Origin of the sequence: Pseudomonas sp. KnCO4, from assembly GCF_045344305.1 — a bacterium.
GTDB classification, from domain to species: domain Bacteria; phylum Pseudomonadota; class Gammaproteobacteria; order Pseudomonadales; family Pseudomonadaceae; genus Aquipseudomonas; species Aquipseudomonas anuradhapurensis.
In genome coordinates this window covers 4,239,125-4,296,795 of record NZ_CP174199.1, presented here as the reverse complement: position 1 = coordinate 4,296,795, position 57,671 = coordinate 4,239,125, and the positions used below count along the sequence as shown (strand labels likewise).

The 57,671-nt window shown below is 62.2% G+C and carries 44 protein-coding genes, 2 tRNA genes, 3 rRNA genes and 1 pseudogene (2 of these 50 running past the window's edge); 26 read left to right on the top strand and 24 right to left on the bottom strand.

Annotation, left to right across the window (positions count from 1 at the left end; translation table 11 throughout):
• On the bottom strand, positions 1-1,403 hold the 5' portion of the coding sequence (locus tag ACJA3S_RS19920; protein WP_406819727.1) for an NAD(P)/FAD-dependent oxidoreductase. It extends 205 nt beyond the left edge of the window; 1,403 of the gene's 1,608 nt are visible here — the first part of the coding sequence; its start codon is at positions 1,401-1,403; the stop codon falls past the left edge of the window.
• Positions 1,404-2,110: 707 nt separating this feature from the next.
• Here ACJA3S_RS19920 and ACJA3S_RS19915 point away from each other — a divergent pair.
• Complete coding sequence (locus tag ACJA3S_RS19915; RefSeq protein ID WP_406819726.1) at positions 2,111-2,671, top strand: hypothetical protein; 561 nt, start codon at positions 2,111-2,113, stop codon at positions 2,669-2,671.
• Between the two features lie 61 nt (positions 2,672-2,732).
• Here the strand turns inward: ACJA3S_RS19915 and ACJA3S_RS19910 are convergent, their stop codons facing one another.
• The 6 genes from ACJA3S_RS19910 to ACJA3S_RS19885 all read right to left on the bottom strand — a co-directional run bounded on the left by ACJA3S_RS19910 (position 2,733) and on the right by ACJA3S_RS19885 (position 8,592).
• Positions 2,733-3,407 carry a COG3650 family protein gene (locus ACJA3S_RS19910; protein ID WP_406819725.1) on the bottom strand — a complete coding sequence of 225 codons (675 nt, stop codon included), beginning with the start codon at positions 3,405-3,407 and terminating at the stop codon, positions 2,733-2,735.
• A gap of 241 nt (positions 3,408-3,648) precedes the next feature.
• Positions 3,649-4,350, bottom strand: coding sequence for an ABC transporter ATP-binding protein (locus ACJA3S_RS19905; RefSeq protein ID WP_013973921.1), 702 nt, complete (start codon positions 4,348-4,350; stop codon positions 3,649-3,651).
• On the bottom strand, positions 4,351-5,118 hold the full coding sequence (gene livG / locus ACJA3S_RS19900) for a high-affinity branched-chain amino acid ABC transporter ATP-binding protein LivG (RefSeq protein ID WP_170031819.1): 768 nt from the start codon (positions 5,116-5,118) through the stop codon (positions 4,351-4,353). It lies immediately after the preceding gene.
• Positions 5,115-6,371 (bottom strand): high-affinity branched-chain amino acid ABC transporter permease LivM, encoded by a 1,257-nt coding sequence (locus tag ACJA3S_RS19895; protein ID WP_406819724.1) that lies wholly within the window; start codon positions 6,369-6,371, stop codon positions 5,115-5,117. Before ACJA3S_RS19895 ends, livG begins: the two co-directional genes overlap by 4 nt.
• Positions 6,368-7,291: a high-affinity branched-chain amino acid ABC transporter permease LivH gene (livH, locus tag ACJA3S_RS19890; protein WP_023379080.1), complete on the bottom strand. Its 924-nt coding sequence runs from the start codon at positions 7,289-7,291 to the stop codon at positions 6,368-6,370. The genes ACJA3S_RS19895 and livH overlap by 4 nt, the downstream gene beginning before the upstream one ends.
• A gap of 185 nt (positions 7,292-7,476) precedes the next feature.
• Positions 7,477-8,592, bottom strand: coding sequence for a branched-chain amino acid ABC transporter substrate-binding protein (locus ACJA3S_RS19885; protein WP_186690476.1), 1,116 nt, complete (start codon positions 8,590-8,592; stop codon positions 7,477-7,479).
• A 359-nt stretch (positions 8,593-8,951) separates the two neighbouring features.
• Here ACJA3S_RS19885 and ACJA3S_RS19880 point away from each other — a divergent pair, with 359 nt between their 5' ends.
• A complete protein-coding gene (locus ACJA3S_RS19880; RefSeq protein ID WP_406819723.1) occupies positions 8,952-9,263 on the top strand; it encodes a DUF2288 domain-containing protein in 312 nt (103 codons plus the stop codon).
• A 179-nt stretch (positions 9,264-9,442) separates the two neighbouring features.
• Positions 9,443-10,330: an NAD(P)-dependent oxidoreductase gene (locus tag ACJA3S_RS19875; RefSeq protein WP_406819722.1), complete on the top strand. Its 888-nt coding sequence runs from the start codon at positions 9,443-9,445 to the stop codon at positions 10,328-10,330.
• Positions 10,331-10,400: 70 nt separating this feature from the next.
• Here the strand turns inward: ACJA3S_RS19875 and rapA are convergent, their stop codons facing one another.
• Positions 10,401-13,247 carry an RNA polymerase-associated protein RapA gene (gene rapA / locus ACJA3S_RS19870; RefSeq protein WP_406819721.1) on the bottom strand — a complete coding sequence of 949 codons (2,847 nt, stop codon included), beginning with the start codon at positions 13,245-13,247 and terminating at the stop codon, positions 10,401-10,403.
• Between the two features lie 176 nt (positions 13,248-13,423).
• Between rapA and ACJA3S_RS19865 the strand changes: the two genes are divergently transcribed.
• The 7 genes from ACJA3S_RS19865 to ACJA3S_RS19835 all read left to right on the top strand — a co-directional run bounded on the left by ACJA3S_RS19865 (position 13,424) and on the right by ACJA3S_RS19835 (position 18,280).
• Entirely contained in the window at positions 13,424-14,119 is a 696-nt protein-coding gene (locus ACJA3S_RS19865) for a M949_RS01915 family surface polysaccharide biosynthesis protein (RefSeq protein ID WP_406819720.1), read from the top strand.
• A gap of 62 nt (positions 14,120-14,181) precedes the next feature.
• A complete protein-coding gene (locus ACJA3S_RS19860; protein ID WP_406819719.1) occupies positions 14,182-14,505 on the top strand; it encodes an aspartate-semialdehyde dehydrogenase in 324 nt (107 codons plus the stop codon).
• 67 nt (positions 14,506-14,572) lie between these two features.
• Positions 14,573-14,734: a hypothetical protein gene (locus ACJA3S_RS19855; protein WP_170031798.1), complete on the top strand. Its 162-nt coding sequence runs from the start codon at positions 14,573-14,575 to the stop codon at positions 14,732-14,734.
• Between the two features lie 135 nt (positions 14,735-14,869).
• Entirely contained in the window at positions 14,870-14,986 is a 117-nt protein-coding gene (gene ccoM, locus ACJA3S_RS19850) for a cytochrome c oxidase subunit CcoM (protein WP_027918924.1), read from the top strand.
• A 236-nt stretch (positions 14,987-15,222) separates the two neighbouring features.
• Entirely contained in the window at positions 15,223-17,211 is a 1,989-nt protein-coding gene (locus ACJA3S_RS19845; protein WP_406819718.1) for an FUSC family protein, read from the top strand.
• The gene (locus tag ACJA3S_RS19840) at positions 17,198-17,404 is read left to right on the top strand and encodes a DUF1656 domain-containing protein (protein WP_406819717.1); all 207 of its coding nucleotides are present in this window, start codon (positions 17,198-17,200) and stop codon (positions 17,402-17,404) included. The genes ACJA3S_RS19845 and ACJA3S_RS19840 overlap by 14 nt, the downstream gene beginning before the upstream one ends.
• 12 nt (positions 17,405-17,416) lie before the next feature.
• Entirely contained in the window at positions 17,417-18,280 is an 864-nt protein-coding gene (locus ACJA3S_RS19835) for an efflux RND transporter periplasmic adaptor subunit (RefSeq protein WP_406819716.1), read from the top strand.
• An 86-nt stretch (positions 18,281-18,366) separates the two neighbouring features.
• Here the strand turns inward: ACJA3S_RS19835 and ACJA3S_RS19830 are convergent, their stop codons facing one another.
• Positions 18,367-19,125 (bottom strand): SDR family NAD(P)-dependent oxidoreductase, encoded by a 759-nt coding sequence (locus tag ACJA3S_RS19830; protein ID WP_406819715.1) that lies wholly within the window; start codon positions 19,123-19,125, stop codon positions 18,367-18,369.
• Between the two features lie 112 nt (positions 19,126-19,237).
• Here ACJA3S_RS19830 and ACJA3S_RS19825 point away from each other — a divergent pair, with 112 nt between their 5' ends.
• Entirely contained in the window at positions 19,238-20,146 is a 909-nt protein-coding gene (locus ACJA3S_RS19825) for a LysR family transcriptional regulator (RefSeq protein WP_406819714.1), read from the top strand.
• A 261-nt stretch (positions 20,147-20,407) separates the two neighbouring features.
• The gene (locus ACJA3S_RS19820; protein ID WP_406819713.1) at positions 20,408-20,737 is read left to right on the top strand and encodes a DUF2025 family protein; all 330 of its coding nucleotides are present in this window, start codon (positions 20,408-20,410) and stop codon (positions 20,735-20,737) included.
• Between the two features lie 2 nt (positions 20,738-20,739).
• Here the strand turns inward: ACJA3S_RS19820 and ACJA3S_RS19815 are convergent, their stop codons facing one another.
• Both ACJA3S_RS19815 and ACJA3S_RS19810 read right to left on the bottom strand, forming a co-directional pair.
• Complete coding sequence (locus tag ACJA3S_RS19815; RefSeq protein ID WP_406819712.1) at positions 20,740-23,325, bottom strand: EAL domain-containing protein; 2,586 nt, start codon at positions 23,323-23,325, stop codon at positions 20,740-20,742.
• 135 nt (positions 23,326-23,460) lie between these two features.
• Positions 23,461-24,357, bottom strand: a complete 897-nt coding sequence (locus ACJA3S_RS19810; protein WP_406819711.1) for a formate/nitrite transporter family protein — start codon at positions 24,355-24,357, stop codon at positions 23,461-23,463.
• Positions 24,358-24,816: 459 nt separating this feature from the next.
• Here ACJA3S_RS19810 and ACJA3S_RS19805 point away from each other — a divergent pair.
• The 14 genes from ACJA3S_RS19805 (at position 24,817) to ACJA3S_RS19740 (ending at position 41,669) form a co-directional block, all read left to right on the top strand.
• Positions 24,817-26,353 (top strand): 16S ribosomal RNA (locus tag ACJA3S_RS19805).
• Positions 26,354-26,438: 85 nt separating this feature from the next.
• A tRNA-Ile gene (locus ACJA3S_RS19800) sits at positions 26,439-26,515 on the top strand.
• Positions 26,516-26,539: 24 nt separating this feature from the next.
• A tRNA-Ala gene (locus tag ACJA3S_RS19795) sits at positions 26,540-26,615 on the top strand.
• A gap of 249 nt (positions 26,616-26,864) precedes the next feature.
• Positions 26,865-29,756: ribosomal RNA gene (locus ACJA3S_RS19790) — 23S ribosomal RNA — on the top strand.
• 134 nt (positions 29,757-29,890) lie between these two features.
• Positions 29,891-30,006: ribosomal RNA gene (rrf, locus tag ACJA3S_RS19785) — 5S ribosomal RNA — on the top strand.
• The 16S, 23S and 5S rRNA genes sit together here with 2 tRNA genes alongside, the layout of an rRNA operon.
• A 225-nt stretch (positions 30,007-30,231) precedes the next feature.
• Entirely contained in the window at positions 30,232-31,875 is a 1,644-nt protein-coding gene (locus ACJA3S_RS19780; RefSeq protein ID WP_406819710.1) for an acetolactate synthase large subunit, read from the top strand.
• 144 nt (positions 31,876-32,019) lie between these two features.
• Positions 32,020-33,966: a flavin monoamine oxidase family protein gene (locus ACJA3S_RS19775; RefSeq protein ID WP_406819709.1), complete on the top strand. Its 1,947-nt coding sequence runs from the start codon at positions 32,020-32,022 to the stop codon at positions 33,964-33,966.
• A gap of 138 nt (positions 33,967-34,104) precedes the next feature.
• Positions 34,105-35,001 (top strand): nitrilase family protein, encoded by an 897-nt coding sequence (locus ACJA3S_RS19770; RefSeq protein WP_406819708.1) that lies wholly within the window; start codon positions 34,105-34,107, stop codon positions 34,999-35,001.
• 11 nt (positions 35,002-35,012) lie between these two features.
• Positions 35,013-36,167 (top strand): hypothetical protein, encoded by a 1,155-nt coding sequence (locus tag ACJA3S_RS19765; protein WP_406819707.1) that lies wholly within the window; start codon positions 35,013-35,015, stop codon positions 36,165-36,167.
• On the top strand, positions 36,164-37,153 hold the full coding sequence (locus ACJA3S_RS19760) for an asparaginase (protein WP_406819706.1): 990 nt from the start codon (positions 36,164-36,166) through the stop codon (positions 37,151-37,153). The genes ACJA3S_RS19765 and ACJA3S_RS19760 overlap by 4 nt, the downstream gene beginning before the upstream one ends.
• Before the next feature lie 91 nt (positions 37,154-37,244).
• The gene (locus ACJA3S_RS19755) at positions 37,245-37,793 is read left to right on the top strand and encodes a UPF0149 family protein (RefSeq protein ID WP_406819705.1); all 549 of its coding nucleotides are present in this window, start codon (positions 37,245-37,247) and stop codon (positions 37,791-37,793) included.
• Positions 37,794-37,967: 174 nt separating this feature from the next.
• Complete coding sequence (locus ACJA3S_RS19750; protein WP_406819704.1) at positions 37,968-38,597, top strand: glutathione S-transferase family protein; 630 nt, start codon at positions 37,968-37,970, stop codon at positions 38,595-38,597.
• Positions 38,598-38,624: 27 nt separating this feature from the next.
• On the top strand, positions 38,625-40,661 hold the full coding sequence (locus tag ACJA3S_RS19745) for a pyridoxamine 5'-phosphate oxidase family protein (protein ID WP_406819703.1): 2,037 nt from the start codon (positions 38,625-38,627) through the stop codon (positions 40,659-40,661).
• A 111-nt stretch (positions 40,662-40,772) separates the two neighbouring features.
• Positions 40,773-41,669, top strand: coding sequence for a LysR family transcriptional regulator (locus ACJA3S_RS19740; RefSeq protein ID WP_406819702.1), 897 nt, complete (start codon positions 40,773-40,775; stop codon positions 41,667-41,669).
• 13 nt (positions 41,670-41,682) lie between these two features.
• Here ACJA3S_RS19740 and ACJA3S_RS19735 read toward each other — a convergent pair whose 3' ends face one another.
• From ACJA3S_RS19735 to tssH, 13 genes and pseudogenes are all read right to left on the bottom strand, one after another.
• Entirely contained in the window at positions 41,683-42,552 is an 870-nt protein-coding gene (locus ACJA3S_RS19735; protein ID WP_406819701.1) for an aldose 1-epimerase, read from the bottom strand.
• A gap of 25 nt (positions 42,553-42,577) precedes the next feature.
• Positions 42,578-43,858 (bottom strand): TRAP transporter large permease, encoded by a 1,281-nt coding sequence (locus tag ACJA3S_RS19730; protein WP_406819700.1) that lies wholly within the window; start codon positions 43,856-43,858, stop codon positions 42,578-42,580.
• The gene (locus ACJA3S_RS19725; RefSeq protein ID WP_406819699.1) at positions 43,859-44,386 is read right to left on the bottom strand and encodes a TRAP transporter small permease; all 528 of its coding nucleotides are present in this window, start codon (positions 44,384-44,386) and stop codon (positions 43,859-43,861) included.
• Between the two features lie 64 nt (positions 44,387-44,450).
• Positions 44,451-45,422, bottom strand: a complete 972-nt coding sequence (locus ACJA3S_RS19720; RefSeq protein ID WP_406819698.1) for a TRAP transporter substrate-binding protein — start codon at positions 45,420-45,422, stop codon at positions 44,451-44,453.
• Between the two features lie 63 nt (positions 45,423-45,485).
• Positions 45,486-46,367, bottom strand: a complete 882-nt coding sequence (locus ACJA3S_RS19715) for an SMP-30/gluconolactonase/LRE family protein (RefSeq protein ID WP_406819697.1) — start codon at positions 46,365-46,367, stop codon at positions 45,486-45,488.
• A gap of 26 nt (positions 46,368-46,393) precedes the next feature.
• Positions 46,394-47,200 (bottom strand): NAD-dependent epimerase/dehydratase family protein, encoded by an 807-nt coding sequence (locus tag ACJA3S_RS19710; RefSeq protein WP_406819696.1) that lies wholly within the window; start codon positions 47,198-47,200, stop codon positions 46,394-46,396.
• Positions 47,201-47,282: 82 nt separating this feature from the next.
• Positions 47,283-48,520: pseudogene (locus ACJA3S_RS19705) on the bottom strand (OprD family porin).
• 283 nt (positions 48,521-48,803) lie between these two features.
• Positions 48,804-49,406, bottom strand: coding sequence for a hypothetical protein (locus ACJA3S_RS19700; protein WP_406819695.1), 603 nt, complete (start codon positions 49,404-49,406; stop codon positions 48,804-48,806).
• A gap of 56 nt (positions 49,407-49,462) precedes the next feature.
• Complete coding sequence (locus ACJA3S_RS19695) at positions 49,463-50,125, bottom strand: hypothetical protein (protein ID WP_406819694.1); 663 nt, start codon at positions 50,123-50,125, stop codon at positions 49,463-49,465.
• A gap of 2 nt (positions 50,126-50,127) precedes the next feature.
• A complete protein-coding gene (locus ACJA3S_RS19690) occupies positions 50,128-54,486 on the bottom strand; it encodes an RHS repeat-associated core domain-containing protein (RefSeq protein WP_406819693.1) in 4,359 nt (1,452 codons plus the stop codon).
• 9 nt (positions 54,487-54,495) lie between these two features.
• Positions 54,496-54,930: a DcrB-related protein gene (locus tag ACJA3S_RS19685; protein ID WP_170031714.1), complete on the bottom strand. Its 435-nt coding sequence runs from the start codon at positions 54,928-54,930 to the stop codon at positions 54,496-54,498.
• Between the two features lie 11 nt (positions 54,931-54,941).
• Positions 54,942-56,879, bottom strand: coding sequence for a type VI secretion system tip protein VgrG (locus tag ACJA3S_RS19680; protein ID WP_170031711.1), 1,938 nt, complete (start codon positions 56,877-56,879; stop codon positions 54,942-54,944).
• A gap of 11 nt (positions 56,880-56,890) precedes the next feature.
• Positions 56,891-57,671 carry the end of a type VI secretion system ATPase TssH gene (gene tssH / locus ACJA3S_RS19675; RefSeq protein WP_406819692.1) on the bottom strand. The gene runs 1,895 nt beyond the window's last position, so the window shows 781 of its 2,676 coding nt (coding positions 1,896-2,676); its start codon lies beyond the right edge, outside the window; the stop codon is at positions 56,891-56,893.

Below are 57,671 nucleotides of genomic sequence, written 5' to 3'. Positions count from 1 at the left end.
TTGTAGCCCTTGATCTGCCGGTCGAACGCCGGCAATGCCTCGCGGATCGCCTCGATGGCGAAGTTTGGCAGGCTTGGCGCCAGGTCACCCAGGGTCACGCCTGGCTTGTAGGACGGCTCGACACTGCCCAGCGCAGTCGATGGCCGGCCAGCGACGAAGTCACCCACCAGCTGTGCCGGGGCCTGGTAGTTGCTGCCGCCCATCACATAGGCATGGGCTTCCAGGCGTTCCTGCAGTTCGATGCCGGCCAGCGGGCCGCCGGGGTAGTCGCGTTCGGGGTCGATGCCGACGACGATACCGGAGTTGGCATTGCGCTCGTTGCGCGAGTACTGGCTCATGCCGTTGGTGACCACCCGGCCTGGTTCGCTGGTGGCGGCGACCACGGTGCCGCCTGGGCACATGCAGAAGCTATACACCGAACGGCCATTGCTGGCGTGGTACACCAGCTTGTAATCGGCAGCACCGAGTTTCGGGTGGCCGGCGTATTTGCCCAGGCGCGCCTTGTCGATCAGGGTTTGCGGGTGCTCGATACGGAAGCCCACCGAGAACGGCTTGGCTTCCATGTATACGCCTTTGGCGTGCAGCATGCGGAAGGTGTCGCGGGCACTGTGGCCGAGGGCCAACACCACGTGGCGCGAGTGCAGTTGCTCACCGCTCTCCAGCACCACGCCGGTCAGTTGGCCGTCGTCGATCAGCAGGTCGGTGACCTTCTGCTGGAAGCGTACTTCAGCGCCCAGGGCGATCATGTCCTGGCGCATCTGCTCGACCATGCCGGTCAGGCGGAAGGTACCGATGTGCGGCTTGTTGATGTACAGGATTTCGTCCGGCGCACCGGCCTTGACGAACTCTTCCAGCACTTTGCGGCCGTGGTGTTGCGGGTCCTTGATCTGGCTGTACAGCTTGCCATCGGAGAAGGTCCCGGCGCCGCCTTCGCCGAACTGCACGTTGGACTCGGGGTTGAGCACGCTCTTGCGCCACAGGCCCCAGGTGTCCTTGGTGCGCTGGCGCACTTCCTTGCCACGTTCGAGGATGATCGGCTTGAAACCCATCTGCGCCAGCAGCAGGCCGGCGAAGATGCCGCACGGGCCGAAGCCGACCACGATCGGGCGTTCCTGCAGGTCGGCCGGGGCTTGGCCGACGAACTTGTAGGTCACGTCGGGCGCCGGGCCAATGTTGCGATCGTCGGCGAACTTGCTGAGCAGCTCGGCTTCGTTGCTGGCTTCCAGGTCGATGGTGTAGATGAACAGCAGCTCGCTGTTCTTCTTGCGCGCATCGTAGCTGCGCTTGAACAGGTTGAAGCTGAGCAGTTGCTCGTCGCGAATGCCCAGGCGCTGGACGATGGCTTCACGCAGGGCTTCGTCGGGATGGTCCAGGGGCAGCTTCAGTTCGGTGATTCGTAGCATGGCAGGGTCCAGTATCCCGGCCATGGGCGGCCGGCGGCGTTACACAAACCGTCGAGTATAAGCTGTTTGGCGCCCGGACAGGCAGAAGAAAACACACCTGCTGTCGTGCGCCGGAGTTACCGGCTGACACGATAGCCAGTTACCCAATTGAAAAATAAATGAGCGGAGCCCGCCCAGACGCCAAACCCAAGGGGGGTAAAACCTGTCAAGTCCAACGCCTGAATTTATAAGTTTGGCGACTGTACCGCTACTGATAGAACTGTCAGTTGTTACGCTGCGCTTTGGCCTGTAGTTTAGGCGCCGTTGTATGCCTGTGCGCGTTCTGGTGTCCGAAATTCTAGTGTTGTTTCATTATTGAGGCGATAACCATGAGGTTATATCTACTGCTTGTAATGGCTCTGTTTCTATCGGCTTGCCAGACCAGACAAGCACCCGAGTCGACCCATTCACCAACTGCCACGCAATCTATAATCACGGTTAAAGGGGAACAAACCGCCGCCGCGTTGACAGCACGGTATAACGATACTAGAGCGGATTGCGGTTCGCCATCAACGCCGGCTTTCTTGTGCACTGGCGTCATTCTGCGTATTACCAGGTATAGTCCAAACTACGACTCGTGGGATCCAAGCGACACTTCAGTCAGACTCGGAGGTCAATCATTCAGTTTTATCCGTAAGGACAGCAAAACATCCAGGTTGGCGTGGTCTTTGAATAATGGCTACATATTGTACCCAATCTTCGGCGCGCCGCCGGACAAAATAGACCCTGATGTACTGTGTATTTTTCCAATTGACGGTTATAGCGACTTTCGTTCGGGGCAGCGGTGTGGTCCCTATTCGGACAATAATCCAACCAGTAAATCTTGTGATCTCCAAAATATAACAACTGCCCAGCGGTGGATAGATTTATACACGGCGCAAGGCCAGCAGAATCAAAAACTATGTTCGTTCAATGTCCGTGATGAGAGGAATCACCTGGCCGGTCCGGCCTTTTATGCGGGGGTATTGGCGAAGTCCCAGGGTTCACCCACAGACAAGCGATTCACCCAGCACAATGAGCTGGTGCTCAAAACATGGGCAGCTGGCCAGGGGGCGGTCTTGCCTATTCAGGCATTCTTTTACCTGAATGCCACCGGACTTGTTGACGCAAAGAAGGATAAGGCCAACTTCCTGGCGAAAACGAAAATAAGCCTGCCACTGATCAAGATCACGATGCCGAACTCGCAATCCGAGGAGGTGAGATTCGAATACGTAGCTGGCGACAATTAGCAGTTTGGACGCACGGGGCACGAGCCGGGTCGTTTGACCCGGCCGTTGTTTGTCTGACGTTTCAGTTGTCGCGTGCACCGCCATAGTAACCGCAGCCCTGCAGGGTCTTGCCGTCGATGCGCAGTTCGGTGCGCAGGTGGTAGATGGCGCCGGTGGCGCTGTCCACGCAGCGTTGCGGCGCAGCCCAGAGTTCCACGTGCTGGCCGTTGGCTTCGCTGGTCAGGGTCAGGCCACTGCCGGGCACCTGTTCTTCCAGGAACGGCAGGGGCAGGGGGTCCTGACCGATGCGGTTGAGCACCATGCCCTTGCCGCTGGCCTTGACGTCCCAGCCCGGCTCATGGCCGTTGGCGCGCAGGGTCAGCTGTTTGAAGTTGGGGTCTTCACAGGCGCGGATGGACGGTTCCAGGCGATACAGCTGGCGTACTTCCAGCTGGCCGTCGGTGCTGGCCTGCTTGCTGCCGGTGAGGCGACCGCGGACATCGGCGAACAGCTTGTCGTTGGCGTCCTTGGCCAGGTTGGCGGCTTCCTGCAGGATGCCGGTGGCGGCGACGTCGTTGATCACGAAGGTGCGGCTTTCGCTGCACGGCTTGAACAGCAGCTGGCCACCAGCGGCGCGCAGTTCGCCCTGCATGCGCGTGGTGCCGATGTTCGGGTCGCTGGGGGCGTCGGCCAGGAGCTGGCAACCACCAAACAGGGGCAGCAGGGCACTGAGCAGCAGGGTAGGGGTGAGGCGCATGAGGCGGGCTCCGGGGGATCTTTGCCGTGAAAGCTGGCCACGTTACGCAGGCTGGGCGGGGATCTCAAGTTTTTGCTAAGCCTGTACCGGCCTCTTCGCGGGCTTGCCCGCTCCCACAGTTGAGGCACGGGCTTTGAATACTGTGCGGTGCCTGTGGGAGCGGGCAAGCCCGCGAAGAGGCCAGTCCAGGCGATACAAAATCAGGCAGGCAGAAAAAAGGGCCCGAAGGCCCTTTTTCCGATCAACCCCCCAGGTACGCGTCGCGCACTTTCGGGTCGGTCAGCAGCGCTTCGCCAGTCCCCTGCATCACCACCCGGCCGTTTTCCAGTACGTACGCCCGGTCGGCGATCTTCAGCGCCTGGTTGGCGTTCTGCTCCACCAGGAACACGGTCACGCCGTCACGGCGCAGCTGTTCGATGATGTCGAAGATCTGCTGGATGATGATCGGTGCCAGGCCCAGCGAGGGTTCGTCGAGCAGCAGAAGCTTGGGCTTGCTCATCAGCGCCCGGCCAATGGCGAGCATCTGCTGCTCGCCACCGGACATGGTGCCGCCACGCTGGATATAACGTTCCTTCAGGCGCGGGAACAGCTGCAGCACCTTGTCCAGCTGTTCCTGGTAATCGCCCTTGTCGGTGAAGAAGCCGCCCATCGCCAGGTTTTCCTCGACGGTCAGGCGGGAGAACACGCGGCGGCCTTCCGGCACTACCGCGATGCTCTTGCGCATGATGTGCGAGGATGGCTGGCCGACCAGTTCTTCGCCCAGGTACTTGATGCTGCCGCTGTGCGCCTGCGGCGAGCCGCACAGGGTCATCAGCAGGGTCGACTTGCCGGCACCGTTGGCACCGATCAGGGTGACGATCTCGCCCTGGTTGATTTCCACGTTGACGCTGTGCAGCGCCTGGATCTTGCCGTAGAAGGTGGAAACGTTCTCGAACTTCAGCATTTACGCTTCCCCCAGGTAGGCTTTGATCACATCAGGGTTGTCGCGGATCTCCTCCGGCGTGCCGTGGGCCAGGGGCGTGCCCTGGTTGATCACCACGATATGGTCGGAAATGCTCATCACCAGCTTCATGTCGTGCTCGATCAGCAGCACGGTGACGTTGTGCGACTCACGCAGGTAGGCGATCAGCGCCTTGAGGTCTTCGGTTTCCTTCGGGTTCAGGCCCGCTGCCGGTTCGTCGAGCATGATGATGCGCGGCTGGGTCATCATGCAGCGGGCGATTTCCAGGCGACGTTGCTGGCCGTAGGCGAGGGTGCCGGCGGTGCGGTTGGCGAACTCGGTCAGGGCGACCTTTTCCAGCCAGTACTGCGCGCGTTCCATGGCCTCCTTCTCGCTGCGGCGGAAGCTCGGGGTCTTGAACAGGCCGGCGAAGAAGTTGGTGTTCAGGTGACGGTGCTGGGCAATCAGCAGGTTTTCCAGTGCGGTCATTTCCTTGAACAGGCGCACGTTCTGGAAAGTCCGCACCACGCCCTTGCGGGCGATCTGGTGGCCGGCCAGGCCCTGGATCGGCTGGCCATCGAGCAGGATGGTGCCGCCGCTGGGCTTGTAGAAGCCGGTCAGGCAGTTGAACACCGTGGTCTTGCCGGCGCCGTTCGGGCCGATCAGTGCCACCACCTGTTTTTCCTTGACGGTCAGGCCCACGCCATTGACCGCCAACAAGCCGCCGAAGCGCATGCTCAGGCCGCTGACTTGCAGAATTTCACGGCTCATCGATGCAGCTCCATATGTGGTCGTTGCATAGGCAGCAAGCCTTGCGGACGCCAGATCATCATCAACACCATCAGCGCACCGAACATCAGCATCCGGTATTCGCTGAACTCACGCATCAGCTCGGGCAGCAGGATCATCACGATGGCCGCGAGAATCACGCCCAGCTGTGAGCCCATGCCGCCGAGCACGACGATGGCGAGGATGATCGCCGACTCGATGAAGGTGAACGACTCCGGCGTCACCAGGCCTTGGCGCGCGGCGAAGAAGCTGCCGGCGAAACCGGCGAAGCAGGCACCCAGGGTGAAGGCCGAAAGCTTGATCACGGTCGGGTTCAGGCCCAGGGCACGGCAGGCGATCTCGTCTTCGCGCAGGGCTTCCCAGGCGCGGCCGATCGGCATGCGCAGCAGGCGGTTGATCACGAACAGCGCCAGCAGGGCCAGCAGCAGGGCCACCAGGTAGAGGAAGATGACCTTGTTGATCGAGTTGTATTCCAGGCCGAAGAACTCATGGAAGGTCTGCATGCCCTCGGCGGCACGGCGTTCGAAGGTCAGGCCGAAGAACTCCGGCTTGGGGATGTTGCTGATGCCGTTGGGGCCGCCGGTCCAGTCGGTGAGGTTACGCAGGAACAGGCGGATGATCTCGCCGAAGCCGAGGGTCACGATCGCCAGGTAGTCACCGCGCAGGCGCAGCACCGGGAAGCCGAGCAGGAAGCCGAAGGTGGCGGCCATCAGGCCGGCGATCGGCAGGCATACCCAGAAGCTCCAGCCCAGGTAGTGCGAGAGCATCGCGTAGCTGTAGGCACCGACGGCGTAGAAACCGACGTAGCCAAGGTCGAGCAGGCCGGCCAGGCCGACCACGATGTTCAGGCCCAGGCCCAGCAGCACGTAGATCAGGATCAGCGTGGCGATGTCGACCGCACCGCGCGAGCCGAAGAATGGCCAGACCAGGGCCGCGACGATCAGGCCCATGATCACGTAGCGCTGGGTTTTCGGCAGGGTCAGGTAGTTGCTGACGGCTGGCGGGATCAGCTTGCGCTCCGAGCGGCGGCCCATCACCGCGCTCCACTGCTTGTCGAACAGCACGCGCAGGAACATCAGCAGCGAACACACGGCGATGATACTGATGGTGAACGACCCTTGGCTGTGCACCGCCAGGCTGATGCCGTCGATGCTCAGTTTCAGGCCCAGCACCGGGAAGGCCACGGCCCATACCAGCAAGGCGCTGAAGAACGCCTGTTTGAGATTTCTGTTCATACTTTTTCAACCTCCGGGCGGCCCAGGATGCCGGTCGGCCGGAATAGCAGGACAAGAACCAACAAGCCGAATGCCACCACGTCCTTGTACTGGTCGCCGAAGATGTCGGCACCGAACGCCTCGGCCACGCCCAGCACCAGCCCGCCGAGCATGGCGCCCGGGATGCTGCCGATGCCACCCAGCACCGCCGCGGTGAAGGCCTTCAGGCCCACCAGGAAACCGGCGTTGGGGTTGATCACCCCGTACTGCATGCTCAGCAGCACGGCCGCCACCGCCGCCAGGGCGGCACCGATGACGAAGGTAAGGGCGATGATGTTGTTGGTGTTGATGCCCAGCAGGTTGGCCATCTTGATGTCCTCGGCACAGGCGCGGCAGGCACGGCCCAGGCGGGAACGGGAGATGAACAGGGTGAGGCAGGTCATGGCCACCAGGGTGACCACGAACACCAGGATCTGCATGTAGGAAACCAGAACTTCTTCCGCACCGCCCGGCCCGAACGAGAAGCTTCCGGGAATCAGGTTGGGGATGGACTTGTCCTTGGAGTCTTGCGACAGCAAGACGGTGTTCTGCAGGAAGATCGACATGCCGATGGCGGAAATCAGCGGGATCAGGCGGTTGCTGTTGCGCAGGGGGCGGTAGGCAACCCGTTCGATGCTGTAGCCATAGGCACTGGTAACGAAGATCGTCGCGACGAAGGCAACGGTCATCAGGATCGGCAGCGAATGGATACCCATCATGGCCAGGCCCGCCAGGGCGATGAAGGCCACATAGGAACCGATCATGTACACCTCGCCGTGGGCGAAGTTGATCATGCCAATGATGCCGTACACCATCGTGTAGCCGATGGCGATCAAGGCATAGGTGCTGCCAATGGTCAATCCATTAACCAGTTGTTGGAAGAAATGGTAGATCTCAGGCATTACAGCGCTCCTAAAAACCTGATTTGCATTTCGCTGGCGGGGGTACGGCCAGGAAACCGCGGGTGACGGTTTTAAGATTTTCAGGTGAACCTGCCCCCGGATCGCGGGGATCAGGCCCATGAACCTCGTAAAACAAAGCCCACTGCTCGCACAGTGGGCTCCTAGGTCAGCTATTAGTCACGCAGTTACTGAGGGGAGACTTCGGTCTTCGGCTTGCCGAAGTGCCATTCGTAGACCACGAACTTGAAGTCTTTCAGGTCGCCTTTCTCGTCGTAGGACAAGGTGCCGGTCGGGGTCTTGAAGGAGCCGGCGTGGATGGCTTCGGCCACCTTGTCGGTGTCTTCGGACTTGGCTGCCTTGATACCTTGGGCGATCAGCTCGACAGCCGAGTAGGCCGGGAACACGAACGGGCCGCTTGGGTCCTTGCCGTCAGCCTTGATGGCATCGACGATGGCCTTGTTCTCAGGGTCGGCGTCGAACGACTTCGGCAGGGTCACCAGCAGGCCTTCGGAGGCGTTCTGGGCGATCTGCGAGATGGAGTCGTTACCCACGCCTTCCGGGCCCATGAACTTGGCTTTCAGGCCTTTTTCCTGAGCCTGGCGCAGGATCAGGCCCAGCTCCGGGTGGTAGCCGCCGTAGTAGACGAAATCGACGTTGTTCTGCTTGAGCTTCTGGATGATCGAGGAGAAGTCCTTGTCACCGGCGTTCAGGCCTTCGAACACGGCAACCTTGGTGCCTTTCTTCTCGAGGGTCTGCTTGACCGCGGTGGCGATGCCTTCACCGTACTGCTGCTTGTCGTGCAGTACTGCAACCACCTTCGGCTTGACGTGGTCGGCGATGTAGTTGCCGGCGGCCGGGCCTTGGGCGCTGTCCAGGCCGATGGTACGGAAGATCAGCTTGTAGCCACGGGCGGTGATTTCCGGCGAGGTGGCGGCTGGGGTGATCATGATCACGCCTTCGTCTTCGTAGATGTCGGACGCAGGCTGGGTGGAGCTGGAGCACAGGTGGCCGATGACGAACTTGACGCCGTCGTTGACCACTTTGTTGGCGACTGCCACGGCCTGTTTAGGGTCGCAGGCGTCGTCGTATTCCTTGGCTTCGAGCATCTTGCCATCGACGCCGCCCTTGGCGTTGATATCCTTGATGGCTTGCTTGGCGCCGATGAACTGCATGTCGCCGTACTGGGTCACAGGGCCGGTCTTGGGGCCTGCGATCCCGATCTTGATGGTATCGGCGGCAAACGAATGGCTGGCTACCCCGGCCAGAACCATTGCGGCGAACAGCTTGGAAATCTTGATCATAGTGCTCCACTCATTCTGTTGTAATTCTTATAGTCCTGGCGGCCAGGGCTACAGACCGGGCGGGATTCGCGGCGTGGCCATGCCAACGCGCAAGCCCACCTTCCCCCGGAACATGTCCCGGAACTGTACCGGTACAGTGTAGAGCGCTGTCCAAGCGCTTGAAAAGCGTTCGAAAAGTGCCTGTTTCCTGGGTTGTCGCTTGGTCGACACAAAGATACAAAAAAGCGCCATCAAACTGCCTGCATCTGCGATCCCGCCCCACAAGTTCGGGATCAATCGACCAAATTACATATTTGAAACCGGGTTTTTCTGCAAAAATGCCGGCCTTTTTAATTGACCGATTTTTGCGGATACCACCCATGACTGATCACACAAGCACCCTCTATGCCAAATTGCTTGGCGAGACGGCAATCATCGAGTGGAAAGCGTTGGAGCGTTTCTGGGCCAAGGGTGACCTGATTTGGGTCGACCCGAGCCTGGACCTGATCACCGTTGCCGAGGCAATGGCCGAGAATCGCAGCGAGATCTTCGCCAAGTGGCGCAGTGATGGCACTGTCTGCCCGGTAACCGCCGAGCAGGCCCAAGAGCTGCAAAGCCGCGATCCAGAGATCTGGGCCGTGGTGGTTTCACCGTTCATCGTGATTCAGGTGAAGCGCCCAGCCGAGGCGTGATCGTTTTTGGTGCGCGAAAATGCGCAACAGCCCCGTTCTGGTGCTTGGTGGCGCTCAGGGCGAGTAGAGGGAAGTAACAATTCGGCGTGGCGGTAACAGTTTACGGGATGCGTAATACCCCATCGTTGCTGCAGGTTCCTGGGCAGCCTGGGTAATGTTCGATCAGTCAGGAGTCATTGATGAGTACTGCACTACCTTCGCTTGGATTCGCCGGCATCGGCCTGATGGGCCTGCCCATGTGCCGACGCCTGCTGGCCGCCGGCTACCCGCTGACCGTGTGGAACCGCAGCCCGGACAAGTGTGCCGCGCTCCTCGCCGCCGGCGCGCGCCTGGCCAGCAGCCCTGCCGAACTGTGCCGCGACAGCGACATGCTGCTGCTGTGCCTGGCCGACACCGCCGTGGTGCGCGAAGTGGTGTTCGGTGAGCAAGGCATTGCCCAGGGTGGGCGCCGTGGCCAGTTGCTGGTCGATTTCTCCAGCCTGGAACCTACCGCGACGCGAGAAATGGCTGCGGAGCTGGCGGCCCTGTGCGGCATGGCCTGGCTGGATGCCCCGGTGTCAGGCGGCACACCGGGTGCCGAAGCCGGCACCCTGGCGATCATGGTCGGTGGCGCGACGGCGGACCTGGAGCGCGCGCGCCCGGTGTTGCAGGTACTTGGCCAGCGCGTGACGCACATGGGCGCGGTGGGGGCAGGGCAGGTAACCAAGGCCTGCAACCAGATGATCGTGGCCTGCAATGCCTTGGTAATCGCCGAAGTGGTGGCGCTGGCGGAACAGTCGGGGGTGGATGCGACACTGATCGCCGAAGCACTGGCGGGCGGTTTTGCCGATTCCAGGCCGCTGCAGATCCTCGCGCCGCAAATGGCCGAAAGCCGCTTCGAGCCGATCAAATGGCATGTGCGTACGCTGCTCAAGGACCTTGATGGCGCGGTGAAGCTATCCCTCGAGCAAGGCGCGGCGACGCCACTCAGTGGCCTCGCCGCACAACTGATGCGCTTGCATGCCAGCCAGGGCTACCTGGAAAAAGACCCGGCGACCCTGGTCGAACTGTACCGCAGCAAGGGTTGATCACACCGCTGTGGTGTTGCAGCCGCTGCGGCAATTGCAACACCACAGCGGCGCCGGGTGGCCTGGCCGGCTAGCCTGCCACCAGCACGCGGATGGCTTCCAGGCGCAGGGCTGCTTTTTCCAGCATCGCCAGGCCCTCTTCACGCTGCTTGCGCAGCGCCTCGATCTCGCTGTCGCGCACGCTCGGGTTGACCGCTTGCAGTGCAACCAGGCGGGCCAGCTCTTCGTCGGCTTCCGCCGCCAGGCGGCGCTGGGCTTCGGCCACGCGCTCGACGTGGGCCGGCAGGACTTTGGCCTCGCCACTGCTGATGCGCTTGGCCAGCACGTCGCGCTGGGCCTGGACGAACTTGTTGGCGCTGGCGCGCGGTACGCTCTCGAGCTGGTCGTTGAGGGTTTCGAAGGCCACCCGTGATGCCAGGTCGTTGCCGTTGGCATCGAGCAGGCAGCGCAGCGCCGCCGGTGGCAGGTAACGGCCCAGTTGCAGGCTGCGCGGCGCCACCACTTCACTGACGAACAACAACTCAAGCAGCACGGTGCCGGGCTTGAGCGCCTTGTTCTTGATCAGCGCCACGGCGGTGTTGCCCATCGAACCGGACAGCACCAGGTCCATGCCGCCTTGCACCATCGGGTGTTCCCAGGTGAGGAACTGCATGTCCTCGCGCGACAGGGCCTGGCCGCGGTCGTAGGTGATGGTCACGCCTTCGTCGTCACCCAGCGGGAAGCTGGCGTCGAGCATCTTCTCGCTCGGCTTGAGGATCAGGGCGTTTTCCGAATGGTCTTCGCTGTCGATGCCGAATGCGTCGAACAGGGTTTCCATGTAGATCGGCAGGGCGAACTGGTCGTCCTGTTCGAGAATCGCCTCGACCAGCGCCTGGCCTTCACCGCCGCCGCCGGAGTTCAGTTCCAGCAGGCGGTCACGGCCGGTATGCAGCTCGGCTTCCAGGCGTTCGCGCTCGCTGCGGGCGTCGGCCACCAGTGCCTCCCAGGCCTTGCTTTCGCCGCCTTCGAGCAGCGGCAGCAGGCGCGGGCCGAACTGGTGCTGCAGGGCGTTGCCGGTCGGGCAGGTGTTGAGGAAAGCGTTGAGGCCTTCGTGGTACCACTGGAACAGGCGTTCTTGCGGGCTGTCCTGCAGGTACGGGATGTGCAACTGAATGGTGTGCTTCTGGCCGATCCGGTCGAGGCGGCCGATGCGCTGTTCAAGCAGGTCCGGGTGCGCCGGCAGGTCGAACATCACCAGGTGGTGGGCGAACTGGAAGTTGCGGCCTTCGCTACCGATCTCGGAGCAGATCAGCACCTGCGCGCCGAATTCTTCATCGGCGAAGTAGGCGGCGGCACGGTCGCGTTCGAGGATGCTCATGCCCTCATGGAATACCGAGGCCGGGATGCCGGAGCGCACGCGCAGGGCGTCCTCCAGGTCCATCGCGGTTTCGGCATGGGCGCAGATCACCAGCACCTTGGTGCGCTTGAGCATCTTCAGGGTGTCGATCAGCCAGTCGACGCGCGGGTCGAAACGCCACCAGCGCTCCTCGTCGGCCACTTCGCCCTGGGCCTGGAAGGCGACTTCCGGGTACAGCTCGGCATGCTCGCCGGCTGGCAGCTCGCGGTATTGCTCGGGCATGGCCAGCGGGTAAGGGTGCAGCTGGCGCTCCGGGAAGCCCTGAATGGCCGCACGGGTGTTGCGGAACAGCACACGGCCGGTGCCGTGGCGGTCGAGCAGCTCGCGGATCAGCCGTGCGCTGGCCTGGGTATCGCCGTCGCTGACGGCGGCCAGCAGGGCTTCGCCTTCGGCACCGAGGAAGCCCTGGATGGTGGCGTGGGCCTTGGGAGACAGGCGGCCTTCGTCGAGCAGCTCCTGCACGGCTTCGGCCACCGGGCGATAGTGTTCGCTCTCGGCGCGGAAGGCCGCCAGGTCATGGAACCGGTTGGGGTCGAGCAGGCGCAGGCGGGCGAAGTGGCTGTCCTGGCCGAGCTGTTCGGGGGTGGCGGTGAGCAGCAGTACGCCCGGGATCACCTGGGCCAGTTGTTCGACCAGGCCATACTCGGCACTGACCTGGTCTTCGTGCCAGACCAGGTGGTGGGCTTCGTCGACTACCATCAGGTCCCAGCCGGCGGCGAACAGCGCGTCCTGGGCCTTTTCGTCGTCGACCAGCCACTCCAGGGCCACCAGCGCCAGCTGGGCATCCTCGAACGGGTTGCTGGCATCGCTTTCGATGAAGCGTTCTGCGTCGAACAGTGCCACCTGCAGGTTGAAGCGCCGGCGCATTTCCACCAGCCACTGGTGCTGGAGGTTTTCCGGAACCAGGATCAGCACGCGGCTGGCGCGGCCCGACAACAGCTGGCGGTGGATCACCAGGCCGGCCTCGATGGTCTTGCCCAGGCCCACTTCGTCGGCCAGCAGGACACGCGGCGCGCTGCGGTCCGCCACTTCGCGGGCAATGTGCAACTGGTGGGCGATGGGTTGGGCGCGGCAGCCGCCCAGGCCCCACAACGCCGATTGCATCTGTTTGCTGGTGTGCTGCAGGGTGTTGTAGCGCAGGCTGAACCATGACAGCGGGTCGATCTGCCCGGCGAACAGGCGGTCGCTGGCCAGGCGGAACTGGATGAAGTTCGACAGCTGGGTTTCTGGCAGGGTGCGTGGCTGGTTCTGCCCGTCCAGGCCGTGGTAGACCATCAGCCCGTCGATGTCCTCGACCTCGCGCACGGTCAGCTTCCAGCCTTCGAAGTGGGTGATCTGGTCGCCCGGCGAGAAGCGCACGCGGGTCAGCGGCGCATTGCGCAGGGAATACTGGCGGGTGTCGCCAGTGGCCGGGTAGAGCACGGTCAACAGGCGGCCATCCTGCGCCAGGATGGTACCCAGGCCGAGCTCGGCTTCGCTGTCGCTGATCCAGCGTTGCCCCGGTTGATACTGCTGCGCCATACTGCCTGAACTCCCGCGATGAAAAAGCCGATTATGTTAACGGATCGGTCGGTCGGACCAAAGTGCCGTGCGCACCGAAAGCTGTGCAAAATGCAGCAACAGGCCGACTCACGCCATGCCACAGTCTAGCCGTTTCATCGCTCATACCGTGCTGTTGAAGAGGGCCCCGGATCACCATGTCTGCCAAGCACCGCTGGATCAGCACCTCGATCGCCGTGGGCAGCCTGTTGCTGCTGGCCGCCTGCGAACAGAAGGACTTCGCAACCTTGCCCGCCATCCCGATGGAGCAGCTTGAAGTACTGGGCGTGCAGACGCCGATCAAGAGCGTGCATTTTCGTGACCGCGACGGTGAAGGCCTGCTGGTGCTGAGCCGCAGCGATGGCCAGGCCAGCGACCCGGAAAGTGAACAGGAAGTGGACAAGGTGGTGCTCAAGGCCACGCTGTACGGGCGCAGCGCCGAAAGCGACGCGTTCAAGGCGCGCTGGCAGATCGAGCAGGAAACCACTTGCCCGGGGCTGGACCTGGATGTGGATTTCTACAACGACGTCAGTGACGTCAGTGACCTGAACAAGGACGGTGTCGCCGAGGTGACGGTTGCCAGCCACGCCTTCTGTGGCGGCGGCATCGACCCGCAGGACATTGCCATCGAGATGCGCGAAGGGCAGGCCAGCTACACCATCACCGGCCAGTCCCTGATCACCCCGGCGGGTGAAGAGCCGATCGGCGGTGAGCGCGAGGACAGTGCCTCGCTCAAATCTGCACCGCAGGTGCTGCGCGAGCATATGGACGCGGTCTGGCAGCAGGTTTACAAGCGCCCCTGGAGCGAGGCCAGCCCGCCAGCCGACGACGATACTGACGACGAAGCCGAATAAGGCTTGACCATGCCTTCAGGTAAATCTGCACCTGCCGATACAGAGGGCATAGGAGAACCTTCATGTTGCCACCGCTCATTCCGCTCAGTGCCGCACCGGTGACTTCACAACAGGATCCGGTCAAGCCGACCCCCGACATCAAGCCGGTGGTACCGACGCAGCCGGCATCGAGTGAAACGGCCATCGACCTCAAGCGCCAGCGTGACCCGCAGGAGCAGGCGCTGCTGCTGCGCGACGAGCAACGCCGCCAGCAACGCCGGCGCAAGGACGACGAGCGCTACAGCGCGATGCCGGGTGATGAGGTCAACGCCGACAACACCGTCCCGGTGGCGCCGCTGATGGGCGAGCCCGCACGCCAAGGGTTGCTGGTGGACATCGAAGTCTGAGGTGGGGCTGGTCAGCGCCAGCGCCTGGCTTCATCATGCAAGTCTCAGTTGATCGTCGAGCCCACCCATGAGCCAAGACAACCTCATCGATTTCGATGCCGAACGCGCCAAGCGCGCCCACGACCTCAAGGAAAAGCGCCTGAACGAAATGCGCAACGCATTCGAGCAGGCGCTGCCGCTGAATACCGGCAAGAAAAAGAAGCCCAAGGGCAAGCCGAAGAAGCGCTGAAACTTGACGCAGGTCAACCCTGCACCCGCCTCGCGTGCCCGGCCCCGGGCACCATTGACCCCGATCAATTTTCCCGCCCCTGACATTGGTTAACGTGCACCCATCGGACAACGGCAAACGAATGGGGAGGCCAGCATGTTCTTCGACAATGTGGTTATCGCCGGGGTGGTAACGGTCGGGTTGATGTTTGCATTCTTTGCCGGTCTGGGCATTTTCATCTGGAAGGACTCGCACAAGCGCAAGCCGCGCTGACCTTCCGGGTACACGAGCACGCAAGGCATTTGGGGCGACTTCGGTCGCCCATTTTTTTGCCTGCGATTTTGTGCCGCGCCGGGTGCGGTTCGAGTGGCGGCGGGGCTGCCCGCGAAAACACCCGAGCAGGAATGCTCGCCGCTATCAAGATGATTAGCTAGCTAATTAATAGGTTTCGCTTTATTCTTCCTGCCATTGTCTATCTTTGAACAAGTCAACCCCGCAAGGTCCGCCTCGTGCCTATCACCCTCCAGGCCCTGTTCGCCCCCAGCAGTCTCGCCCTCAAGTTCGCCATCAAGACCCTGCTCGGTGGCGGCCTGGCACTGTGGCTGGCGATGCGCTGGGGCCTGGAGCAACCGGCCTGGGCGTTGATGACGGCCTTCATCGTCGCCCAGCCGCTGTCTGGCATGGTGGTTCAGAAAGGCCTGGCGCGGCTGGCCGGGACGCTGGTCGGCACGCTCATGTCGGTGCTGTTCATTGGCCTGTTCGCCCAGGCCCCCGGCCTGTTCCTGCTTACCCTGGCCCTGTGGCTGGCCCTGTGCACTGCCGCTTCCACCCAATTGCGCAGCGCCTGGGCCTATGCCTTCGTGCTGGCCGGCTACACCGCCGCGATCATCGCCTTGCCGGCCATCGACCATCCGCTGCAGGTGTTCGACCAGGCCGTCGCACGCTGCACCGAGATCTGCCTGGGGATCTTCTGTGCCACCGCCAGCAGTGCACTGCTGTGGCCCATGCGCGTCGAACAGCAACTGGGCGGGCAGGCCCGCCAAGCCTGGCAGAATGGCCTGCAGGCTGCGAATGCCATGCTCGGCGGTGAGGACGAGGCGCGCAAAGGCTTGCTCGAGAGCCTGGGGCGTATCGTTGCCATCGACAGCCAGCGCGAACACGCCTGGTTCGAAGGCAGCCGTGGCCGCCAGCGTGCCCGCGCCATTCGTGGCCTGAGCCAGAAGCTGATGGTCCTGCTGCGGATTTCCCGCTCGGTGCGCCGCCAATGGCGACAACTTGACGAACACGAGGCCGGACGCCTTGCGCCTTGGCTGGAGCAGGTTCGGGCATTGCTGGGCAAGCCCGAGCCGCCCAGCCTGCTGGTGCTGCGTCAGCGCATCTGGGACGCAGCCCACGATGAACAGATCAGTTCGGCAGAGCACTACTGCCTGGCGCGCATGGCCTTGCTGCTGGATTACGCCATGGCCGCCAGCCAGGCGCTGGAGGATGTGGAGGCGGGCAGGGCGCCCAGGGATGTGGCCCAGGGCCTGGCAGTGCATCGCGACTGGTCGCTGGCCTTGCTGTTCGGCTCACGCAGTGCGCTGGCCTTTCTGGTAATGAGTGGCTTCTGGCTGGCCACGGCGTGGCCGTCGGCACCGGGTGGGCTGGTGCTGACCTGTGTGGTGTGCAGCCTGTTCGCCAGCCGCGAGAACGGCGCCCAGATCGGCCTGAGCTTCTTGCGCGGAATCTTCCTGGCGATACCTGCGGCGTTTCTGGTCGGGCAGATACTGTTACCGCAATGGAGCAGCTTCGCCATGCTCTGCCTGGGCATGGGCGTGCCGCTGTTTCTGGGGGCCCTGGGGATGGCGCATCCACGCACCGGGGCCACTGCCACCTCCTATTGCCTGCACTTCATCGTGCTGGTTTCGCCGCTTAATGCCATGCAGTTCGGTGTGGCCACGTTGCTCAACAGTGCCTTGGCCATGCTGGTCGGTGTATCGGCAGCGGTAATGGCCTTCCGCTTGCTGGTGTTTCGCCACCCGGCCTGGTTGGGCCGGCGCTTGCGCGCCGCGACTCAGAGTGACCTGGCACGCCTGACCCGGCGCGACCTGCGCGGCGCCGACACCTGGTTTGGCGGGCGTATGGCCGACCGCCTGATGCAACTGGCGCGGCATGCCAGCGAACTGCCCGATAGCGAGCGCAAGCGCTGGGATGACGGCCTGCACGGGCTGGATATCGGTGATGAGCTGGTGCACCTGCGCATGTGCCTGGCCGTCGCTCAGGCCCCACTGGGCCAGGCCGAGCGCGACTACCTGCAGCAGCTGGAAACGGTGCTGGCCAGGGGGCCGGCGCCCGGGCGTGGTCATAGCCTGGATGCCATTAGCGAGGTATTCATAGGTGCCCTGCGCCGGCAGCCCTCGAGCGACCCGCTGCGCTTGGCCGAAGGGGCGGTGTTGCAATTGCAGAAAAGCTGGCGCAAGTGGTGCCACTGGCAGGAGGAAGCCCATGGGGTTGCGTGAATGGGAAGTCGGCGGCGTGCTGTTCAGCCCGTTCCTGGTCTATGTGTTGCTGGCGCTGGTGCTTACTGGCGTGTTGCGCCTGGTGGTGCAGGCTACGCCGTTGGGGCGCTGGATCTGGCATGAAGCGCTGTTCGATGCGGCACTGTTCGTTTGTGTGTTGTTCCTGGTGGTGCGACTGCTGGGGCCTTTATAAAGGAGTGTTTCGATGCGTGCGGCCGTACGTATTCTGGTGACCTTGTGTGTGGTGGCCCTGGCGGTGTTCGCCGGCTACCTGCTGTGGCAGTACTACATGCTCACCCCCTGGACGCGCGATGCCCGCGTGCGCGCCGATGTGGTGGTGATCGCCCCGGACGTATCGGGCTGGGTGCGTGAGCTGAAGGTCCGTGACAACCAACAGGTCAAGGCGGGCGACCTGTTGATGACCATCGACCGCGAGCGCTTCCAGGCGGCGTTCGACCAAGCCAGCGCCGTGACCGAAACCCGTGCCCAGCAGCTGCGCCTGCGCGAGCGTGAAGCGGCGCGGCGTACCGCCCTTGGGCCAGAAGCGATCAGTGCCGAGCTGCGTGAAAACGCCCAGATCAATGCGGCCATAGCGCGTGGCCAATTGCACGAGGCCGAGGCGCAGTTGCAGATTGCCAGGATCAACCTGGCACGTAGTGAGGTACGAGCACCTCGCAGCGGGCATATCACCAACCTGCGGCTGGCCGAAGGCAACTATGTGAACGCCGGGGAATCGGTGATGGCGCTGGTGGACGATGCGACCTTCTATATCCAGGCCTATTTCGAGGAAACCAAGCTGCCGCGCATCCGCGTGGGCGACACGGTGAAAGTCTGGCTGATGGGCGCAGGCGAGCCGATGCAAGGGCACGTCGAGAGCATCAGCCGCGGCATCACCGACCGCAACAGCAACCCGGACAGCCAGTTGCTGCCGGAGGTGGAGCCGACCTTCAACTGGGTGCGCCTGGCGCAGCGCATCCCGGTACGCATTCGCCTGGACCAGGTGCCGGAGGGGGTGGCCCTGAGTGCGGGGATGACGGCGAGTGTGCAGGTGCATGAGGACTTGAAGTAGCTGCCAAGGCCGTTGCGCAGCGGTTTGTATTGCTGTGAGCGGCCTGGTGTCGCGATGGGCCGCAATGCGGCCCGGAAATTCGCGGTTCAGAGAAACATCCCGCCCGACACCTCCAGCCGCTGCCCGGTGATCCAGCCATTGCCGTCTTCGAGCAACAGCGCAATCGCCGCGCCGATATCATCTGGCAATCCCACCCGCCCCAGCGCCGTGTTGCCGGCGATGTATTCATTCACCTGGCGGTTATCCCTTACCACACCGCCGCCGAAATCGGTCTCGATCGCCCCCGGCGCCAGAATGTTCACGCGAATGCCGCGCGCGCCGAGTTCCTTGGCCTGGTAGCGGGTCAACACTTCCATCGCGCCCTTCATCGCGGCGTAGGCGGCATATCCTGGCAGGGCGAAGCGCGCCAGGCCGGTGGAGATGTTGACGATGCGGCCATTGTCCACCAACAGCGGCAACAGCCGTTGGGTAAGGAAGAACGGCCCTTTCAGCTGGATGTTCAGCAATTGGTCGAACTGCGCCTCGCTGGTCTCGGTATACGGCACGTTCAGCCCGATCCCGGCATTGTTCACCAGAAAGTCGAAACGCTCGCGGCCAAACTGCTGTTGCAGGGTGGTTGCCAGGCGCTCGGCGAAGCCGGCGAAACTGCTGCTGTCGCCAACGTCCAGCGGCAACATGGCGGCCTTGACCCCGGCTTGTTGCAGGCGGGTGGCCACGTCCTGGGCTTCGTCCGCCTTGCTGTGGTAGGTGCCGATCACATCGATACCGCGTGCGGCCAGGTGTTCGGCGGCGTTGCGGCCGAGGCCGCGGCTGGCGCCAGTGATGAGGGCAATCTTGCGGGTCATGGTGAATACCTCATGGTGGGTGGATGAGGACAGGTTATTGGTCAGCCAAGTACTGTTAAATCCAGCGAATATGGAAATACTGTTCGGTGAAACCGGATAAAAGGAGGCTGGAGTGAACAAGCTGGAGTTGTTGCGCACCTTTGTGCGCGTCAGTGAAGTCAGCAGTTTCACCTTGGCGGCAGAAAGCCTGGGGCTGCCACGTTCGACCGTGTCGGAGCAGGTGAGGGCGCTGGAACGCATGCTCGGTACGCAGCTGTTCAACCGCACCACCCGCCGGGTACGGGCCACCCAGGACGGCGTGTTGCTGTATGAGCGCAGCAAGGACCTGCTGTCGGGCATGGACGAGATCGAAAGCCTGTTTCGGGCCGACGATGCCGAACTGGCCGGGCGCCTGCGTATCGACCTGCCGACGATGATGGCCCGTCGGCTGATCATCCCGCTGCTGCCGCAGTTCCTGCAGCGCTTTCCACGCCTGGAAGTGGAGCTGAGTTGCACCGATCGCCAGGTCGACCTGTTGCGCGAAGGCTTCGATTGCGTGATGCGCATCGGTGCCCTGCATGACCTGGATGTAGCGGCGCGGCCGGTCGGGCAGCTGAGCATGTGCAATTGTGCCAGCCCAGCCTACCTGGCTCGCTACGGTGTGCCTCGCACGTTGCAGGACCTGGCCGGCCACCAGTTGGTGCACTATGTACGCACCCTGGGCGGGCGCAGCGCCGGGTTCGAGTACTTGCACGGCAATGAAGTGCGCTACCAGGCCATGGCCGGTGTGGTCACGGTCAACAATGCCGAGGCGTATTCGGCTGCTTGCCTGGCCGGGCTGGGGCTGATCCAGGTGCCGGCGGTGGCCGTGACCGAGCACCTGCAGCGCGGCGAGTTGGTTGCCGTGCTGCCGGGCTGGCAGGCGCCGGCCATGCCGGTGTCACTGCTGTATGTCCGGCAACGGCACGTGCCGCGCCGGGTACAGGCATTCATGCAATGGCTGGGCGAGGTCCTGCGCTCACAGGTCGACGGCGGCAACTGAGCGGTGAAAAGCGTGGCATCCGTGCCGCGGCTTGCGTTAGGCTCTGTATGAAAAGTCTTGAGACGTAGGTCAGGCAAGGCGAAAACAGCCGAGGAAGCGGAGTGTGCTGGAGTACATGAGCATTCCGAGGCTGTTTTCAACGCAGCATGAACAAGTATCAAGGCTTTTCGTACAGAGCTTAGGCTTCGCCCATGAGTTGCCCGCAGAGGCGACCCTCCCGCCTGGCGTGCGTATCTTCCAATTTCTTTGCGAGGTTACGTCATGGCCATCACTTCTCAGGACATCTGCAACGCTGCCGACCAGCTCAAGGGTTTTGTCGGGTTCAATGGCAAGCGCGGCGTGCACATCGTGCGCTTTTCCGAAGACGCGTTCGGCATGGACGTGGCCGATGCCAGCATCACACCTTGCAGCGAGTTTGTCTGGCGGCCCGAGCAGGGGCAGCGCATGGCGCTGTGCCGCGAACGGTTGGCGCTGTTGCTGGAACAGCACGTCGATGAGCGCTTGAACATCGGTGAGCCGCTGCGTGCCTACATGCGTCGTCACGATCTGCCGGAAATCGTCGCCGAACGCAGCCTGCAGCAGCCTTGCTGAAGCTACAGGTACGGGGCCGAGCGCTCGGCGGCTTGCTGCCACAACGCCTCGAGCCCTGCACTGTCCAGTGGCCGGCTGAGATAATAACCCTGCACCTCATGGCAGAGGTCCTTCTCCAGCATCTCGAGCTGCTGCTCGCTCTCCACCCCTTCAGCTGTCACCGTCAGCCCCAGCGCCTTGCCCAGGCTGATGATGGCCTGGACCACGGCGCGGTCGCTGCCACCACCGCTGCCGAGGCCGCCGATGAAGCGTTTGTCGATCTTGATGCTGTCGAACGGGTAGGTGCGCAGGTAGCCCAGTGACGAATAACCGGTACCGAAGTCGTCCATGTTCAGGCGCACACCCAGTTCCTTGAGTGCCAGCATGGTGCCCAGCGCGCCTTCGATATCGTTGAGCATCACATTTTCGGTGATTTCCAGCTCCAGGCGCTGGGCAGGGAATGCGGTGTCCAGCAGGATCTCGCGGACATCCGCCACCACATCGCTGCGCAGGAATTGGGCCGGTGACAGGTTTACCGAAACCAGCACGTCGGCAGGCCAGTCCAGGGCGGTGCGGCAGGCTTCGCGCAGCACCCAGCGGCCCAGCGCGACGATGATGTCGCTGTGTTCGGCCAGCGGGATGAAGGTATCCGGCCCGAGTAGCCCTTCCTGCGGATGCTGCCAGCGCAGCAAGGCCTCGACGGCGACGATGCGCAGGTCGTTGAGGCGGTAGCGCGGCTGGTAATGCAAAACGAACTCCTGATTGCGCAGGGCCCGGCGCATGTCGTTCTCCAGCTGGCGGCGGTACTGGATCTGCTGGTTCATCTCGGCCGCGAAATAGCGCCAGGTATTCTTGCCGTCGGCCTTGGCCTGGTACAGGGCGATGTCGGCGCAGCGGATCAGCTCGCCGGCATCGAAGCCCTGGGTTCGGGTCTGGGCTACGCCGATGCTGGCGCCGACGTGCAGGGGCTGGCTGTCGAACACGATGGGCTGCTGCAGCAGGGCGATCAGGCGCGCACAGAAACTGTCGATTTCGCTGCGGTTGTCCATGCCGCTGAGCACCAGGATGAATTCGTCGCCGCCCAGGCGGGCGACCAGGTCGCCATCGCGCGTGCTGTCGCGCAGGCGCGTGGCAACTTCCAGCAGCACGGCGTCGCCAGCGGTATGGCCGAGGGTGTCGTTGATCGGTTTGAAGTCGTCGAGGTCCAGCAGCAGCAAGGTCATCGGCGGCGAGTCACTGCCGCGCAGCAGCGCCTGCTCCAGGTGCCGGGCGAGCTTGTTGCGGTTGGCCAGCCCGGTCAGCGGGTCATGCAGCGACAGGTGCTGGATGCGGGCGTGCGCGTCGACTTCATCGGTGATGTCGCTGGCGGTGCCGCGGTAACCGACGGGTTTGCCGTCGTACCAGATGGCACGGGCCGAAATCCGGCAATAGCGGTTCTGGCCATTCTGGTCGCGGTAGGTACAGCGCAGGTTGGCCAGCTGTTGCGGGTCGGCCATGGCCAGGCTGTCCAGCCACGGCGACAGAGGGGTGGTATCGCAGGCCAGCAATTGGTTGAGCGGCTGGCCGAGCCAGTCGCTCACCGGGTAGCCAGTGACCTTGCTGAAGCGTTGCGACAGATAGCTCAGGCGTTGGTGTCGGTCAGTTTCCCAGATCCAGTCGGATGCCGACTCGGCTACTGCGCGAAAGCGCTGTTCGCTGGCCTCCAGGGCCTGGTTGCTCTGCTGCAGGCGGGCGAGCGTGAGGTCGATTGCCCGCGAACTGCGCAAGGCGTGGCGAAACAGGTACAGCATGACCAGGCCGAGAATCAGCAAGGCACCTGCCAGTGGCGGCAACACCGCCTGCAACAGCTGGCGCCCCGGCATTGGGTTGTTCCAGGACAGGTGGAAGCCGGTGTTGCCGAGGTCGATGTGCAAATGCTCGTGTTCCCCGACGTCGTCCTTTTCCACGTGCAGGCTGTTCAGGCCGACCCCGGTGCCTAGCCGTGCCAGCTTGTCCTCGGTGAGCTGATCGACAAACAGCATCACCGGCGCCTGGCTCACCTCGTTCTCGCTGACCTCCCGGTCCGGGCGCACTGCCGCGGCACTGAGTACCGCCGGCCAACCATTGAACAGGACGAAACGGCTGATCTGTTCACGGGGTATGGCCGCCGCACGGGCCTGGTCGATGATCGGCTGCAGCGCTTCTTCTATATAGGTACTGGCGGCCGCCTGGGTAGGCTGGCCTTTGAACAAACCGTAGGTGGTACGCGTGTCGTCCACCACGAATACCCCTTCGTAGCCGCTGGCGCTGTACAACGACTCGCCCACGTTCTTTTCTTCATAGGCCCATTTCCAGTCGGTCTGCCCTGCCAGGTGCTCGTACGCGGCATCCCATACCGCGTAGGCAGACAGGAACTGGCGCGAGGCGAGAAGGCGTTGTTCCAACGCCAGGTTCGCCTGCATGGCACTGCGCTGGCGCTCCTGCTGGTCAAGCTTGCCGGCGATGTTGAACAGCGCGCCGACGATAACCAGGCAGGCCAAGCCGAAAACAGCGCTGAAGCCGGCGATGAGGCGACGCACCTGGAAGCGCGGTGTGGGGCTGGCGGGTGCAAGGTTGGCGGTCCTGGCCATGCGCGAGCGGCTCCTTCAGGAAGCCTCCCGCCAAGCATTCAGGAAGGAGGTTCAATCAGGATAGGCCAGCTTGAGCGTGGCAGCCTGGCCGCCGGCAAAAATGCAGGGCAGCCAGGCGAACCGGCGTTTTGCGGCTTACGTTTGGCCGTCGTTGCGGCGACGCCCGCCTGCCGGGTTGCCTTTCAGCAAGCGCGAGGGTGGCTTGCCGCTGTCACTGCGCACCTGCGCATGGCTGATCAAGGCGAAGATGAAGCTGCCACCGATGATGTTGCCGGCCAGTGTCGGCAGGGCGAACTCCAGCCAGAAACTGCGCCAGGTTTCATCACCGGCCCACACCAGGTAGGACACTTCGACCGAACCGACCACGATATGGGTGAAGTCGCCCAGGGCCATCAGGTAGGTAATCATCAGGATGATCCAGATCTTGGCGTGCTCCATCGACGGAATCATCCATACCATGGTGGCGATCATCCAGCCCGACACGATGCCTTTGGCGAACATCTGGCTGATATCGTTGTGCATGACCTTGCGGCCCACCTCGAGGAAGGCTACGTCGGTCTTGGCGTCGAAGATCGGCAGTTCCAGCATGACCCAGGCCACCAGCAGGGTGCCGGCCAGGTTGCCAAGCAGTACCACGCACCACAGCCGCAGCAGGCGCCCGAAATTGGCCAGGGTGGGAGAGGTCATGACCGGCAACACGGCGGTCAGGGTGTTTTCCGTGAACAGCTGCTGACGCGCCAGGATCACGGCAAGAAAGCCGGCACTGTAGCCGATGCTGGCGACCACCTGGGCACTTTCGCCCTGTGGCAGGCGAGCATAGAACAGGCCCATGGCCATGAGTGAGAGGCCCATGGACAAACCGGCAGCCAGGGCCGACCACCACAGTGCAGCGAGGGTCCGCTCCAGCTCCTGGTCGCCCTGGTAGCGAATGATCTCGTGCAGTACCGCCGCGCGGGGCGGTTGGTTCAAGCTGACTTCCTGTTCCTCATCCGCCGACAGGCCCGGGGTTTTCTCGCTTTGCGCATCGCTCATGGCCGCTCCGCTCCGTTGGGGGGTGTTCCTTTACAGATCCACGGCGTTTTGATTAGTTGCCCGGGTCACCGCCAACGCTGCAGAAAGTTTTTTCAGATCAAGGTGTTGACTCTGATTTCAAAGCGCGTATTATTCGCCTCCTCGCAGCGATGAACGCTTCGGGGCAAGCGGTAAGTGATTGAAGTTCAAAGGTTTCGAAAGAAGCTGGCGGTAAAAAACTTCAAAATAAACGCTTGACAGCAAATGAGGAAAGCGTAGAATGCGCGCCTCGGTTGAGACGAAACGCTCTTAACCAAACGCTCTTTAACAAATCGAATCAAGCAATTCGTGTGGGTGCTTGTGAGTACGGACTGATAGTCAAAAAGATTATCAGCATCACAGGTGGCCATGCGAGAAATCACATAGTCATTTGAGATTGCTGAGCCAAGTTTAGGGTTTCTTAAAAACCCAAGCAGTATTGAACTGAAGAGTTTGATCATGGCTCAGATTGAACGCTGGCGGCAGGCCTAACACATGCAAGTCGAGCGGATGACGGGAGCTTGCTCCTTGATTCAGCGGCGGACGGGTGAGTAATGCCTAGGAATCTGCCTGGTAGTGGGGGACAACGTTTCGAAAGGAACGCTAATACCGCATACGTCCTACGGGAGAAAGTGGGGGATCTTCGGACCTCACGCTATCAGATGAGCCTAGGTCGGATTAGCTAGTTGGTGAGGTAATGGCTCACCAAGGCGACGATCCGTAACTGGTCTGAGAGGATGATCAGTCACACTGGAACTGAGACACGGTCCAGACTCCTACGGGAGGCAGCAGTGGGGAATATTGGACAATGGGCGAAAGCCTGATCCAGCCATGCCGCGTGTGTGAAGAAGGTCTTCGGATTGTAAAGCACTTTAAGTTGGGAGGAAGGGCAGTAAGTTAATACCTTGCTGTTTTGACGTTACCGACAGAATAAGCACCGGCTAACTCTGTGCCAGCAGCCGCGGTAATACAGAGGGTGCAAGCGTTAATCGGAATTACTGGGCGTAAAGCGCGCGTAGGTGGTTCGTTAAGTTGGATGTGAAAGCCCCGGGCTCAACCTGGGAACTGCATCCAAAACTGGCGAGCTAGAGTACGGTAGAGGGTGGTGGAATTTCCTGTGTAGCGGTGAAATGCGTAGATATAGGAAGGAACACCAGTGGCGAAGGCGACCACCTGGACTGATACTGACACTGAGGTGCGAAAGCGTGGGGAGCAAACAGGATTAGATACCCTGGTAGTCCACGCCGTAAACGATGTCAACTAGCCGTTGGAATCCTTGAGATTTTAGTGGCGCAGCTAACGCATTAAGTTGACCGCCTGGGGAGTACGGCCGCAAGGTTAAAACTCAAATGAATTGACGGGGGCCCGCACAAGCGGTGGAGCATGTGGTTTAATTCGAAGCAACGCGAAGAACCTTACCAGGCCTTGACATGCAGAGAACTTTCCAGAGATGGATTGGTGCCTTCGGGAACTCTGACACAGGTGCTGCATGGCTGTCGTCAGCTCGTGTCGTGAGATGTTGGGTTAAGTCCCGTAACGAGCGCAACCCTTGTCCTTAGTTACCAGCACGTTATGGTGGGCACTCTAAGGAGACTGCCGGTGACAAACCGGAGGAAGGTGGGGATGACGTCAAGTCATCATGGCCCTTACGGCCTGGGCTACACACGTGCTACAATGGTCGGTACAGAGGGTTGCCAAGCCGCGAGGTGGAGCTAATCTCACAAAACCGATCGTAGTCCGGATCGCAGTCTGCAACTCGACTGCGTGAAGTCGGAATCGCTAGTAATCGCGAATCAGAATGTCGCGGTGAATACGTTCCCGGGCCTTGTACACACCGCCCGTCACACCATGGGAGTGGGTTGCACCAGAAGTAGCTAGTCTAACCTTCGGGAGGACGGTTACCACGGTGTGATTCATGACTGGGGTGAAGTCGTAACAAGGTAGCCGTAGGGGAACCTGCGGCTGGATCACCTCCTTAATCGACGACATCAGCCTGCTGATGAGCTCCCACACGAATTGCTTGATTCATTGTAAAAGACGATGTTGTAACGCGACCCTGTTATAGGTCTGTAGCTCAGTTGGTTAGAGCGCACCCCTGATAAGGGTGAGGTCGGCAGTTCAAATCTGCCCAGACCTACCATTACATGGTTCAGCCGTAGAATACGGGGCCATAGCTCAGCTGGGAGAGCGCCTGCCTTGCACGCAGGAGGTCAGCGGTTCGATCCCGCTTGGCTCCACCACTTTCTGCTGTTGTGAAATGTTGCACTTGATCAAACTCAGAAATGAGCATTCGCTTCGAATGTTGATTTCTGACTTTTGTCAGATCGTTCTTTAAAAATTCGGATATGTGATAGATATAGACTGATGGCCAGTTTCACTGCTGGTTAATCAGGCTAAGGTAAAATTTGTGAGTTCTGCTCGAAAGAGCAACATGCGAATTTTCGGCGAATGTCGTCTTCACAGTATAACCAGATTGCTTGGGGTTATATGGTCAAGTGAAGAAGCGCATACGGTGGATGCCTTGGCAGTCAGAGGCGATGAAAGACGTGGTAGCCTGCGATAAGCTTTGGGGAGTCGGCAAACAGACTGTGATCCAGAGATCTCTGAATGGGGGAACCCACTCAGCACAAGCTGAGTATCTTGTACTGAATACATAGGTGCAAGAGGCGAACCAGGGGAACTGAAACATCTAAGTACCCTGAGGAAAAGAAATCAACCGAGATTCCCTTAGTAGTGGCGAGCGAACGGGGACCAGCCCTTAAGTTGATTTGAGATTAGTGGAACGCTCTGGAAAGTGCGGCCATAGTGGGTGATAGCCCCGTACACGAAAATCTCTTGTCAATGAAATCGAGTAGGACGGAGCACGAGAAACTTTGTCTGAACATGGGGGGACCATCCTCCAAGGCTAAATACTACTGACTGACCGATAGTGAACCAGTACCGTGAGGGAAAGGCGAAAAGAACCCCGGAGAGGGGAGTGAAATAGAACCTGAAACCGTATGCGTACAAGCAGTGGGAGCCTACTTTGTTAGGTGACTGCGTACCTTTTGTATAATGGGTCAGCGACTTATATTCAGTGGCGAGCTTAACCGAATAGGGGAGGCGTAGCGAAAGCGAGTCTTAATAGGGCGTTTAGTCGCTGGGTATAGACCCGAAACCGGGCGATCTATCCATGGGCAGGTTGAAGGTTAGGTAACACTGACTGGAGGACCGAACCGACTACCGTTGAAAAGTTAGCGGATGACCTGTGGATCGGAGTGAAAGGCTAATCAAGCTCGGAGATAGCTGGTTCTCCTCGAAAGCTATTTAGGTAGCGCCTCATGTATCACTCCAGGGGGTAGAGCACTGTTTCGGCTAGGGGGTCATCCCGACTTACCAAACCGATGCAAACTCCGAATACCTGGAAGTGCCGAGCATGGGAGACACACGGCGGGTGCTAACGTCCGTCGTGAAAAGGGAAACAACCCAGACCGTCAGCTAAGGTCCCAAAGTCATGGTTAAGTGGGAAACGATGTGGGAAGGCTTAGACAGCTAGGAGGTTGGCTTAGAAGCAGCCACCCTTTAAAGAAAGCGTAATAGCTCACTAGTCGAGTCGGCCTGCGCGGAAGATGTAACGGGGCTCAAACCATGCACCGAAGCTACGGGTGTCATCTTTGATGACGCGGTAGAGGAGCGTTCTGTAAGCCTGTGAAGGTGAGTTGAGAAGCTTGCTGGAGGTATCAGAAGTGCGAATGCTGACATGAGTAACGACAATGCGAGTGAAAAACTCGCACGCCGAAAGACCAAGGTTTCCTGCGCAACGTTAATCGACGCAGGGTTAGTCGGTCCCTAAGGCGAGGCTGAAAAGCGTAGTCGATGGAAAACAGGTTAATATTCCTGTACTTCCAGTTATTGCGATGGAGGGACGGAGAAGGTTAGGCCAGCCTGGCGTTGGTTGTCCAGGTTTAAGGTGGTAGGCTGGAATCTTAGGCAAATCCGGGATTTCAAGGCCGAGAGCTGATGACGAGTTGCCTTTAGGCGACGAAGTGGTTGATACCATGCTTCCAAGAAAAGCTCCTAAGCTTCAGATAACTGGGAACCGTACCCCAAACCGACACAGGTGGTTAGGTAGAGAATACCAAGGCGCTTGAGAGAACTCGGGTGAAGGAACTAGGCAAAATGGCACCGTAACTTCGGGAGAAGGTGCGCCGGCGAGGGTGAAGGACTTGCTCCGTAAGCCCATGCCGGTCGAAGATACCAGGCCGCTGCGACTGTTTATTAAAAACACAGCACTCTGCAAACACGAAAGTGGACGTATAGGGTGTGACGCCTGCCCGGTGCCGGAAGGTTAATTGATGGGGTTAGCGCAAGCGAAGCTCTTGATCGAAGCCCCGGTAAACGGCGGCCGTAACTATAACGGTCCTAAGGTAGCGAAATTCCTTGTCGGGTAAGTTCCGACCTGCACGAATGGCGTAACGATGGCGGCGCTGTCTCCACCCGAGACTCAGTGAAATTGAAATCGCTGTGAAGATGCAGTGTATCCGCGGCTAGACGGAAAGACCCCGTGAACCTTTACTATAGCTTTGCACTGGACTTTGAATTTGCTTGTGTAGGATAGGTGGGAGGCTTTGAAGTGGGGACGCCAGTTCTCATGGAGCCATCCTTGAAATACCACCCTGGCAACTTTGAGGTTCTAACTCAGGTCCGTTATCCGGATCGAGGACAGTGTATGGTGGGTAGTTTGACTGGGGCGGTCTCCTCCCAAAGAGTAACGGAGGAGTACGAAGGTGCGCTCAGACCGGTCGGAAATCGGTCGTAGAGTATAAAGGCAAAAGCGCGCTTGACTGCGAGACAAACACGTCGAGCAGGTACGAAAGTAGGTCTTAGTGATCCGGTGGTTCTGTATGGAAGGGCCATCGCTCAACGGATAAAAGGTACTCCGGGGATAACAGGCTGATACCGCCCAAGAGTTCATATCGACGGCGGTGTTTGGCACCTCGATGTCGGCTCATCACATCCTGGGGCTGAAGCCGGTCCCAAGGGTATGGCTGTTCGCCATTTAAAGTGGTACGCGAGCTGGGTTTAGAACGTCGTGAGACAGTTCGGTCCCTATCTGCCGTGGACGTTTGAGATTTGAGAGGGGCTGCTCCTAGTACGAGAGGACCGGAGTGGACGAACCTCTGGTGTTCCGGTTGTCACGCCAGTGGCATTGCCGGGTAGCTATGTTCGGAAGAGATAACCGCTGAAAGCATCTAAGCGGGAAACTTGCCTCAAGATGAGATCTCACTGGAACCTTGAGTTCCCTGAAGGGCCGTCGAAGACTACGACGTTGATAGGTTGGGTGTGTAAGCGCTGTGAGGCGTTGAGCTAACCAATACTAATTGCCCGTGAGGCTTGACCATATAACACCCAAGCAATTTGCTGACGCAGATTGCGGTGGTGAAGATGATACGAACCGAAAGTTCGCAACGAACCACGAACATCACATATCCGAATTCGCTGGAGTGTCTACCAAGACCTTCTGGCAACAGAATTTCTTGACGACCATAGAGCATTGGAACCACCTGATCCCATCCCGAACTCAGCAGTGAAACGATGCATCGCCGATGGTAGTGTGGGGCTTCCCCATGTGAGAGTAGGTCATCGTCAAGATTCATTTCGCAAAACCCCTATCTGCGCATGCAGGTAGGGGTTTTGTCTTTGCGCCGACAAAACAAGCGCTGGGCAACATTCCGCCAAATCAGCGTGACTTTTCCGTACCGACCTTTCGTCAAGACTTTGATTCGGGGTACTTCTGGCCCTGAGCCAAGCGATGCCAGCGTCCCATGCTGCGCATTCCGGACTTCCACCGTTCCATCACTTGAGGTAGCAAGCAAGATGGCCAAGGCCGCCGATGTCGTTGTGCAATGCCTGGAAAACGAAGGTGTCGAGTATGTATTCGGCATTCCCGGTGAGGAAAACCTCGACCTGCTGGAGTCCCTGCGCAAGTCGAAGATCAAACTGGTACTCACCCGTCACGAGCAGTCCGCAGGTTTCATGGCTGCCACCTATGGTCGCCTGACCGGCAAGACCGGCGTCAGCCTGTCCACCCTCGGCCCCGGCGCGACCAACCTGGTTACCGCCAGCGCCTACGCCTACCTGGGCGGCATGCCGATGATGATGATCACCGGCCAGAAGCCGATCAAGAAGTCCAAGCAGGGCCGTTTCCAGATCATCGACGTGTGCGGCATGATGGACCCCATCACCAAGTACACCCACCAGTTCGCCTCGGCCGACAACATCCCGGCGCGCATGCGCGAAGCCTTCCGCCTGGCTGAAGAAGAAAAGCCCGGTGCAGTCCACCTGGAACTGCCGGAAGACATCGCCGCCGAGCAGACCGACAGCCTGCCGATTCCGCCAAGCCTGCACCGCCGACCGCTGGCCGAACACAAGGCCATCGAAGCGGCAGTGGAGAAACTGCAGAACGCGCGCAACCCGATCCTGGTGATCGGTGCCGGCGCCAACCGCAAGATGACCGCCAAGGTCCTCAAGCAACTGATCGACAAGACCGGCATCCCGTTCATCACCACGCAGATGGGTAAAGGTGTGGTCGACGAGCGCCACCCGCGTTTCCTCGGCAACGCTGCACTGTCGTCGGGCGACTTCGTCCACCGCGCCGTCGAAGCAGCCGACCTGATCGTCAACATTGGCCACGACGTGATCGAGAAGCCGCCGTTCTTCATGGTCCGTGGCGGCACCGAGGTCATCCACATCAACTTCCGCTCCGCTGAAGTGGATGCCGTGTACTTCCCGCAGGTGGAAGTGATCGGTGACATCGCCAACGCCGTCTGGCAGATCGGCGAAGCGCTGAGCGACACCTCGCACTGGGACTTCACCCGCCTGATGGCCATCCGTGAAGCCAACGAAGCACAGATCGCCGAAGGTGCCGATGATAGCCGCTTCCCGGTCTACCCGCAGCGCCTGGTCGCCGACATCCGTCGCGTGCTGCCGTCCGAAGGTATCGTGGCCCTGGACAACGGCATCTACAAGATCTGGTTCGCCCGCAACTACAAGGCGCACAAGCCCAACACGGTGCTGCTGGACAACGCCCTGGCGACCATGGGCGCCGGCCTGCCATCGGCGATGGCGGCGCACCTGGTGCACCCGGACCGCCCGGTGATTTCGGTGTGCGGCGACGGCGGCTTCATGATGAACAGCCAGGAGCTGGAAACGGCAGTGCGCCTGGGCATGCACATCACCGTGGTGATCTTGCGTGACGACGGCTACGGCATGATCCGCTGGAAGCAGGCCAACATGGGCTTCACCGATTTCGGCCTGGACTACGGCAACCCGGACTTCGTCAAGTACGCCGAAGCCTACGGGGCCAACGGCCACCGCGTGGAAAGCGCCGACGGCCTGCTGCCGCTGCTCGAGCACTGCATCAAGACCCCGGGCGTGCACGTGATCGACTGCCCGGTCGATTACAGCGAGAACGACCGCATCCTCAACAGCGAGCTGCGTGAGCGCGCGCTGGCGGTGTAAAGCGTAACAGCGCAGTTGCTGCCTATCCGTCAGCCACAGGTTTCTGCCGATCCTGTGGCTGACGGTTGGTACTAATTAATAACCCCTTCATCTCTTTGGTAATTGTTCACGCTCGCTTCTTCAACCCATGAAGAGCACGAGAACATGACCATCGGTTCAACCCACAACCATCCTGCAGACCTCGCCATCGAGCCCTCCCTGCCCATGCAACCATGGGCCGCGCGTTACCCCAACCCTCCTGATCTGTGCTTTGATTACCGCCGTCTGATCGAACAGGAAAAAGGCGTTGCACGAGCCACTCAGCCAGACCACCGGATCTGCATTGTGGGTGCTGGTATTACCGGGTTAACTGCGGCTCGAGAGTTATTGCGGTGCGGCTTTACCCGGATCTCCTTGATCGAGCAGTCGCAGCGTGTGGGGGGGCGTCATCTGACTGTGGTGAATAGCTCCGGAACTCACAAGCAGCCGGCGACCCCTTTCGAGATGGGGGCCATGCGCATGCCGTTTTTCAACAGGACCGGTGAACCCCCTAAAGACGGGCGCTCGCTCATGGCCTACTACGCCAAGCTGTTCGACCTGCGCATTTCCGATTTTCCGAATCCGGGCACACCGTGGGTCAATGCCACGGGAATATATCTTCGTGATGGCCAGTTGGAGGGTGATGGCGATCCTGCGCTGCTGGTCTGGCGTAACCCAGAAGGCAAGACACCTCCACCCACCCAGATACTTCAACAGGTCTATTACAAGTGGCAGCATTTTGCGACGCGCTTCGCCGAGCGTATCGCTACGGTTTATGGCACTAATGGTTGGGAGTCGATGTGGTCGGCCATTGTTGAACGCTATCACCGATTATCGTTTAGAGAACTGGTGCATCTACCTACCCTGGCGGCTTGGGATCCGGCAAACCCTGGTGATTTTGGCGGGTTAGGCATGAGCAGCGACGAATCGGCAATCTTCTATGCGATCGGTATTGGCGATGGCAGTTGGGGAGCGTTCTATGACGTCTGCAGCCTGTATCCGCTGCGTACCGCAATCTTTGGCTTCAGTAGCCACTTGCAGTTGGTACATGGTCGGGTTGATCAAGAGGGGGTGCCCTATGCGGCACCGCACCTCGAGGCCAGCCGTGTCCCTGACAGCAAAGGGTTGATGTTTCAGGGGCCCGCTTATATAGGCCTCGCGGCGATGGATGAGAGTCTCCTGTTTCTGGACGTCGGCCTGGGCGGCTCCTCGCTGTACGATCACCTGTTGCAACGAGAGGATGGGCTGCTCACTGACACCTCGGTCTGTTCGCTACAGAAACTGGAGAATGGCCAAGTGCGGGTCGGTTATCGTTGGCACTGCAGTGATCCGCTTGAAGAGAGCCTCCAATACCAAGACTTCGACAGTGTGATCCTGACTATTCCATCCTGGCTGATCGAAACCAACCTCCGTCTTGACGGTTTCAATCGCCAGACACTGCCGCAGACCATCGTGGACGCCTGGAAGCATGCCCATTGGGAGACCAGCTGCAAGGTATACGCCCCGCTGCACAAGCGCTTCCTGGACGGTAAGTCGGCTTTGCCCCAGATCCTGGTAACCGACAGTTTTGTCCACGACGTGTATGCCTATCGGTACAACGATAGTTATCCAGAAGACTGCATCCTGCTGAGTTATACCTGGGAGGACGATGCAACGAAGCTGGCCGCATTTTCCGACGAGGAGTTGGGGCAGAAATGCCTGAATGAGCTTGACCGAATTCTGCTGCGGTGTAGCAACATAGGCGAGGCCATATCACCCTACATTGACACTCGCAACATCCGCATACAACGATGGATGACAGATAAGAACGCCCTGGGATGCGCAAGGCTGTACCGCGCAGGCACTTATTACGATGCGGTAAACCTGATGAAATACAACCGCGATTTCAGCGCCCTGTCAGGCCTGTATCTGGCTGGAGAGTCCTTCTCTGTTGACGCCGGCTGGACCGAGCCGTGTTTACGCACGGCTGTGGATGTGGTGATCAACCTTTGCGATAGAACGTCAGCGCAGTTTCATGGTGGTTTCACCCTGGACCATTACCCGCACTATCAAGTCAGGATCCAAGGCTGTTAGCGTGTTGATCGTAGGGCCATTCCTACAATATCTCTTTTCTCTTTCCTTCGAGCTGGTGGGAGTGTCCTGACTGTCACTCCCCAGCCCAACCCCGCTTTACTGGCGCCCTTCCAAAACAACCACAAGAAGGAAGCTGCCATGTCTGCACATTGTCCCGCCGTCAGTCCAGTACGCATCGCCGTCATCCAGTACGACCCGCAGGTCGGGCTCGAGCATTGCGACGACAACCTGAGCAAAGGCCTGGCATTGGCCCGTCGGGCCGTGCGTAAAGGCGCCAACCTGATCGTGCTACCTGAGCTGGCCAACACCGGCTACACCTTCCGCACCCGCGCCGAGGCCTATGCCCACGCCGAAACCCTGGAAGCAGGCGCCAGCCTGAAAGCCTGGGCGGATTTCGCCAGGGAATATCAGGTCTACCTAGCCGCAGGTTTTGCCGAACGCGACGGGCTGAAGCTCTACGACAGTGCCGTACTGTTCGGCCCTGAAGGCCTGCTGGGGCATTACCGCAAGGCCCACCTGTGGAATCAGGAGAAGCTCTGGTTCACCCCCGGCAACCTGGGTTTTCCGGTATTCGAGACACCGATCGGGCGTATCGGCCTGCTGATCTGCTGGGACATCTGGTTCCCTGAAGTGCCACGGCTGATGGCAGCACAAGGCGCCGACATCCTCTGCAGCCTGAACAACTGGGTGTGGACCCCACCACCGTTGTTCGATGACACGGGGCGCTGCATGGCTTCCTATCTGACCATGACCGCGGCACACGTCAACAACCTCTACATAGCCGCAGCCAACCGCATAGGCCATGAGCGGGGCGGGCGCTTCCTGGGTTGTTCGTTGATTGCCGGTACCAATGGCTGGCCCATCGGCGGGGTGGCCAGTGCCGAAGAGGAGAGTATCGTCTTCGCCGATGTCGACCTCAGCAGTGCCCGCTCGGCACCGATCTGGAACAGCCTCAACGACCTGCCACGGGACCGCCGTACCGATCTCTATGACGCGACCCTCGGTTATCGCCTACATGCCGCGATGCCGCGTTGAGGAGGTCGCAAATGAAAACCTTGCATGCTCTGGATCGGAAGCATTTGCCCCTGGTGCTGTTCGTCAGCCTGCTGGCGGCGCTGGCTGCCAGCCTCGCCCATGGCCACTGGCCGGACTACACGCAACTGGCGGCGACACTCGATCAGCCATTGAGCCGGTTGCGCTGGATCGTCGGGGATATCAGTGAGGTGGCGTTCTACAAGCACGAACTGCCCGCCCTGGGCTTGCTGCTGGGGGCTTGCCTGGCGCACCTGGCCCAGGTGCACGGGTATCGCTGGCAGGGTTTTGCCATCTGCTATGGCAGCGGGCTGTGGCCTTGGGTATTCACCAGCTCGCTGCTGGGCCTGCTGCTCAGCCACGCGTTCTGGGGCTGGACCTTGGCCAGTGGCACCTGGCAACCGACCTTTGTCGCCTTCGTATCGCTGCCGGCGGCCATGGTGCTGCTGTACGGTGCGGGTTGGCGGGTCACGCTCAGCGGCGCATTGCTGGGGGCGGTGCTGGTCACCCCGGCCAGTCTGTTGATGGTCAACTACCTGTGTTATCCGCTGCAGTTGCCGGTGGTGGTCGGCAACGTCAGCGGCATGGCGTTGGCAAGCCTGGTGGCGTTCATGCTGTGCCGGCGCTTTCCGTCATGGGTGCGGCCCGGCCACAAACCCGCGGTACGCGAACCCGTTGCTGCGCAACCCGATTACGGCGTTGTCTGGACCTTGCGACGTGTCCTGGCCGATTTCAGCGAAGCGCCGTTCTTCGGTAATGAGCTGGCCAGCCTCGGGCTGCTGCTGGGCGTGGTCCTGGCTTACACGCTGGCCCCAGCAGCGCCGGCCTACGGTTCGCTGCTGCTGTTACCGATGGTCGCCGGGCAGGCGTTGGCTTCACTGGTCGGGGTGGTGTTCTGGCGTCGTCAATGGCAGGCGCGAGGGTGGTACCCCACCTACATCCCCATCGTCTCGATCGTCCCGGCCGCTGTGCTTGCCCATGGCGGTAGCTGGCAAGTCGTGGTGGGCAGTGCCGTGCTCGGCGCGCTGGTGGCGCCCCCGCTGGCGGTAGCCATTACCCAGCGCTTGCCGGCCTATATGCACGGTTATATAGGAAATGTACTGTCGATGGCCGTCAGCACGCTAGGGATCGTGCCGCTGGTTGGCCTGTTGGCAGGAGGTGTTGCATGAGCGCGCAAACCTACCTGCCGAAACTGTCGATCGGCAGCCTGGGCGGCACGGTGAGCATGCAGGCAAGCGCCAATGGATGCGCGGTGGTGCCCAGGCTTGGTTGCGACGCATTGCTGGCAAGCGTGCCGCAACTGTGCGAGATGGCCCAGCTTGAAATGGCCACGCTGGGCCTGCTTCCCAGCGCCTCGCTGGGCTTTGCGACGCTGCTTGAAGTGTTGGCCTGGGCGCGCGCGGAGGTGGAGCGTGGAGCGCAGGCGGTAATCCTCACCCAAGGGACCGACAGCCTTGAAGAAACGGCGTATTTCCTCGATCTGCTGTGGCCGTTCGATGCGCCAATCGTGATGACCGGTGCCATGCGCGCGGCCAGCCAGCCGGGCTGCGACGGCCCGGCCAACCTGCTGGGTGCGGCGCACGTTGCGCTGGCGCCGGGCAGCCGCGGGCGCGGCGTATTGGTGCTGATGAATGATCAGGTCCACAGCGCAGCCAAGGTGCGCAAGAATGCCAGCCTGGCGATGGCTGCATTCGAGTCGCCCGGTGGTGGCCCGCTGGGCGATGTCGTCGAGGGCGTGGTGGTCTATCGCCAACCGGCTACACGGCGGGAAGTGCTGCCGCTACCGCAACGCAGCGAACATCGCGTGGCGCTGCTGGAAGCCTGCCTGGACGCGGATACAGCAATGTTACAGGCCGTTGCCACGCTCGGTTACCAGGGGCTGGTCATTGGCGGATTTGGCGCGGGGCATGTTTCCGCTTGTTGGGCCCAGGTGCTGGATACGCTGGTGCCCGCCTTGCCGGTAATCGTCGCCACCCGCACCGGCAGCGGCCCTACAGCCCGCGCCACCTATGGCTTTGCCGGAGCCGAGATCGACCTGCAAGGCAAAGGTGTACACATGGCCGGGCAGCTTTGCCCGCGCAAGTGTCGCATTCTGTTGTGGTTGTTGATCGGCAGCGGCAGGCAGCACCTGCTGCAAAGCCTGTTGCCAGGCTGAGCAAACTGCCCGCGGGTCGACAACCGCGGGCAGCCCTTGGGCGGTTCTGTGCTAGGGTGCACACACTTTTGCTTCTCAGGATGCCCACCCCATGCTACCCGCCCTCAGCGAAAAAGAACTCGACCGCCTCGAAGACCTGCTGATCACCTACGGCAACGATTACTCGGTGCTGAACCTGGCCGAGCTCAATGGTTTTTTCACGGCGCTGGCCAGCTCGCCGGTCACCGTCACGCCGGAGCAATGGCTGCCCGTGGTGGCGGGCGGCAAGGTGCCGAAATTCAAGAAGCCGGCGCATGAAGAGGCCTATACGGCGTTGATGCTGCGCTACGCCAGCCAGGTGGCGGAAGAACTGAATGATGACATCGACCAGTTCGAGCCGCTGTTCGAGGAAAGCGAAGGCGAGCAGGGCACGGTGATCGTCATGGAGGAGTGGTGCTTTGGCTACATGCGCGGCACCCAGGTCGCTGGCTGGGAGCCGCTGCCTGCGCAGCAGGATGAGTTGCTCAAGGCCATTTCGCTGCATGGGCTGGAGGACAACTTCGAGCTGCTGGACCAGATGAGCGAAGAGGATATCCAGGCCCGCGTACCCCAGGTGGTCGAGGCAGCACGTGGGCTGTTCCGCTACTTCAAGCTGCACTGAAGCCAGCGGGTGCCCCTGCGGCGGATGCTTGCGGGGGCTCTGGCCGGCACCTGCGTCAGCATTATTCCGCCAGGCGAAATTATGGTTTCCCCGGCGCACTGATTCTGTTGCCAGGCGAACCCGTGCAGCATGTGCTCCATCAGCCCACCCCGGAGCTGACCAGGAGCCAAGCCCATGTCGAACCCGATCAAGCTTTACAACTTCCCCAAGTCCGGCCACGCCCACCGCATCGAGCTGATGCTTTCGCTGCTGAACCTGCCCACCGAGCTGGTCTTCGTCGACCTGGCCAAAGGTGCGCACAAGCAGCCCGACTTCCTGGCGCTGAACCCGTTCGGCCAGGTGCCGGTGATTGATGACAACGGCACGGTGATTGCCGATTCCAACGCCATCCTCGTCTACCTGGCGAAAAAGTACGACAACGGCACCTGGCTGCCCGAAGAAGCTGCCGCCGCCGCCCGTGTGCAACGCTGGTTGTCGGTCGCTGCCGGCCCGCTGGCATTCGGCCCTGCCGCCGCCCGCCTGGTGACGGTATTCGGTGCATCGTTCAACACCGACGAAGTGATAGCCCGCGCCCACACCTTGCTCAAGGTGATCGACGCCGAACTGGCCAAGGCCCCCTTCCTGGCGGGTGATACCCCGACCATTGCCGACATCGCCAACTACTCGTACATCGCCCACGCACCAGAAGGCAACGTGTCGCTGGAGCCCTACGCCAACGTACGCAACTGGCTGGCCAGGATCGAGGCGCTGCCGGGCTTCGTGCCGATGCCGCGCACCGTGATCGGCCTGCAGACCAGCGCCTGACACTTCTTCAGCACGAGGAACGCCGCCATGCAACAGAACCCGGACCACCGCCCCTCGCCCTGGCATGCGGGCGAGAAAACCCTGCAGGAAAAGGTCGGTGTCGCGGAGCGCATGGAGGCGTTCGGGCAGAAGGTGATTCGCGACTACATGCCCGAGCAGCACCGTACCTTCTATCATCAGCTGCCGTTCATGATCGCCGCCAGCGTGGATGCCCAGGGCCGCCCTTGGGCGACCGTGCTGGAAGGGCCGGAAGGCTTCGTCAGCTCGCCGGACCCTCGCCAGTTGACGATCGACACCCAGCTGCCGGCGGACGACCCCGCCACCGCCGGGCTGAGCGCCGGGCAGGCGGTCGGCCTGCTGGGTATCGAACTGCACACGCGTCGGCGCAACCGCCTCAACGGGCAGATCCACCAGGGCGTCAACGGCCAACTGCAGGTCACGGTCGAGCAATCGTTCGGCAACTGCCCGCAGTACATCCAGTTGCGCGAGTACACCCGCGTCGTCGAACCCGCCCAGGGGCGTGTCGATGCGGTGACGCTGGATGCAACGGCTGTCGACATGATCCGCGCAGCCGACACTTTTTTTGTTGCCAGCTATATCGAGCATGGCGCTGGCCAGCGCTCGGTGGATGTCTCCCACCGTGGCGGCCGGCCCGGCTTCATCAAGGTCGAAGGCAACCGCCTGACCATCCCCGACTATGCCGGCAACCTGCACTTCAACACCTTGGGCAACCTGTTGCTGAACCCACGCGCAGGGTTGCTGTTCATCGACTTCGCCACGGGCAATGTGCTGCAGCTCTACGGGCGTACCGAAATTCTGCTGGATAACCCGGCCAGCCGGGCCTTCGACGGTGCCGAGCGCTTGTGGACGCTCGACGTCGAGCAGGTGGTGTGGCGCCCGGCGGCCGTATCCCTGCGCTGGGCGTTCAAGGAATATGCGCCCACCAGCCTGGCGACCGGCACCTGGGCAGAGGCCGAAGCGCGCCTGCAGCGACGTCAGCAGCAGCGTCAATGGCTGCCGTGGCGTGTGCTGCGGGTAGAACAGGAAAGCCACGATATCCGCTCGTTCTACCTTGAACCGCCTGCCGGCAGCAAGGTGACCTTTGCCGCGGGGCAGCATGTACCGGTGCAGGTGCAGCGCGCTGGCGAGGCGGCGCTGATCCGCACCTACAGTTTGTCCAGCGCGCCTTCCGACCGCTACCTGCGCATCAGCGTCAAGGCTCAGGGCCCGGCGTCGCGGCACTTGCATGAGCGCATAAGCGCGGGCGATGTGCTGAATGTGCGCGCACCCATGGGGAGCTTCGTGCTGGACCCGCACAGCACCCGGCCGCTGGTGCTGATTGGCGCAGGGGTGGGTATCACGCCGTTGCTGGCCATGCTGCGCGAACAGTTGAATACGCAGCAGGCACGGCCTGTCCACCTGTTTCATGGAGCACGCAGCCTGGCCGACCTGCCGTTTCGTGACGAGCTGGCAGGCTTGCAGCAACGGGCCGGCGGCCTGCTGCAGGTGCACCGTGCCCTGAGCCAGCCGGAAGAGCAGGCGTTGCTGGGGCGTGATTACCAATTCGCTGGTCGGTTGGGGATCGAGCAGGTCAAGGCAACGCTGGCGCTGGGTGACTACGATTTCTACCTGTGCGGCCCGGGCAGTTTTACCCAGCAGTTGTATGAGGGGCTGCGCGGGGTGCATGTACCGGATGCGCGGATCCACGCCGAAGCCTTCGGCCCTTCGACGCTTCGGCGGCACACCGACGCGGGCCAGCCCAGCCTGCAGCAGCCGCCGGCTGCCAGCGAGGCGGTGGCCGTGTACTTTGCCGCTTCGGCCAAGGAGGCGCGCTGGGCGCCCGGTAGCGGCACGTTGCTGGAGTTGGCCGAGGCACGCGGATTGGCCCCGGAATTCAGTTGCCGAGGGGGATCGTGCGGTACCTGCAAGACCCGACTGGTGAGTGGCCAGGTGCATTACCCGAACCCGCCGGCCGAATTGCCGGAGGCTGGTTCGGTGCTGATTTGTTGTGCCGTGCCGGCCAAGGTGGCAGAAGGCGGGCAGGCGTTGGTACTGGATGCCTGATTCGCCTGCCTCTTCCGCGGGCTGTTGCAGGAGCGGCCCGCGGACGCAACAGCAGCACAAAACGCCCAGATGAAAGATAATCCCGGCACCTCATGCCCACCAGGAGCCCGCATGGACCAGATCCACCTGATGAAGGTGTTCGTCGCCACCGGCGAACTGGAAAGCTTCGCCGCCGCTGCTCGGCGCCTGGACATCTCTCCTGCGGCAGTTACCCGTGCCGTCAGCGCCCTGGAAGAACAGCTCGGGGTCAAGTTGCTGCTGCGCACCACCCGCAGCGTCCGCCTGACCGAAGCCGGTAGCCGTTACCTGGAAGATAGCCGGCATATCCTCGCCAGTATCCACGAGGCCAACGAAGCCGCCGCCGGCATCAACTCGACCCCGAAGGGCGACCTGGCCGTCACTGCGCCCATCCTGTTCGGCAAGAAGTTCGTCATGCCGTGTATCGTCCGCTACCTGCAGCAGTACCCTGAAGTTGACGTTTCCGCCTACTTCCTCGACCGCATCGTCAACATGGTCGAAGAGGGCATGGACGTGGCCGTGCGCATCGGGCCCTTGCCCGACTCCGGGCTGAAAGCACTGCGCGTGGGCAGGGTCCGGCGCATGCTGTGTGCCGCTCCCGAATACCTGGCGCGCCATGGCGTGCCGAAGCACCCGTCCGACCTGGCCGGGCATGCGGTAATCGGCACCACCAACCTGTCGCCACGCGCCGGCTGGCGCTTCGGGGTGGCCGAGGAACCGACCCTGGTGCGCGTCAAGCCGCGCTTGACGGTCACCAGCAATGACGGGGCAATCGCCGCCGCCAGTGGCGGGTTGGGGATTGCCCGCCTGCTGTCGTACCAGGTCGCGGATGAACTGGCCAGTGGGCAGTTGCAGGTGCTCCTGGCCGAGTACGAGGAGGCGCCCTGGCCGATCCATGTGCTGCACCGGGAGAGCAAGTACGGTTCGGCCAAGGTCCGGGCGTTCATCGACATGCTGGCGCAGGCGCTGAGGGCTCAGCAGCTGGATTGATACACCGGTACCCTTATAGTGCCTGGTACTGCAGCGTGAACGTCAGGCTCAGTGCGTCCCCTTGCTGTAACAAGCGCAACCCCGGGCGCCCCGGCAGGTGGTGCGCATTGACCGGATGGCTGACTGGCTCGAAGCAGAAGAAGCCTTGCCCTTGCGGGCAGAACAACAAGAAGTGCTCCGCGCCGCTGGCACGGCATGCCAGTCGGTAGCCGGCGCTGGGCTGTTCAATCACGCATTCGCCCGGCCAGCCACTGAAGGCGTGGTCAACCAGCGCCTCCGGCAACCTCCCCATCGTATTGAAACACCATGGCTGAGGCACCGGCGCCTGATACGAAGGCAACCGCCCCAGGTCCGCCAGCCACACCTGGTGCGCTGGCGCATACAGCCTGGTGTCGGGGTATCGGGGGAAGTACGGGTGCAGCCCCAATCCATACCAGGTCGCCCGCGCATCGCGGTGGGTAACCTGCAGGCCCAGTACCAGTGCACCTTCATGCAGGTGAATATCCAGCGTTGCCTGGTAGGCGAAGGGGACTTCGCTGACCAGCGTCAGCCGCGCGTGCCCTTCGCTGTGCCAGGCGACCTGCCAGGCCTGCTGCCAGGCACTGCCATGGATCGGGTACGGATCATGCGTGGTGTTCGGCAGCAATGCCTGCCAGCCCCCGGGGCGGGCAAAGCCGCCCTCGGCAATGCGGTTGGACCAAGGCGCCAGTGGGTAGCAGGCCAGGCGGCGGGGCGAACCGCTGGCCAGCGCGTCGGCGCCGGAGTGGCGCAGCAACGCCTGCCCGGTCGCCTTCACTTGCCAGTTGACCAGGCTGGCGCCCAGCTGCGGGGCCAGGCTCAGGCGGGTCAGGCGGTCGTGCAGATGCAGTTCGGTCATGGCCATGCCAGGCGCCTCGGCCGCTTCCAGGTCACAGCACCAGGCCTGGCAGCCACAGCGAAATGGCCGGGATGTAGGTCACGGCCAGCAGTACCAGGAACAGCGCTAGGTAGAACGGCAGCAGCGCCTTCACCGTCGACTCGATGCTCACCTTGCCGATGGCCGAGCCGACGAACAGCACCGCCCCTACCGGCGGCGTGATCAGGCCGATGCCCAGGTTGACCAGCATGATCATGCCGAAGTGCACCGGGTCCACACCGATACCGGTGATCACCGGCAGCAGGATCGGCGTGAGGATCAGGATCAGCGGTGCCATGTCCATTACCGTGCCCAGCAGCAACAGCATGAAATTGATGCACATGAGGATCACATAGCGGTTGTCCGACAGGGTCAGGAATGCCGTGGTGATCTTCGACGGGATCTGCATCAGCGTCATCACGTAGCCGAAGCTGGCGGCGAAGCCGATCAGGATCATCACGATGGAAATGGTCCGCACCGTGCGGTGCATCAGCTTGGGCAGGTCGCGCCACTTGTAGTCGCGGTAGATGAACATGGTCACGAAGAACGACCACACCACCGCCACGGCCGCCGACTCGGTCGCGGTGAACACCCCCGACAGGATACCGCCGAGGATGATCACCATGGCCATCAGCCCCCACAGCGCCTCACCGGCAATCTTCAGTGCCTGGCGCAGCGGTATGACTTCGCCCTTGGGGTAGTTGCGTTTTTTCGCGAACAACAGGCACAGGCCCATCATCACCGCGCTCAGCAGCAGCCCTGGCATCACCCCGGCCATGAACAGCGAGGCAATCGACACCGAGCCGCCGGCGGCCAGCGAGTACAGTACCGAGTTGTGGCTGGGCGGTGTCAGCAGCGCCTGCACCGAGCCGCTGACGGTGACTGCCGTGGAGAATTCGCGCGGGTAGCCCTTGCGCTCCATTTCTGGAATCAGCACCGAGCCCACCGACGCCGTGTCCGCCACCGACGAGCCGGAAATCGCCCCGAAGAAGGTCGAGGCCATGATGTTGACCAATGACAGCCCACCACGCACGAAGCCCACCAGCACCCCGGCGAAGGCTACCAGCCGTCGCGACATGCCGCCCTCGGCCATGATCGCACCGGCCAGCACGAAGAACGGAATGGCCAGCAGCGAGAATTTGTTCACCCCGCTGGCCACCTGGATCATCATCGCCTGCAGCGGGATGTCGATCCACCAGGCACCGATCAGCGCCGACAGGCCCAGGGCGTAGGCCACCGGCATGCCGAGCAGGATGAGCGCTACGAAACTGCCCAACAGAATCAACGCATCCATCTATGCCGCTCCTTCGTTTTCTTCAAGCTGCTCGACGCGTACCACCTTGCGCTGGCTCTGATCGCCCAACAGAAGTTTTTCCACCACGAACACCAGGGTCAGCACCCCACCAATCGGGATCGGCGCATAGGCCATGCCCACCCGCACACCTGGCAGGGATGCCAGGTACTGGTTCCAGGTGGTGACGCACAGCTTGGCGCCGTAGACCGTCATGAACACGCAGATCAACACCATCAACACCTGCACCAGCAAGGCCAGCCACTGGCGCTGTTGCGCAGGCAGGCGGTCGGTGAGCATCGCCACCGCCATGTGCGCCCCGGCGCGGTAGCTGGCAGCGGCGCCGATGAAGGTGAATACCACCATCAGCAGGATGGCTACCGGTTCCGGCCAGCTGGAGCCGGCCCCGAGCACGTAACGGGCGAAGATGCCCCAGGGGATGATCAGCGACATGGCCAGGATCGACAGGCCGGCGATCCAGATGCAGCCGCGGTACAGCGTGTCGTTCACACGCAGGGCAAGGTCTTTCATGGGCATCACCAAAGCGGCAGGGCGACGGCCGCACTGCCGAAGTCGTTCGGGGAAAGGGCCGTGGTTACTGGACCGCGTCGATACGTTTCATCAGGTCGGCGTACTGCGCACCGTACTTTTCGCGCACCGACGCGGTGGCGTCGTAGAACGGCTTCTTGTCCACGCTGATGAACTCGACTCCGGCGGCCTTGAGTTTCTCTTCGCTGGCCGCGGTCTTGGCATCCCACAGCACGCGCTCTTCCATCTGCGCCTCGCGGGCCACCTTCTTCACCAATGCCTGCTGCTCCGGGGTGAGCTTGTTCCAGGTGGTCTTGGACATGACCACTGGCTCGGGCAGGATCAGGTGGCCGGTCAGGGTGTAGTACTTGGCGTTCTGGTAGTGGTTGTGCTCGAGCAGGGTCGGCGGGTTGTTCTCGGCACCGTCGATCACGCCGGTCTGCAGGGCACTGAAGATCTCACCGGTGTCCATGGCGATGCCGTTGCCGCCCATGGCGTTCATCATGTCGATGAACAACGGGTTGCCCTGTACGCGAATCTTCATGCCCTTGAGGTCTTCCAGGCTGCGCACCGGCTTCTTCGTGTAGAGGCTGCGCGAGCCGCCGTCCATCCAGGCCAGGGCTACCAGGTTGAAATCGGAGTTGGTGATCTTGTCGAGGATTTCCTGGCCGATCTCGCCGTCGATGACCTTGCGCATGTGCTCATGGTCACGGAACACGAACGGCATGTTGAACACGTTCACGTCCGGCACCACCGGGCCGACGATCCCCAGGCTGACGCGGGTCATCTGTACGGCGCCGATCTGCGCCTGTTCGATGACCTCTTTTTCCGAACCCAGTACGCCACCGGGGAACATCTTGAAGGTGATCTCGCCATTGCTGGCCTGCTCCAGCTTGTTGCCCATGTTCTGCTCGGCGACCACGGTCGGATAGCCGGCCGGGTGGATCTCGGCGAACTTGATGTCCAGGGCCGAGGCGGGCAGGGGCAGGCTGAAGGCCAGAGGGAGTACCGCGAGGAGCAGTTTGCGTTTGAACGTCATGATGAAACTCCGTGGTTTTTATTATCTGGTTTCGGGCGTGCAAGTGTGGTTGCGGCGTGGGGCTCAGCCCCGGTAGGCAGGCTCCTCCAGGCCCTTGGTGCCAGGGCTCAGGGCAAACACCCCACCCGCCAGGGGCTGGTCGCTGAGGTCGATGCCGGTGGGGCGGATCGAGGTGACGTACAGGGTGTCCAGGTTGGCGCCGCCGAAGGCGCACATCGATGGCTTCTTCACCGGTACGTCGAGTGAGCGGTCAAGGCGGCCGTCGGGGGTGAAACGGTGGATCTGGCCGGCGTCATTGCCGCAGATCCAATAGCAACCGTCCTGGTCGATCGCGGCACCATCAGGGCGGCCAGGGTAGCCGCGCATGTCGACGAACAGCCGTTTGCCATGTGGCGTGCCGCTGTCGATGTCGTAGTCGAACACCCAGATCTTCTGCACGTTGGGGTGCGAGTCGGACAGGTACATGCGCCGGCCGTCAGGGCTGAACGCCAAGCCATTGGGCACGATCATGCCGTCCTGCTGCAGGTGTAGCCGGCCTTCGCCGTCAAGCCGGTACAGGGCGCCGACATGGGCGCCTTGCTGCATGTCGAGCAGCATGGTGCCGGCCCAGAAGCGGCCCTGGCGGTCACAGCGGCCGTCATTGAAGCGCATCCCGGCCTGGGCGTGCTGCACGCCGCCGAGCAAGCGCTTGTCCAGGCTGCCGTCAGCCTTCGCCCGCAGCGCAAAGATGCCGCTTTCCATGCCGGCCACCCAGCCGTCGCCGCTACGGGCGATACAGGCGAGCATCTCATCGCCTTGCCAGACCTGGTGCGCGCCATCAGCCGCCTGCCAGCGGTGCAGTTGGCGCGCAGGGATATCGACCCAGTACAGGGCCTGTTCGTCGGGGTGCCACACGGGGCTTTCGCCGGTGCCATTGCGGGCGTCGACGATCAGTTCGCAGTTCATGGCCTTGCCTCCAGGCATGCGTAGGGTCAGTCGAACGGGCCTGCCGCGGTGAAGGCACCGCCCTGATAGACCATGCTCGGGTCATCGGCGGCAGGTGCCGGCTGGGCTTCCACCACGCTGCGGAAGGTTTCGGAACTGTCCTTGGGCCGGTAGCCCAAGTGCGCGGCATGGCGGTTGTCCCACCACACGGTGCGGTTGTCGGATGCGCCGTAGACGATGGTGTGGCCGACATCGGGCGTGAACAGCCCGCGCTCGATCAGTTGCACCAGGTCGTCATAGCTCAGCCAGGTGCAGAGCATGCGCGGGTTCTGTGGCTGCGGGAACGAGGAGCCGATGCGGATGCTGACCGTCTCGATGCCGTAGCGGTCGTAATAGAAACTGGCCAGGTCCTCGCCGTAGCACTTGGACAGCCCGTAGTAGCTGTCGGGACGGCGCGGTGAATGAGCGTCGATGCGCTGGTCCTGGCGGTAAAAACCGATGGTGTGGTTGGAGCTGGCGAAGATGATGCGCCTGACGCCGTGCTTGCGCGCTGCCTCGTACACGTGGAACACACCGCAGATGTTCGGGCCGAGGATGTCTTCGAACGCATGCTCGGTGGAAATACCGCCAAAGTGCAGGATGGCATCCACGCCCTCGACCAGTGCATGCACTGCCGCCTTGTCGGCCAGGTCACAGACGATGACTTCTTCATGCGGGCCCGCAGCAGGTGCCATGGGCTTGATATCGGAAAGGCGCAGGACCTCGGCGTAGCCTTGCAGGCGTTCGCGAAGGACCTTGCCCAGGCCGCCTGCCGCTCCGGTGAGCAGCAGGCGATTGAGGGGAGTGGTGGTCATGGCCGGCTCTTTTTGTGATTGTTGTAAGTTGTCGTATGACTGCGCTGATTATTGTGGTTGCTTGTGATGGTTGTCAATCACATCACAGCAGCGACAACGGGTAGTTGAAGATCAAGCGGTTCTCATCGAACTCGTTGTTGCTGTAGTCCCGGCGAATCGACGAGTTCCGCCATTTCACGCTCAGATCCTTGAACGGCCCGCTCTGGATCACATACGCCACCTCAGTTTCGCGCACCCACTCCTTGCCATCGGTCACGCCCCCGCTGTGAACATCGCGCCCGCTGATATAGCGGTTCATCAAGGTCAACCCCGGCACCCCCACGGTGACGAAGTTGAAATCATGGCGTACCTGCCATGAACGCTCGTTGGCATTGTCGAAGCTGGAGTTGTAGCTGTCGTTGGCCAGGGTCCCGCCACTGGTGCCGTTGACGCGCATCCAGGTATCGCCGTCGACCTTCTGCAGCCCGAGCCAGAAAGTGTTGCCGGCGTACTTGGCCGAGAACATGCCGGACCAGGTCTTGTTGTCCAGTTCGCCCGCGCGTTCGGAACCGTCCTCGTCGCCATGGAAGTAGCCCAGGTTGGCGCCCAGGGTCCAGGCGCCAAGCGGCTGGCTATGGCTCAGTTGCAGGTACTGCTGCTGGTAGACGTCCTTGAGTACCGCGTTCCACAACCCCACCAGGGTACGCTCCTGGTTGAACTTGTACTCGCCGCCGGCAAAGTTGAAGCGGTCCGACACGCCACCGCCGTAGCTCATGTCGTCCATGCTGGCGTCGTTGCGTGGGCTGTTGCCGCGAAATTGCCCGCCGTACAGGGTCAGCCCGGCGATCTCGTTGGAGGTCACCTGCCCGCCACGGAAGGTCTGCGGCAACGAGCGCCCGTCATCCGAGCGCAGTATCGGCAGCACCGGCATCCATTCGCCTACCTTCAGTTCGGTCTTCGAGATCCGCAGCTTGCCCGCCACCGCCAGGCGGCCATAGTCATCCGCCGCTTGCCATCATCATGGCGCGGCAGCAGCGCCGTACCGTAGGTGCCACCGCCGCCGTCGAGCTTGACCGACCACAGCCCCAGCACATCCACACCGAACCCGACCGGCCCTTCGGTGAACCCCGAGCGGGCATCGAGGATGAAGCTCTGCGTCCATTCCTCGGCCTTGCCCTGGGGGTTGCCGGGGTTGGTGAAGTTGCGGTTGATGTAGAAGTTGCGCAGCCCCAGCGTGGCCTTGGCGTCGTCGACAAAACCGGCGGCGAAGCTGGTGCCCGGCAGGCTGGCGATGGCCCCGGCACCCAGCAGGGCGAAGGGCAGGGTTTGGCATATTTTCATTATTGTTGTGCTCCCTAAGGGTGTGGCAGCCCGACCACCGGGCACGCGCAGGCGGCCTGCGGCGGGGCGGGTAGGTGAAGGGCCGGTGAGGGCCTGGGTGGATGTGCGGTAACCGAGCGCTAGCTGCTTAGCGGCGTAAGCCCGCTGGCTGGGGAAAGAGGAGGGTGCAACAGGCGGGGATGCAGCGGGGTGAGTGCCGACATGGGTTCGTCCACGGATTGTTGTTTTTGTTATGTGTTGTCGTACAACTGTGGGCGATTATTAGCAAGCGGCAGCGGGGCTGTCAACGCTCCGCGTAGTGCAGCAGGGTGAATGTAAAGCAACCAGGACATTGCTGTTCCAGCCACGCTTTGGCTCTTTCACTGAGGAAGTACCCGCGATAGACATCCCCTTTGAAGAAATCGGCTTTTTCGTCGGCCTTGAGCACCTGGAGATACTGGCCGAGGTCGGCAGGTTCGTGCCGTGGGTCCTTGAGCAGGTTGAGCTTGCCTACGATGAATGCCTGCCAATACGCCGGCATGCGTGCGGCAAGCGCAGGGTCATGCGGCAGGCAGTCGATGATCGAGGTCGGCCCACCTTCCAGCTCGAGGTAATCGGTGATGGGCTTGCGGGTATCCCAGTGCAGCCAGTCAAGCTGCACGATGTGGGTTTTTTCCAGGTGCTCATAGCGACTGATGCCTTTCAGGCCGCTTCGTTCCAGGGCTTCCTTGACCGGCTGGGTGAGCACCAGCGAACCCGAGCGGATATACGCAGGCGGCGTGTACGGCCCGGCGCGCCTGATGCTGTCCACATCGGTGTCTTCATCCCAGGCAATCATGCCCTGGAGCAGTACCGCGCCCCAGTCTCCCCAAGGAGACGGCGAGTTGTCGAAATGGTAGATGTTCACGTGAATCTTCTCGGCCCTTGCTGCTTATGGACGGTCGTCTGGAGTCGGCAGCCCATTCAGGTGAACTGAATGAAGAAGAAACCGGCGTCGTCGCCTTCCTTGCCACGGCGCGCCTGCATGTCCACGAACAGATAACCGATGCCTTCGCCGAACAGCCCAGCATGCTGCGGGCTGGCTTCGGCCACGTCGGCGTCCACCAGTTGCATCATGAACATGTAGCGCGGTGGTTCGTAGATCGGGTCCTGCAGCCAGCAGGGGCGGCCGCTGGGTTTGCTCAGGCCGATCCCGCTGTCCTCGTCCTGATGCTCCTCGTCATGCTCCTCGTCGGTCATTTCTTCAAAGTCGATGAACGCTCGTTCCAGCAGCAAGGGGGGATTGCTGGGCTCCAGTGGCTGGCTGGCGAGCTCATGCAGGATGACCCGGGCAAAGCCGGCGTTGATGACGTTCTGCAGCTCAGACTGCTGATTGACTGTATAGCGACGCTGGAGCGGGCGGCTGAAGCCACCGTCCTGCTGTTGCTCGACGGCGAGGAAAACCGTGATAGCCATGCCTGGCGGGACGAACCGGGCCGGTTGGAACTGTTCGGTCAGGGTCAGGATGGGCGTCATCAACCCACCGGTTTGCGGGTTGGCCGGCCACAAGGAAGGGTCCTTGAGCAAAGGCGCACCACCGATCTGGCCGAAGCCGCGGTCTTGTTGGGACAACACGATTTTCTTCATGGCTAGTAACACCCTTTGCTTTTGGCGAACGACTTGGCGTAGCGCCGGGCCGTTCTGAGTTGTTGGATTGTGACATCTCCCTGAGTCACCAGCGATTGGTAGATGGCCTTGGACATCAGGCGGATCTCAAGCTTGCCGCTCTTGAGCATCTGGTTGGGCTTGAGGCCCATTGCCTTGCGCAACCGGTTCTCTGCGGCATGCACCTGGTCATGATGCTTGGGCGTCAGGGCAATCGAAGGGTTGCCACGCATCCTGCGGTTTTTCGGTGCCAGACCGGCATCTTGCAAGAACTTGTTACGCAGAATTTCATGGGCTTCAAGGCCATCGCCTCGGTGCGCCTTGGCACCATAGCCTGCGGTTTCGCCTTCCTTGAGCAGCCCCCACGGGTCAATCCACGTGAATGGGTTCGGTGCATACTCGTAAAGGTTCAAACCACCGGCCAAACCAATTGGGTCTGGCTGGGTAAAGCGGCCTATCTCCGGGTCGTAGAAGCGGAACAGGTTGTAATGCAGGCCGGTTTCGCGGTCCAGGTACTGGCCCTGGAAGCGCAGGTTCTGATCTTCCGGCAGACGGCTGGCCCGCTGTTCATCCCAGCTTGCACCCCAGCTCAGGTAGCGCGCCGACCACACGACCTCGCCGGTGTCATCGCTCAACTGTTCCGGCAGGCCATTGATGTCATTGTGGTAATGCAGCACCTGCTGATGAGCGCCCTGGCCATCCACCCGGGCCAGCGGTTCATGGCCATCGTCTTCGTACAGGTACAACGCCTGCCGGCCATTGTGCTGCTCGCCGAGCAGGCGCAGGCCACTCCAGTTGAAGAGGGTGCGGCCAACCACTTGGCCGTCGAGCGTCGATTCGATCTTCTCGGTGCGCCGCCCCATCGGGTCGTAGCGCATGTCGATGATGCGTTCCCGCCCAGGTTGCAGGTTGCGCACCTGGACCAGCCGGTGCTCTGCGTCGTAGCGAAAATGCTGGGTACCGCGTCGGCGGCTGCGCTTTTCTACCAGGCGACCGAAGCCATCGTAGCGATAGCGCTTGTCCTCGAAAGTGAGCACGCGGTTGTGCCGGACCAGCCCGGCGCCTGCCGCCAGCGGGTCGAGCAGGTTTCCGGCCGGGTCGTAGCGGAACGCTTCGCGCTGGCCGGCGGGGCTGTCCTGACGGCCCAGGACATGGCCGCAGCCATCATGCTGATAAGCCTGCAGATACCCATTGCCGGGGTGCTGCACCTCGCGTACGGCCAGTTGGTCGGCGGCGTCGAACTGGTACCGCTGCTGGTCTGGCGCCGGCAGCCGGCTGGGCTGCGCTGCCGGGCGCCGGAGCAGGGTGCGCAGGCGTCCGCCACGGTCGTACTGGCGTTGAATCGCCAGGTTGCCCTGCAGGCGCAGCGTCTCCCGGTGAACACGGTCACGCTCGAAATCGCACACCGCCTGGCCATCGAGGTTGATCTGGTGCAGGTGCCCGCTGCCGTAGTACAGGCGGTTGATCCAGCGGCCGTCGGGTACTCGCGTGCGGGTGAGATTGCCGAGCGGGTCATACTGGTACTGCACGCTGCCCTGCGCGCTGTGTTCCTCGAGCAACTGGCCCAGCGCATCGAAGGCGAAGCCCAGTTCCTCGACCTGGCCATCCACAGTGGTACGACGGATCGCAACCACGTTGTCCAGTGGGTCGTTGCAGTAGTCGGTGCGTCCCTCATCGGTATGGCGGGTCAGCAGGCGGCCGCCTGCGTCATAGGCCATGCGGTGAATGATGGGTGCCTCGTCGCTGCCCGGCGCAGGCAGGAAGGTGACCTGGACAAGATTGTCCAGCGGGTCGTACTGGTAGCGCCGCAGGCCACCGTCCAGATCGCGCTCGGCGATCAGCCGGTCGCCTGCATCCCATTCGAAACCGTAGGCCTCGCCATTTTCGTTGTACAGCGCGAGCAGGCGCCCATAGTCGTCATGGTGGTAGCGGACTTGTCGACCGAGCGCATCGATGCGCAGCTGCAACTGGCCGCGGCGGTTACGCCGGTATTGGGTAACGTGTCCTGCCGTGTCGATGTGCTGGGCCAATAGGCCGCTGGCATCGAGGGCGAATGTTTCGCTGCGGCCATCGGGCAAGGTCACGCTGCGCAAGCGGCCTTTGTCGTCATGCCGGTAGTCGGTGCGCTCGCCCTGGGCGTCGGTAATCGATTGCAGATGGCCCAAGGGGTCGTAGGCGAGGCGGGTCAGGTAGCCGGAGCAGTCCCGCTGTTCGACCAGCAGGCCCCGTTCGTTCCAGCGCAGGTGGCGGCTGGAACCGTTGGCATCGATGATTTCGACAGGGTTGCCCTGGCTGTCATGGCGATAGCGGGTGTGCTGGCCCAACGGGTCGGTCTGGCGCGTGCAGTTGCCCCGTTGGTCATAGGCGAAGGTCCAGCGCTGCCCTGCCGGGTCCGTCTGGCTGCGCGGCAGCGACCAGTGTTCCAGCCATTCGGTCGACTCGCTACGCCCCAGCGGGTCGACGGTCTCGGCAAGGTTGCCCGACTCATCGTAGAAAAACTGCCAGCGGCCATCCATGGGGTCGCTGGCCGCGAGCAGCTGGCGCTCGTCATTCCATTCGAAGCGCCAGGTGCGCTCAAGGGCATCGGTATAGGCGGTGATCTGGTACTGCTGGTTCCAGTGGCGCACGGCAACGCGGCCAAGGCTGTCGGTCACCCGGGTGATGCCGGCGGCGACATCGTATTCGAAGGCGTAGCTGTCGCCGCCGTTGGTCCAGTGCCGCGCCACCCGCCAGCCGTCCTCATGCTGCGCCCACGCGTAGTAGCAACACAGGCCGCCGCCAGTACGGTGTTCGATCATGCGTCGGGCAGCGTCGTAGGCGAAGCTGCGCAGCGCCTGGCCTGCGCCATCCTGTACCTGAGCGAGGTCACCGTTGGCGTCGTAGCCATAGCTGGCCAGGCGTTGCGATTCGCCGCTCGCCGCGTGCAAGTCGATGTGGCTCACCCGCTGTGGCCATTGCTCGCTGTAGCCCAGGCTGACGCGCACCTGGTCGAAGGTGTCGCGCAACTGGCAGAGGCGGCCCTGCTGGTCGTAGTCCAGATAGATGCGGTTGTCATTGCGATCGCCGATCTGGCTCAGGCGCAGTCGATCGGGCCGCCCCGGGGTTGGCTGGAACAGCCGATACTCGCCTTCGCGGCTTTCGGTCAGCAGTTCGCCGTTGTGCGCTCGGCGTACGCTCAGCCCTTCGCCGACGCTGAACACCGCATCGCCCAGGGTAATGATGCCCATGTCCACCCGGCGCGCCTGCTCGTCGACCAACACCAGGCGGTCGCCTGCATCGACCTGCACCGAAACTTCGTAGGGCACGCTCCAGCCTGCGCCAAACAGGCCATCGACACGTTCGTCGTGGCTGTTGTAGAAGCGTTGCCAGGCGATCGGCAAAGTGGCCTGCACGGTGAAGTCGAGGTCTTCCTCGCCACACAGGACCTTGCCGCCGGTAGCCGCATGGACCGGGTTGGGCGAACCGGCCATGGCCTGGGTGAGGGCGCTGGTCACCTGGCCGGTAACCACGCTGCTCACGCCGCCCACCAACATGCAGCCGAACTTGCTGTAGAACTTGCCGCCACGCCCGCGCAGCAGCATCAATGCGGTCACCGCCAGGCCGATGCCGGGCGTCTTGCCGCTGCGAATCTCGCGCACCACGATCGGTTCGCCGCCGATGCGCACGTTGTTCGACACCAGGCCGCCATCGACGATCACCGCTTCGCAGGTGCTGCGGTCACCGCTGCGGCAGGCCGGGTGGCCGTTGATCAGCACCTTGCTGGAACCCTCGGCCAGGTACTGCGGTGGCATCGGCGGGTGCTTGCTGCACAGGACCTTGTCGTCCGGTACCGGCAAGGTATTGGCAGCGGGCGTGGCCACGGTCGGCCGCCACATCTGCGAGAAGAAGCCCTTGGCCATGTCCAGGAAGCTTTCCTCCTGGGCCTCGGCGCCTTCCGCGCCGGCTTGCTCCAGCGCTGCCGGCGGGCCAGTGACGACGCCGGCAGCGCGCGCCGCGCGCTTGCCGTTGGTGCGGGTGTCCGACGAGCCACTGATGATGGTGGCCTGCACCGATGGCGGGAACAGGAAGTTGCCGATGCCCTCGCATAATCGGCTCAAGCCCGTATCGGCACCGGTCTTGGCCATGACCACGCCGACCACCAGGCCGACCACCGCGCCCAGCACGAAGCAGCCCAGGCCGCCGGTGGCCACGGTCAGGCCGAATGCCGCAGCCACGGCGGCGGTGGCCAGGGCACCGATGGCCACGGTGGCGGCGATTTCCAGCACCCCCCCGACAATGTCGGCCAATATCGAGGTGTGCATCAGCGCGTCGCCTTCGCGGGCGGCCCACAAAGCGTCGGACATGGCTCAGGCTCAGCCCAGGTTGTCGAAGTCGAGCGACTGCTTGATGGCTGCCCAGTGCGCTGCTTCGGCCGCGCCCAGCGGGCTGGCCTTGACGTAGCTCAGGGCAAACATCTTGCGCGTGCCCGGCAGCACCAGGGCCAGCTGGTACTGGTGGACCTTTTCCTGGCCCTTGCTGAACTGGCTGCTCAGCTCGATGGCGGCGATCGCCTGGTCGGCACCCACCTGCACGGCCTGGGCGGGCTGCATGCGCAGGTCCTTGACCTGTTGCTGCAGGCGCTGCAACTGGCCGTCGAAATTGCTCTGCAGGGTCTCGCCCTCGGCCAGCAGGCTGCGGCTGATGATCAGCGAGGTAGCCAGGGCCTCGAAGCGCAGGATGTTGATGCTGCTGTCCTGCACGGCGGCATCGGGCAGGGCCAGGCGGAATTCGTTGACGCGATAACTCATGACAGGTCTCGTTACTGGTCGGAGCCGGAGAAGATCGCCTTCACCGAGTCGTCGATGGTCTTTTTCACACCCTGGTTGTCGGGTGCGGTCTGCGCACCGCTGCCGACGTTCAGGTCGAGGGTGCCGTCGGTATTGATCTCGCCGTTCTGCTTGGCATGGAAGCTGAACTGCTCGCAGCTGATGTTGATCTGGCCGCTGGCGTTGAGCTCGATCACGCTCTTGCCACAGACCAGCCGCAGGTTTTCGCCGACCTCGATCAGGTAGCTGGTGCTGACGCTGTCGGTCTTGCTGGCGCCGACCAGCAACATGTCGTCGCGGCGCACGGCACGGATGCGGTCCTGGCCGATGGTGATGGTTTCCAGCATGCCCACCGTCTGGGTGCGGTTGATGCCGACGGCCAGTGTCTCGCACTGCTCGACCACGGTGTCCAGGTTGCGCTCGGCATGGATGTACAACTGCTCGGCGCCTTTCTTGTCTTCCATGCGGATTTCATTGAAGTTGGCCGGGCTGCCGCCCTTGCTCGAACGGCTCTTCATGCCGCTTTGCGTGGCATTGGCGGGCAGGTCGTAGGGCACGCTCTGTTCGGCGTTGTACACGCGGCCAGTGATGATCGGCCGGTCGGGGTCGCCTTCGAGGAAGCTGACGATCACCTCCTGGCCAATCCGCGGGATCTGCATCGAGCCCCAGTTCTTGCCCGCCCAGGCCTGCGATACGCGGATCCAGCACGAGCTGTTCTCGTTGGACTGGTCGTGGCGGTCCCAGTGGAAGTGCACCTTCACCCGGCCATACTGGTCGGTCCAGATCTCCTCGCCAGCGGGGCCGACCACCACGGCGGTCTGCGGGCCCTTGACGATCGGCCGCACGGTGCTGCCCTGCGGGCGGAAACTCTGCTGGGCGTCGATGCAGCTGAGGTTGCTCTCGAACTGCGCGGCGCCGCTGCCGGTGCCGCTTTCCAGGCGCTCCTGGTGCACGTAGTAGCGTGCGCCGACGATCAGGTATTCGCGGTTCTGGTCCTGGCGGGTGAAACCGCTGAGGCTGAACAGGTGGCCGCTGCCCAGGCCGCGGGCATTGCCGCGCAGCTCGACCCGCTCGTGCAGGCTCTGCAGCGACTCCAGGCGCGTGCGCGCGTAGTGCTCGCCGTCCTGGCTTTGCTGGTAGGCGCCGGGGTAGTCGTACAACGGGTAGTCACCGGCCTGGTGCGGGCGCGGCATGGCCGAGCGCACGTCGATGCGCGCGCTGGGGCGCTGGAAGTCATAGTCGTTGAGCTCCAGCGACCCTGGCTGCACTTCCTGGGCCAGGTGCCAGTCGTTGATGTGGTCACGCTCGCGGTGCTGCCCGTCCGGCGGGTAGTAGGGCACGCTTTCGTAGCCAGGCATCTGCGGGTGCGCGCCGTAGGCATCGGCCAGCACCAGCACGTGGCGCTGCGCTTCATGGCGGAAGAAGTAGTAGATGCCTTCCTCTTCCATCAGCCGGCTGACGAAGTCGAAGCTGGTCTCGCGGTACTGCACGCAGTATTCGCGTTCGCGGTAGCTACGGCTGAGGGCATCCTCGAAGTCGGAAAAGCCCAGGTCGCGGAACACCTGCTTGATGATCTGCGGCGCGCTCAGGTGCTGGAAGATGCGGCAGTCGCTGGTGCGGGTCAGCAGCCACAGCCACGGCCGCAGGGTGACCCGGTAGCTGGCGAACTGGCCCTGGTCCACCGACTGGCTGCAGCGGGCGACGATGCCGTGGAAGTAGCGTGAGGTGCCGAGGCTCAGCTGCACGCTCAGGCTCATCGGCTTGCCCAGCAGGGCATTGAGGTCGATGGCCGGGTCGTCGCTGGTCAGCTGCAGCTCATAGTCGAACAGGCGGCCGAGCTCGTCGCTGCCGCCCATTTCGGCCAGGATCAGCTTGTCCGGCCCCAACGGGCTGTTGATCTGCGCCAGGCGCGTGAACTGCGTGAACAGCATGGTCGGTCCTGTCAGTCGGCTGCGCCGAAGTCATAGTGCAAGTCATTGTCGCGGCGGCTGATGCGCACACTGGCCAGCGGCTTGCCTTCGAGCATGCGGGTGAGGAACTCGCGGCTCATGTCCGGCAGCAGGCCGTTGGTGAGGATGGCGTCGATCATGCGGCCACCGCTTTCGGTTTCGGTACAGCGCGAGACGATCAGCTCCACCACCTCGTCGTCGTAGGCAAAGCCGACCTTGTGCGTGCCTTCCACGCGCTTGCGGATGCGCTCCAGCTGCAGGCGGGTGATGGCCTTGAGCATGGCGTCGCTGAGCGGGTAGTAGGGGATGGTCACCAGGCGCCCGAGCAGCGCCGGCGGGAAGATGTCCAGCAGCGGCTTGCGCAGCTGGCTGGCCACCGCCTCCGGGTCGGGCAGGGCCTGCGGGTCGCTGCAGGTGCGCGCGATCAGTTCGGTGCCGGCGTTGGTGGTGAGCAGGATCAGGGTATTGCGGAAGTCGATCTGACGGCCTTCGCCATCCTCCATCACCCCCTTGTCGAACACCTGGAAGAAGATCTCGTGCACGTCCGGGTGGGCCTTTTCCACCTCGTCCAGCAGCACCACGCTGTACGGCCGACGGCGCACGGCCTCGGTCAGCACGCCGCCTTCGCCGTAACCGACGTAGCCGGGCGGGGCGCCCTTGAGGGTCGAGACGGTGTGCGCCTCCTGGAACTCGCTCATGTTGATGGTGATCAGGTTCTGCTCACCGCCGTACAACGCCTCGGCCAGGGCCAGCGCGGTTTCGGTCTTGCCCACC

Excerpts from the sequence above, each read along its gene's own strand:
- ACJA3S_RS19910 (WP_406819725.1), bottom strand. The coding sequence starts at position 3,407 with ATGCGCCTCACCCCTACCCTGCTGCTCAGTGCCCTGCTGCCCCTGTTT.
- ACJA3S_RS19905 (WP_013973921.1), bottom strand. The coding sequence starts at position 4,350 with ATGCTGAAGTTCGAGAACGTTTCCACCTTCTACGGCAAGATCCAGGCG.
- livG (WP_170031819.1), bottom strand. The coding sequence starts at position 5,118 with ATGAGCCGTGAAATTCTGCAAGTCAGCGGCCTGAGCATGCGCTTCGGC.
- ACJA3S_RS19895 (WP_406819724.1), bottom strand. The coding sequence starts at position 6,371 with ATGAACAGAAATCTCAAACAGGCGTTCTTCAGCGCCTTGCTGGTATGG.
- livH (WP_023379080.1), bottom strand. The coding sequence starts at position 7,291 with ATGCCTGAGATCTACCATTTCTTCCAACAACTGGTTAATGGATTGACC.
- ACJA3S_RS19885 (WP_186690476.1), bottom strand. The coding sequence starts at position 8,592 with ATGATCAAGATTTCCAAGCTGTTCGCCGCAATGGTTCTGGCCGGGGTA.
- ACJA3S_RS19880 (WP_406819723.1), top strand. The coding sequence starts at position 8,952 with ATGACTGATCACACAAGCACCCTCTATGCCAAATTGCTTGGCGAGACG.
- ACJA3S_RS19875 (WP_406819722.1), top strand. The coding sequence starts at position 9,443 with ATGAGTACTGCACTACCTTCGCTTGGATTCGCCGGCATCGGCCTGATG.
- rapA (WP_406819721.1), bottom strand. The coding sequence starts at position 13,247 with ATGGCGCAGCAGTATCAACCGGGGCAACGCTGGATCAGCGACAGCGAA.
- ACJA3S_RS19865 (WP_406819720.1), top strand. The coding sequence starts at position 13,424 with ATGTCTGCCAAGCACCGCTGGATCAGCACCTCGATCGCCGTGGGCAGC.
- ACJA3S_RS19860 (WP_406819719.1), top strand. The coding sequence starts at position 14,182 with ATGTTGCCACCGCTCATTCCGCTCAGTGCCGCACCGGTGACTTCACAA.
- ACJA3S_RS19855 (WP_170031798.1), top strand. The coding sequence starts at position 14,573 with ATGAGCCAAGACAACCTCATCGATTTCGATGCCGAACGCGCCAAGCGC.
- ccoM (WP_027918924.1), top strand. The coding sequence starts at position 14,870 with ATGTTCTTCGACAATGTGGTTATCGCCGGGGTGGTAACGGTCGGGTTG.
- ACJA3S_RS19840 (WP_406819717.1), top strand. The coding sequence starts at position 17,198 with ATGGGGTTGCGTGAATGGGAAGTCGGCGGCGTGCTGTTCAGCCCGTTC.
- ACJA3S_RS19835 (WP_406819716.1), top strand. The coding sequence starts at position 17,417 with ATGCGTGCGGCCGTACGTATTCTGGTGACCTTGTGTGTGGTGGCCCTG.
- ACJA3S_RS19830 (WP_406819715.1), bottom strand. The coding sequence starts at position 19,125 with ATGACCCGCAAGATTGCCCTCATCACTGGCGCCAGCCGCGGCCTCGGC.
- ACJA3S_RS19820 (WP_406819713.1), top strand. The coding sequence starts at position 20,408 with ATGGCCATCACTTCTCAGGACATCTGCAACGCTGCCGACCAGCTCAAG.
- ACJA3S_RS19815 (WP_406819712.1), bottom strand. The coding sequence starts at position 23,325 with ATGGCCAGGACCGCCAACCTTGCACCCGCCAGCCCCACACCGCGCTTC.
- ACJA3S_RS19810 (WP_406819711.1), bottom strand. The coding sequence starts at position 24,357 with ATGAGCGATGCGCAAAGCGAGAAAACCCCGGGCCTGTCGGCGGATGAG.
- ACJA3S_RS19780 (WP_406819710.1), top strand. The coding sequence starts at position 30,232 with ATGGCCAAGGCCGCCGATGTCGTTGTGCAATGCCTGGAAAACGAAGGT.
- ACJA3S_RS19775 (WP_406819709.1), top strand. The coding sequence starts at position 32,020 with ATGACCATCGGTTCAACCCACAACCATCCTGCAGACCTCGCCATCGAG.
- ACJA3S_RS19770 (WP_406819708.1), top strand. The coding sequence starts at position 34,105 with ATGTCTGCACATTGTCCCGCCGTCAGTCCAGTACGCATCGCCGTCATC.
- ACJA3S_RS19765 (WP_406819707.1), top strand. The coding sequence starts at position 35,013 with ATGAAAACCTTGCATGCTCTGGATCGGAAGCATTTGCCCCTGGTGCTG.
- ACJA3S_RS19760 (WP_406819706.1), top strand. The coding sequence starts at position 36,164 with ATGAGCGCGCAAACCTACCTGCCGAAACTGTCGATCGGCAGCCTGGGC.
- ACJA3S_RS19755 (WP_406819705.1), top strand. The coding sequence starts at position 37,245 with ATGCTACCCGCCCTCAGCGAAAAAGAACTCGACCGCCTCGAAGACCTG.
- ACJA3S_RS19750 (WP_406819704.1), top strand. The coding sequence starts at position 37,968 with ATGTCGAACCCGATCAAGCTTTACAACTTCCCCAAGTCCGGCCACGCC.
- ACJA3S_RS19745 (WP_406819703.1), top strand. The coding sequence starts at position 38,625 with ATGCAACAGAACCCGGACCACCGCCCCTCGCCCTGGCATGCGGGCGAG.
- ACJA3S_RS19740 (WP_406819702.1), top strand. The coding sequence starts at position 40,773 with ATGGACCAGATCCACCTGATGAAGGTGTTCGTCGCCACCGGCGAACTG.
- ACJA3S_RS19735 (WP_406819701.1), bottom strand. The coding sequence starts at position 42,552 with ATGGCCATGACCGAACTGCATCTGCACGACCGCCTGACCCGCCTGAGC.
- ACJA3S_RS19730 (WP_406819700.1), bottom strand. The coding sequence starts at position 43,858 with ATGGATGCGTTGATTCTGTTGGGCAGTTTCGTAGCGCTCATCCTGCTC.
- ACJA3S_RS19725 (WP_406819699.1), bottom strand. The coding sequence starts at position 44,386 with ATGAAAGACCTTGCCCTGCGTGTGAACGACACGCTGTACCGCGGCTGC.
- ACJA3S_RS19720 (WP_406819698.1), bottom strand. The coding sequence starts at position 45,422 with ATGACGTTCAAACGCAAACTGCTCCTCGCGGTACTCCCTCTGGCCTTC.
- ACJA3S_RS19715 (WP_406819697.1), bottom strand. The coding sequence starts at position 46,367 with ATGAACTGCGAACTGATCGTCGACGCCCGCAATGGCACCGGCGAAAGC.
- ACJA3S_RS19710 (WP_406819696.1), bottom strand. The coding sequence starts at position 47,200 with ATGACCACCACTCCCCTCAATCGCCTGCTGCTCACCGGAGCGGCAGGC.
- ACJA3S_RS19695 (WP_406819694.1), bottom strand. The coding sequence starts at position 50,125 with ATGAAGAAAATCGTGTTGTCCCAACAAGACCGCGGCTTCGGCCAGATC.
- ACJA3S_RS19690 (WP_406819693.1), bottom strand. The coding sequence starts at position 54,486 with ATGTCCGACGCTTTGTGGGCCGCCCGCGAAGGCGACGCGCTGATGCAC.
- ACJA3S_RS19685 (WP_170031714.1), bottom strand. The coding sequence starts at position 54,930 with ATGAGTTATCGCGTCAACGAATTCCGCCTGGCCCTGCCCGATGCCGCC.
- ACJA3S_RS19680 (WP_170031711.1), bottom strand. The coding sequence starts at position 56,879 with ATGCTGTTCACGCAGTTCACGCGCCTGGCGCAGATCAACAGCCCGTTG.